This window comes from Micromonospora sp. NPDC007220, assembly GCF_040634035.1.
GTDB classification, from domain to species: domain Bacteria; phylum Actinomycetota; class Actinomycetes; order Mycobacteriales; family Micromonosporaceae; genus Micromonospora; species Micromonospora reichwaldensis.
The window spans coordinates 225,937-282,098 of sequence record NZ_JBEYEU010000005.1 but is presented as its reverse complement, the minus strand read 5'-3'; the positions used below and the strand labels follow the sequence as shown (position 1 = coordinate 282,098).

The following is a 56,162-nucleotide window of genomic DNA, read 5'->3' as shown; positions in this document are numbered from 1 at the left end:
GACCTGCACCGCTGCGAGGACGCCGGGGCCGTCGGCGACGCCGATCCGGCGCGGGTCAGCGAGCGGGCGATCGAGCGCGGCGCGCGCCAGGTCGGCAGCCTCGGCTCCGGCAACCACTTCCTGGAGGTCCAGGCCGTCGAGGAGGTGTACGACGACACCGCCGCCACCGCCTTCGGGCTGCGCCCCGGCCAGGTCTGCGTGATGATCCACTGCGGCTCCCGGGGGCTGGGTCACCAGATCTGCACCGACTACGTGCGGCAGATGGAGAAGGTGATGGCCCGCCACGGCATCGAGGTGCCGGACCGCCAGCTCGCCTGCGCCCCGGTCTCCTCCGCCGAGGGCCGCGCCTACCTGGGCGCGATGGCCGCCGCCGCCAACTACGCCCGGGCGAACCGGCAACTGCTGACCGACGCCGCCCGGAAGGTCTTCGCCCGGGTCACCGGCAGCCGGCTCGACCTGGTCTACGACATCTCGCACAACCTCGCGAAGATCGAGACGCACGGCGTCGACGGCGCGCGCCGCGCGCTGTGCGTGCACCGCAAGGGGGCCACCCGCGCGCTGCCGCCCGGCCACGACGACCTGCCCGACGACCTGCGGGACGTGGGCCAGCCGGTGTTGATCCCCGGCTCCATGGGCACCGGCTCGTACGTGCTCACCGGCGTGCCGGGGGCGCCGGCCTTCGCGTCCACCTGCCACGGGGCCGGCCGGGTGCAGAGCCGCAAGCAGGCCGTGCGGTCGGAGCGCGGGCTGGACCCGCGTGCCCAGTTGGAGGCGCGGGACATCGCGGTTCGCGGGGCGTCCCGGCGCGGCCTGGCCGAGGAGATGCCGGCGGCGTACAAGGACGTCTCGGCGGTGGTGGCCGCCGCCGAGGGCGCCGGACTGTGCCGCAAGGTGGCCCGGCTGGTCCCGCTCGGCGTGGTGAAGGGCTGAGCGGGCGGCGCGGGTAGGACCGGGCGCGGGGGCTCACACGTCCAGCGTCACCGCGCAGCACCAGCCCCCGCGGTCGGGGCCGAAGCGCAGCCCCTGCAGGGAGACGGCCTTCGGCACCGCGCCGACCAGCTCGACGGCGTCGGTGTCCGCCGTGCGCCAGCGCACCACCAGGCCGCCGGCGCCGTCGTCGGCCACGTCGGTGCGCAGCGGCAGCTCACCCGCCGTCTCCATCCGGAAGATCACCTCGTCGAGTACGCCCACCAGCAGGTCCGCGTCGTCGTCACCGGCCGGCGCACGGAACTCCCGCTGCGGGCCCGGTGGCGCCCCGGCGGGGTCGACGAACGTCCCGACCAGCGCGGCGACCGCCTCGGCGACGCACTCCTCCCGGCTCGGCGCCCACGCCTCGATGCGGACGTCGGCGGTGTGCGGCAGGCGGCGGTGCCCCCGCCCGGGTGGTCGCGGCATGCCCCGATCCTCCGCCACGCCGCGCGACGGCGGGCTCGGTTCCGATCCGCCGGCACGCCGTGGGGCGGCGGGTTCAGTTCAGGCCGAGCCGGGCGATCGGCTCGACGAGCTCGCGTTCCTCGTAGGCGAGGTGGGACAGCAGCGTGTCGCTGAGCAGGTCGACCGCCGCGCGCAGCTCGGCCATCCCGTCGGCGACGGAGACGAACGCGACCAGCGCCCGGTCGACGCGTTCCAGCACGTCGTGGATGGCGTGGTGCTCCTGCTCCAGTCGGTCCAGCACCGGGCCGAGGCGGTCGTCGCCCCGGCGCAGGTGCGGGAAGATCCCCCGGTCCTCCAGTGTGTGGTGGGTGGTGACGACCCGGCAGTACGACTCGCAGTACGTGCCCAGGGTCCACTTGTTCTGCCGGATGGTCATGGTGTTGATGTGGGAGCGGGCCGTGCCCGCGTCGACCAGCCCGGCGCCCACCTGCTCCACCAGGTCGTACAGCCGGGTCAGCTCGGCGCGTAGCCCGTCGTGCACGTCGATCAGGTGCTGGGCGCCGGCCTGGTCGTGCGGGCTGTAGGTGCGTGCCGGGTCGGGCGCGGGGCCGGTGGGGCGCGTGGCCTCGTCCCAGACCCGGATCGCGCTGCGGCGCACGCCGTCGTCGGGCGTCGGGACGACGGCGAAGGACCCCGCGCCGGCGGGCGGACGGGGAGCGGGCGGCGGCTGCGCCCCGGCGCTCCCGGGTGTCGCCCGCGCCCCGCCGGCTTCGGGCGTCGCCGGGGTCACGGCGGCAGCGGCGCCGGCCGCGCGCTCGCCGGCCACGAGTTCGCGTACGGCGGGGGCGACCTCGGCGGCGAAGCGCCGCAGGTCCTCCGGGTCGTCGCTGCCCAGGATGAAGGTGCTGATCCCGTCGCTGAGCGCGAGGTCGGCCAGTTCCTCGGCCCACTGCTCGGCGGGGCCGTCCAGTGGTCCCCGGCCGACGGGGGCGAAGCGACCGGTGACGTTGAGCAGGCGGCGCACGTCGGCCGGATCGCGGCCGGCCTCCCGCGCGGCGTCGTCGATGATCGTGTTGCCCCTGCCCAGGTCGCCTGGTTGCAGGTAGCCCAGCGACGGCAGCCACCCGTCGGCCCGGCTCCCGGTCAACGCCAGCATCCGCGGCTTGTACGCGCCGAGCCAGATGCCCACGTCGTGGGCGGGCGCGGGGCCCCGCTTCGCGCCCACCACCCGGTGGAACTCGCCGTCGACCCGGACGCCGCCGCGCGCCCCGACGTCCCAGACCTGGCGGATGACGTCGATCGCCTCGGTCAGGGCCCGTACGCCCTGCCCGGGGGAGAGCCGGCGCCCGCCCATCGCCTCGATGGCCTCCCAGAACGCGCCGGCGCCCAGGCCGAGCTCCACCCGGCCACCGCTGAGCAGATCGAGACTCGCCACGCTGCGGGCCAGGACGGCCGGCGGGCGCAGCGGCAGGTTCGTCACGTTGGCGGCCAGCCGCACCGTGCCGGTCCGGGCCGCCACGAAGCTCATCAGCGTCCACGTGTCGAGGAACGCGGGCTGGTACGGGTGGTCCTGGAAGGTGACCAGGTCGAACCCGACCTGCTCGGCCAGCACGGCGAGGCCCACCACCCGCCCGGGCTCGGCGTTGCCGGGCGTCAGGAACGCCCCGAAGGCCAGCGGGTGGCCGTAGTCGCCCATCTCGGTACTCCCTTCCGCCCCGCAGCCTCTCACGTGGCCCGGGACGGTCTCCGGGCCGTCCGGCGAAACCGGCCGGGAAGGCGGGCCGCCGCCACCCTCCGGCACGGCCCGTGCCGCCCGCCGCCGGGCACACGGGGCGCTGCCACCGGCGTACGGTCGCCGGATGCGGCTGACCAAGTTCACCCACTCCTGCGTCCGGCTGGAGCACGACGGCGGCGTGCTGGTCATCGACCCCGGCACCTGGAGCGAGCCGCGGGCCCTGGCCGGCGCGGACGCCGTCCTCGTCACCCACGAGCACACCGACCACGTCGACGTGCTCCGGTTGGCGGGTCTCGGCGTGCCGGTCTTCGCCCCGCAGGGCGCCGTCCTGCCCGACCTGGCGCCGCTGTCCGTGACCAGGGTCGGCGCCGGCGAGCGGTTCACCGCCGCCGGCCTCACCGTGACCGCGCTCGGCGGTCGGCACGCCGCCATCCACGGCGGCCAGCCCGACTGCGCCAACCTGGGCTACCTCGTCGGCGACGCGGTCTACCACCCGGGCGACTCGCTGCACCGGCCGGACCGGCCGGTCGAGACGCTGCTGGTCCCGGCGCAGGCCTCCTGGCTGAAGCTCACCGAGGCGATCGACTTCGCCACCGCCGTCGGGGCCGAGCGGGTGTTCCCGATCCACGACGCGCAGCTCAACGAGCGCGGCCTGACCAGCGTGAACGGCTGGTTCGCCGAGACCGTGCCCGGCTACCGCCACCTGGCGCCGGGGGAGTCCGCCTGACCGGTGACCCCACCCAGGGGTGGTCTTGACCGACACCGGCCGTGTCGTCCACGGACGAACTGCTATACGGTCGCGGGGTGAGGGTCGAAGAACACTGGTGGAACGGCGACACGTCGCAGCGTGGGCGTCGGGACGTGTACATCCGTACCGACGGGCAGCGATGGGACGTACAGGTACGGATCGGCGGCGAGTCAGGCCGCTCCCGGGTGCAGGAGTGCCCCGGTCGGACGTCGGCGGTCATTCTGGCCGGCGCGTGGCGCGGCAACCACCCCGCCTGGCGCGAGGTGTCCGACTGACGGCGATCGCCGGCCGCGACCGGTGACAACCGGTCGCGGCCGGCGATGACCGGCGGCTCCCCGCGACAGCGGTTACGCTCGCCTCACCGTGAGCCTGGGGGAGCAGCATGAGCAGCGAGACCGTCCCGGCGGTGATGCCGGCCGCGTTCATCGGTCACGGAAGCCCGATGAACGCGCTGGAACTCAACCGCTACACGCAGGCGTGGCGCGCCTTCGGGCGGGCGGTCCCGCGGCCCCGGGCGATCCTCGTCGTGTCGGCCCACTGGTACATCGGCGCCACCGCCGTCACCGCGATGCCCCGGCCGCGGACGATCCACGACTTCTACGGCTTCCCGCCGGAGCTGTTCGACGTCCGCTACCCGGCGCCCGGCCTGCCGGAGCTGGCGGAGGAGATCGCCGACGTGGTCCACCCCACCTGGGTCGGGGCGGACGTCGACTCGTGGGGGATCGACCACGGCACCTGGTCGGTGCTCACCCACGCGTTTCCCGACGCGGACATCCCGGTCGTCCAGTTGAGCATCAACGCGTTCAAGGGCCTGGACTACCACCTGGACCTGGGCGCGCGGCTCGCCCCGTTGCGCGAGCGCGGGGTGCTCGTCGTGACCAGCGGCAACGTGGTGCACAACCTGCGGGGGGTGGACCCGCGCATGGTCGACGAGGGCTTCGACTGGGCGCGGCGGTTCGACGAGGCGGCGAAGGACGTCATGCTCGGCGAGCCGACCGAGGCGGCCGCGCTGGACGCCCACCGTGACTTCGGCCGGGCCGTACCGACGCCGGACCACTTCATTCCGCTGCTCTACCTCGCCGGCCTGGCCGGCGCCGCCGGCAACGGCGCGGAGGTGCTGGTGGACGGGTACGCGTACGGGTCGCTGTCGATGACCGCCTACACCGTGGGGTCGTCCTGCCGCACGGAGGCCCCGCTGGCCGGCGCACCCGCCCTGCCGACCGACGTGCCGGCGGACTCCGCCAACATCTGACGGCCGCCGTCGCTGTGGGCCGCCGCCTGGCGGCTTGCGCGGCCGGCCCCGGCGGGGCGACGGGATGCGGGACCAGCCGGTCGTGCCGCCGGTCCGCACGGCGGGGCCCGCATCCGTCGCCGCGTCCGTCACAGGCCCTTGACGACCTCGACCAGCTGGTCCAGCGCGGCGCTCCAGCCCTCGGCGAAGCCCATCTCCTCGTGCGACTTCTTCGCCGCGGCGTCGGCGTGGATCGCGGTGGCCGTGTACTTCGTGCCGGTGCCGGTGGGCTCGAGCTTGATGATCGCGGTGAACGGGAGGTCGTCGCTGACCACCTGGGGGCGGAAGCCGGGGCCCAGTCCCGAGGTGAAGATCAGCGTCGAACCCTCCTCGACGACCAGGATGCAGCCGGTGCTCGGGTACTCCTCGCCCTCGGGCGAGCGCATCACCGTGTTGAACCTGCCGCCGGGCTGGAGGTCGATCTCGCAGGACGAGGTCGACCAGGGCCGCGGAGCGAACCACTGCACGATCAGCTCGGGCGTGGTCCAGGCCTTCCAGACCAGCTCGGGCGCGACGTCGACGGTGCGCTCCAGGACGAGGTCGAGATTCGGGTTCACGCTCGGGTAGGCGGTCATGTCTGCTGCTCCTTCAGGTCGTGGAGAAACGAGTCGAGCTGGTCGAGGCGCCGGGACCATGTCGCGCGCTGACCGGCGAGCCAGGTGTCGACGTGCTCGAGCGGCTGGGGGGCGAGCCGGTAGGTCCGCACGCGCCCCTTCTTCTCCGACGTCACCAGGCCGGAGCGCTCGAGGACGCCCAGGTGCTGGGTGAACGACGGCAGTGCCATGTCAAACGGACGAGCGAGCTCGCTGGTTGTCGCGGGCCCCCGGCCGAGCAGCTCGACGACCCGGCGGCGGGTCGGGTCCGACAGCGCGTGGAACACGCCGTCCAGGGTCCCGTCGTCGCTTCCGGCTCCGCCGCCCGATTGCTTAGGCATGCACCTAAGTATGCCCGCGACGAACACTTAGGTCAAGCCCTAAGCGAAGTCGTCGGCCGCCCCGGACGGTCGTCATCGTGGTTCCCGGTCGGGGCTGCCGGGTGGCGCCGCGGCGGACAGCAGCGCCACGGTGAGGTCGGCCAGCCGTCGGCCGGGCGCGACCGGCGATCCGTCGCCGACCATCACCACCGGGCAGCCGGCGGCAATCGCGCTGGAGACTCCCGTTGGTGAATCTTCCACGACAACGCATCGAGACGGTGGAAATTGCAGCCGGTGCGCGCCGAGCAAATAGGGATCGGGCGCGGGTTTCGCCCGAGTCACGTCGTCGCCGCAGACGATGGTGTCGAATTGGGGAACGTCATTGTGAGTCAGCAGCACGTTCACGATCTCCCGGCTGCTCGACGTGACGAGCCCGACCGGCACGCCGTGCCGTCGCAGGTCCGCGACGAGGCAGAGCCCGAAACCGTCCCATCGCGCCATGCCGTCGAGGTGGCGCCGTCGTACGAACCGCTCCACCCAGGCCGTGTCGTTGGTGGGATCCGCCTCCGACCAGCCCAGGCGGCGATGCACGGTGCGGACGGCCTCCAGCGCCGTGAGTCCGCGCAGCCCGTCGAGCGCCCCTGCCGGCACGGCCTGCCGTCGACCGATCAGCGCGGTGAACGCGGCCCGCCACAGCGGTGCCGTGTCGACCAGGGTGCCGTCGAGATCGAAGAGTACGGCCCACTTCCTCACCACTGCCATGCTCCATTCCTCGACGTTCCCGGTCAACATTCGGACATGGCGGGAACGGTGATTGCCGATAGGATCGGTAATCCGCAGCGGAACGGAGGTCCCGGTGATGTACCGGGTCGAGCGCGCCATCGCTTTCGTGCTCGGTCGACGCGATGCCGAGCGCGTCGGGCTGGCATTCCTGGTCGGGGAGCGTTTGATGATCACCTGCGCCCACGTGGTCAACGCGGCCCTCGGTCGGCCGGCGCGGCACGCGGAGCCCGTGCCGAGGAACATCCGCGTCTCCCTCCACTTCGCGCTGCTCGGGCCGCCGAACAGTTGGATCGAGCGCAGTGCCGAGGTGGTGGCGTGGTTGCCCACCGGCGAGAGCTTCGACGTCGGGGACGTGGCGGTGCTCCGGCTCGGCGAAGGGCTGGGCGGCAGCGGCGCGGAGCCGCTGCGCATCAGGGCTGACCTGAACGACCGCTACAACGCCGCCGTGCAGATGTGGGGGCCGGGTCACGGCCGTGACCTCGGACGGCACGTGCGGGGCAGCCTGCTCGGCGCGGTCGGCAAGCACCGGCTCCAGGTCGACGAGACGGTGCTCCGGGTCTTCCGGGTGCAGTCCGGGTTCAGCGGGGGGCCGGTCTGGGACCCGGCCACCTCGCTGGTGTTCGGCATGCTCCAGGCCATCACCACGGACGGTTCCGCCGAGGTGCTCGTGCTCGACGGCGCGCTGCTGGAACGGGCACTGGCGGCGGTCGCGACCGCCCGCCCCGGTCTGGCGCTGCTGCACGACCACGGTGAGGTGCACTACGACGGCAGCCACTACGCGCTGCGACAGCGCCGGCTGCTGCGCCACGGCGGGGGTAGTCCCCGCGCCAAGTACGAGATGAAGGTGTCGGTGGCACGCTTCCTCAACGACGAGGCGTCCCGCAACCTGCGCCACCACGCCCGGCATCCGCTCAGCGTCGGCGACCCGGTCCGGGACATCGGGCTCCAGGCCTGGTGCACGGTCGACGACCGGACCAGGCCGATGGACGTCAAGGCGACGAAGGTGCGCCATGAGGAGATCAACTTCGACCTCTGCTTTCCCGGATCGGGGCTGCTGACGCCCGGCCAGCAGGCGGTCATCGAGTACCGATACCGGGTCAGCGACGAGATCTGGGGGCAGTGGTACAAGCGCAACGTCAAGCCCAACACCGACCGGCTCTCCATCGAGGCGTACCTGCCGGCCGAGCTGGAGCCGGAGTGCTGGGGCATGACCTCGCTGCCGTCGGAGACGGATCTCGAACCGCTCGCCGACGTCGAGACACGGGTGGAGGGTGACCGGATCGTCTACTCCTGGGACCGCAGCGCCGAGGAGGAGAACCTCGCCGAGGAACGCCGCGTCCGACTGGACTGGTTCTTCTGGCGCCGCATCCCCGACAGCAGCGAGTGCGACGACGCGGCACGCGTGCTGCGGCAGTTCGGCATCCGGCAGCTGCGCGAGCCGGCCCGTGGGCGCGAGTCGTCGAACCTGCCGACGAGGACGCGGCTCATCGACTTCGACTCGCCCCACGACCGGCAGTTGGCGGTGCGGGTCCTTGCTCATCTGCGCCGGGTGGCCGGCTGGGTCAACCGCTACCACGCCTTCAAGCCGCAGGTCAGCATGGGGATAGCGGCGCCGCAGCTCGGCATGGCGTACGCCATCGCGATCGTCCGCCAGCCGGGGTCGAACGACTACCTTGAGCTGGTCAATCCGAGCGTCGTCGAGCGGACCGACGAGGAGGTGCTGGACTTCGAGGGCTGCCTCAGCTTCTTCGACGTGCGGGGCCGGGTCCGGCGGCCCTACGGCCTGCGTGTGCGGCACCGCACCGCGCAGGGAGCCGACCGGGACGTGGTCCTGACCGGGGCCCTGGCCCGCAGCGTGGCCCACGAGATCGACCACCTCGGCGGCAAGCTCTACACCGACGCCGACCGGATGCCGAGTGACGAGGCCCCGATCGGCGTGCGCCAGTACCGGCAACTGCGCGACAGCGACCGCTTCACACCGCTGGCGCCTCCGCGGCGGCTGACCTGGCGGGCGCAGGAGCATCGGGACGGCGCCAGGTCAGGCTGACCTTGAAGGTCGCCTCGGCGGTCCCCTTCGTGAAGATCAGACCCGTCTCCCCGCCCACCGTCAGCCCCAGCTCGACGGAGATCTCGTCGGGGGTGGACGCCGCCGCCCGCAGCCCGGCGACCACGGCGCGCACGGCGGGCAGCACCCGCTCCAGCGAGTTGGTCAGCGTGACGCCGGCCCACGGGGCGCCTCCGTCGCCCGTCGCCACCAACTCGATGTTCCCGAGGTCCCGACGCTCCGCCTCGACCTCGACGTACTCGTCGCCGCCGTCGGCGACCGGAACCTTGAGGATCAGCGTGGTCATGTGACCTCCGTGCGTCGGCGGTGCCAGGGGCGCCGAGGGCAGTGAGCCAAGGTGTAGCAGCTCGCGGTGCCGAGCGGTAGGCATCCGACGGCTTTTTCGCAGCAACGCGTCCTGCCCCCCGGAAACGACCCGGTGCCGGCCGCGCGGCCGCTGGCGTTTCTCATCGGTGGCGCGTGGGTCATGCTGGTGCGGTGACTGACGTCGACGCCCCCGAACCGCTCATCCTCAACCTGTACTGCCGGCTCACGGTGGCCGTGACCGACCCGCAGGCGCTCACCGACCACGCGGTCGCCGACCTGCGGGCCGCGGACATCGACTGGTCGGCGGAGGAGGACGACCTCGACACGGCGGTGGCGGACCTACGCAACGACGTCGTGATGTCGCTGGCGTCCGTGGTGGACATCAGCCGGATGGTCGACGGGGTGCCCGGCGTGGTGGCGAAGGGCGGGCTGTGCTGGGCCGAGCCCGGGCCGCCCCGCGAGGCCGTCTGGCGTGCCGAGTGACCGCCCCGCGTGGGGCCCCCGCCGTCGACCCCGCTCAGGCCGGCGCGTCGCTGCCCACCAGGCGGGCGTCGGCCGCCGCCTGACCGTCGGCGTCCCCCGCCTCCTCGCACACGCCCGCCGCGTCCGCCCAGTGCCGCCGGGCCTCGTCGGCGTCGTCGAGGGCCGCCGCCGCGTCGCCCAGGTGCAGCAGGGTCCGCCCCAGGCCGGCCGTCGGCCGCCCGTCGCGCAGCCGCAGGCTCTCGGCCAGCAGCTCGTACGCCTGCCGGGCCTGGGCCGGCGTGGTGGACAACAGCGCGGCACCCGCGTTGAGCAGCGCGGCGGCCCGGTTGGTCGGATCGGCCACGGACTCGTACTCCCGCAGCGCCGCCCGCCACGACTGCGCCGCGTCGAGGTGCTCGCCGAGCCCGGCGTGCACCAGCACCAGATTGGTCAGCGCCGCCGCGTAGCCCCGGGCGTCGCCGAGCGCGCGGAAGGCGTTCGCCGCGCGGACCAGGTGGCGGTGTGCGACCTCCAGCTCCCCCCGGGACAGCCGGGCGGCGCCCAGGCCCAGATCGGTCAGCGCGTGCCCGGCCCGGTCCGCCGCCGAGCGGTGCCGCCGCGACAGCTCCAGGTGCTCCACCGCGTCGTCGAACTGCCCCAGGTCCAGCAGCACCAGGCCCAGGTTCATCCGCGCCTGCGCGGTGCCGCGCCGGCCCCGCTCCGCCACCGCGAGGCTGAGCGCCGTCGCCGCCGCCTGCGGGTCGCCCCGGCGGCGGCGCAGCACCCCCAGTTCGTTGTGCGCCCAGCCGGCGATCTCCGGCCGGTCGTCGGCGGTGGGCGTGGCGAGCACCGTGCGGCACACCTCCGCCCACTCGTCGAGGCGCTCGGCGTGGGCGAGCCAGCCGCACAGCGCCACCGCCAGGCGGAACCACCAGCGGCGGACCCGGCGCGGCAGGGTCTCCGCCGCGCCCGCCGGCACCCTGACCACGGCCAGCAGCAGCTCCTGGTGCAGGTCGAACCAGCCGTACGGGTCGTCGTCCAGCGCCAGCGTCGGCTCCCGGTCCGGCGGCGAGCCGACCACGGCGAGGCTCGCGGCGTGCCGCTCGGCCCGCCGGGCCAGGTGTCGGGTGAGCCGGGCCTGCGCGGCGACCCGCCGCCGCGCCGGCTCCGCGTCGCGCAGGTGCATCCGGGCGTACGGGGCCAGCAGCGGGCGCACCTCGTAGCGGTCCCCGGGCGCGCCGGTGACGAACCCGCCGGCGGCCAGCTCGTGCAGCAGGGCGGCCACCCGGTCCGGGCGGCGGCCGGCCAGCGCCCCGATCGTCGGCCGGTCCAGCGGCACCGGGCTGAGCGACATCAGCCGCCACAACCGCCCTGCCTCGCCGCCCAGCGCGTGGTACGCGGTGTCCCGCGCGGTCACCAGCAGGGTCGCCGGGGAGGCGGCGACGTGCTGGTGCGGGGGCGTGTCGACGGCGCGGCGCAGCGCGTCGAGCACGTCGCTGTGCCGCCACCCGTGCTGCGCCGTACGCCGGCCGAGCTCCGCGACCGTGCGGGGCTGCCGCCCGCAGAGTTCGACGAGGTCGCGTACCGCCGGGTCGGTTCGCGGGTCCGGGCGGTGCGGCCGGGCGACGGGCGCGGCGGCACCGGCGGCGGCGAACAGCTCGACGGCGTCGTCGGCGTCCGGCTCGGCGATCCCGTGCGCCACCACCCCGTCCACCGCGGCCAACGCTCCCGTGCCGGCCAGCAGCAGGCGGCACGTCCGCGCGGTCGGCGGCAGCAGCGGCCGGACCTGGGCCGGGTCGTCCACGTTGTCCAGCACCACGAGGGTCGCCCGGCCGTCGAGCTGGCCGCTCAGCTCGTCGACGGCGTCGGCGAGGTCGTCGGCGCGCCCCGACGCCGGCGGCCGGGTGCCGAGGATCCGGGCCAGCGCGGTCAGCACCTGCCGGGCGTCGTGCCGCCGCCCGCCCCGGCGCAGGTCCAGGTAGTACTGGCCGTCCGGGAAGTCGTCCCGGCACAGGTTGGCGGCCTGGATGGCGCAGGCCGACGTGCCGACGGCCCGCCGGCCGACCACCGCGACCGCGTGCTCCTTCTCCAACAGGTCGATGATCGCGTCGACGTGCCCGGCCCGCCCGGTGAACCCGGCCGGCCACGGCAGGGTGGGCGCGCCGGCGACGGGCGGCGGTTCGGTGTCGTCCGGCGTCGCGGCCTGCTGCCGCTGGCGGCGCCATTCCACGATCATCGCGGCGGCGAGGCCGAGCACGATCACCCCGGCGCTCGCCGAGCCGAGCTGGGCTACGGACAGCTCGGAGAGCAGGTTGCCGGTGACGTTGCCGAGGACCGCGCTGACCGTGCCGCCGACCACGCCGCCGATCGCGAGCAGCAGGCTCAGCCGCCGGGGCCGCCGCGAGCGGCGAGCCGGCCCCGTCACCGCACGCCCCCGGCGACCAGGCCGGCGACGAGCTGGCGGCGGGCCAGCACCACCAGCAGCACCGGCAGGACGGAGGCGATGACCGAGCCGGCGGCGAGCGCCCCGCTGTTGGCCGCGAAGCCCCGGGTCTGGCCGGCGAGGAACAGCCCCAGCGGCAGCGCGCCGGGACCGCTGAACAGCAGACCCACCACCAGGTCGTTCCACACCTGGACGAACTCCAGCACCGCGACCGCCACCACGGCCGGGCGGTTGTGCCGGGCGAGCAGCCGCAGGGTGCCCCACCAGTGCCGCCCGCCCACCCGGGCCGCGCGTACCTGCTCGGCGGGCAGGTCCGCGAACGCGTTGCGCAGCACCAGCACGGCGAACGGCACGCCCAGCGCGACGTGCACCAGCGCCAGGCCACGCGCCGTGCCGGAGGAGAGCACCACGCCGAGCACCTCGTTGACCGGCCCGGCGATGACCTGCACCGGCACGATGCTGGCGGCCATCAGCAGCAGCCCGGTGGCCTGGGCGGGTGGCCCGGTCAGCCAGGCCAGCGGGTACGCGGCGAGCAGCGCGACGCCCAGCACCACGGCGGTGACCACGGTCGCCAGCACCAGCGTGAAGCCCAGCGTGCGCCACAGCTCCGCGCCGGTCAGCAGGTCCCGGTAGGAGTCGAGGCCGGGCGGGCTCCACCACCAGCCCCGGGCCGCCGCGTCCACCGTCCCGTGCAGCGAGGTGGCGAGCAGCACCCCGAGCGGCACCAGCCAGGCGACCGCCGCGCCCGCCACCAGCAGCCGGATCGTCCGGCGTGGCGCGGGCGCCACCGGTTCGGGCGCGACGGGCACCGGGTCCCGGGGCGGCGGCCACGCCTGCCGCACGAACAGCGCGGCTACCAGCATGCCGGCGGCCACCGCCACCAGCCACACCACGCCGAGCGCGGCGCCCTCGCCGGTGGTGGCGCCGTTGGAGGTCTGCCAGACCCGCAGGGCGAGCACCGACGCCTCGTCGCGCACCGAGCCGGGCGTCATCACCAGGATCAGGTCGAACGTCCGGGCGGTGCCGAGCGCCGCCAGGGTGAACACCACCGCCACGGTGCGCAGCAGCAGTGGCCGCCACTGCGCGTCCCAGAGCACGTCGCGGCGGTTGCCGCCGTAGGCGCGCACCGCGTCGGCGAGGCTGGGCGGCACCGCGTCGAGGGCGGCCCGGAACACCAGCACGGCCAGCCCGACCCACGCCCACACGAACGCCGACATCAGTGCCACCGTGACCAGGCGGGGGCCGAGCAGTTGCGGGGCGTCGGCCGCCGACCGGCCGGTCAGCGTCGCCGCGACCAGCGTGGCCAGCCCGCGTTCCGGGTCCGGGTCGTACATCAGCCGGAAGGTGACCCCGGTGACCACCAGCGGCAGCGCGGTGGGCACCACCAGGATGAGGCGGACCAGCCCGCCCTCCTGCGAGCGGCGCGAGGCGGCGGCGAGCAGGTAGCCCAGGACGGTGACCACCGCCGGCACCAGCAGCGCCCAGAGCAGCGTGCGTCCCACCACGGCGCCGGTGCCGGGCGCGGCCAGCGCGGTGCGGAAGTGCTCCGCGCCCACCCACCGGCCGTCGGTGGTGACGCTGGCGTGCAGCGTACGCAGCACCGGCCACGCCACCAGCCCGCCGAGCAGCAGCAGGGCGGGCAGCAGCAGCGCCGAGGTGGCCCCCGCCGCCGGGTAGGCCCGCCCGCGCCGGGGCGGCCCGACGTCGTCGAGGACCGCCAGCTCGCCCAGGACCCGGCTCATCGGCCGCCGCCCGCCGACCGGGCCGCCGCCGCCAGTTGCCCGACGGCCCGCCGGGTCGCCCTGCCGGCGGGGACCCCGTCGGTGACGTCGGCGAAGAAGTCCTGCATGATCCGCCAGATGCCCACCCCGTCGGAGCCGGTGAACGGGCCCGGCAGCCGGTCGGACAGGTCGAAGCGCACCGCCTCGGCCGTGCGTAGCTCGGCGGCGAGGCGGCGGCGGACGGGATCGCGGTAGTCGCCCAGCGGCACGGACACGTTGGGGGAGAGGTAGCCGCCGGCGCGCAGCCACGGCTGGAAGGCGGAGCCGCCGCTGAGCCAGCGCACCAGCTCCGCCCCACGGGCCGAACCGGCGAACGCCACGGCGGCGTCACCGCCGACGATCAGCGGGCCGTCGGCCACCCGGGCGCCCGGGAAGCGGAAGGTCTCCGGCTGCTCCGGGCCCCGGCGGAACCGGCGGCTGACGTCGTCGACGAAGTCGGCCTCGAAGAGCATCGTGGCCCGCCGGTGGTGCACCACCTGGATCACCGACTCCTCGTACTGGGTGAGCAGGGCCCGGCGACCGCCGCCGGGGAACGCGCCGTCGACGCCCCACAGCTCGGCGAGCCGGTCCAGCGCCGTGTGCACCGACGGGCTCCGCCAGTCGGCCTCGCCGCGCGCCAGCGCCTCGTAGTGGCCGGGCGGGGCCACGTCGGCGAGCACGTTCTCGAACCAGTCGGTGAGCACCCACCCGTCGGCCGCGCCGACGGCCAGCGGCGCCGGGCCGTCGCCCGAGCGGGCCCGCGCGCCGAGCCGCCGGGTGAGCGTCACGAGCTGGTCCCAGGTGCGCGGCGGCGCGGGGAGCATCGACGGGAAGTACCAGAACAGCGACTTGTGGGCCGCCTTGACCCAGACGCCGTAGCGGCGCCCGTCGGCGGAGAGCAGGTCGGCCATGCCGGGCGGGAGGGCGTAGCTGGTGGCGGGGGTCAGCTCGCGCAGCCAGCCGCGCCGGGCGTACTCGACGACCAGCCCGGACCGGGGCAGGATCGCCACGTCGGGGCTGGTGCCGGCCAGTTGGCGGGCGCGCAGGAACGCGTCGATGTCGTTGCCGGCGCTGATCACCTGCACGTCGGCGCCGTAGTTGCCCACGACCTCGCGGAAACGGGCCAGCTCGCCGCCGCTCCACACGACCGCGACCTGGACCGCCGGCGGCGTGGCGGCACAGCCCGCGCCGGCCGTCGCGGTGAGCGCGGCGGTGGCCCGCAGCAGGGTGCGGCGGCTCAGCCGCGCCGCCGGCGCGGCCCGGCCCACCGGCGTCACCCGCCCACCTCGGCGACGACCGGCACGTCGGCCAGCGAGCCCGGGTCGGCCGTGCACACCAGCACCGCCACCCCCGGGGTGTTCGTCGGGGAGAGCCTGCCGACCAGGTCGGTCAGCCGCCCACCGCCGGCCGGTCCGGTCGGCAGGTCGATCACCAGCACCTCGGGCAGGCAGGCCACCGCCCGGGCGAGCGCCACCCGGAACCGCTGCGCCTCCGACAGCAGGTGCGGTCGCAGCTCCAGCGTCGGAGCCAGCTCCAGCCGGTCGACCACCGTCGCCGTCCACGCGTCGGCCATGTCCCGCACCCGTTCCCGTCGGCGCTGGCCGTAGGCGATGTTGCGGCGCACGCTCAGGTGGGGCAGCAGCGCGCCGCCGGCCGGCACGTAGGCGATGCGGCGCTGCGGCGGTGCCAGGGTGGTCACCTCCCGGTTGCCGACCAGGACCCGGCCGGCGACCGGCGGGGCCAGCCCGCTCACCACCCGGGCGACGGCGGTGCCGATCGGCGGGGCGGCGGCCAGGGCGGCCGTGGCACCGGCGGCGACGTCGAGGGTCACCGCGGCGGCGCCGGGCACGGCGACGAGCTCGCACAGTCGTAACGTGGCCATCACCTCCGGTGACCCGGGCAGTCGATCCCAGGGTCGCACAATCCGGCGACGACCGGCGCCCCGCCACCGTCCCCTGTGGAGTGCCGCGTGGGACCGGCCGCGCCGCCCACCGGTCAGCGCGACGCCGCGCCGAGCCGGTGGGGCATCTGCCAGCCCTCCGCGAGTCGGGACGGGTGCACGTGGTGCCCGCCGCCGAAGAACTCGCAGAACTTCATGATCAACGGATCTCAGCGCAGCGGGTCGACGTGGCTCGTCCCGGGGATGACGAGGTCCTGCTCGACGTACGCGCGCAGCACCTCGACCTGGAAGGCGCGTGCATCCGTCCACCTTCCACCGAGTGCGCGACCGTGCGTCGCGCCACCGGAGCCGACTATCCGGGAGCCGGCCGGCCGGCGCTGGCGGCGATCGGACGTGGCGTTGCGACCGCCGGTCGGTCAGCCGGCCGGGCGCGGTGGGAGGCCGGACCGCTGGCACGCCTCCCGGTACATCCGCACCACCTCCTGCCGGATCTGGGCGCGTTCGCTCAGCCGGTGGGCGAACGGCACCCGCACCGGGACCTCGATGTCGTCCACGGTCACGGCGAACTCCATCCCCTCGGCGTCCAGGCCGGTGGCCCGGGCCCGGGTGGCCGCCGGCTGCCCGCCGAGCGTGCGGCAGATGAGCAGCGAGTCCCCGGCGTGGTCGTCGTTCATGTGCCGGCAGACGGCGGCGACCACGTCGGCGCCGAACGGGGCGGTCACGCGGCCACCTCCACGTCCGTGGCCGGCACGAGGTGGGACAGGGCGGCGAGGACCTCGGTGTTGTGCCGGTACGCCACGAGCACCTCGGCCCGCAGCGCGGCCCGACCCACCTCGTCGAGCGGGAGGGCGTCCAGCCTTGCCCGGTAGGCGTCCTTGTACGCCTTCGGGCTGGGGATCTGGTCGAACCGGTAGAACGCCGCCCCGGCGTCCCCGGTCAGCCCGTAGTGCCGGGCGAGGGACCGTCCGATGTGCAGTCCGCCGGAGAGGTCGCCGAGGTAGCGGGTGTAGTGGTGGGCGACGAACCGCTCCGGTGAGCTGGCGCAGACCGCGCCGAGGCGCCCGGCGTAGGCGACCGTCGCCGGGGTCGGGTCGATCCATCGGCGCCAGTCGGGCCCGAGCAGGAACTCCAGGTCCGCGGCGAGGGCGGGCAGCCGGGTCAGCGCGTCGTCGACGAAGGGGCCGGCGAGCGGGTCGTGGCGCATCGCCTCGGCGGCGCCCTCCAGCGCCTCGTAGATCACGTGGTGCTGCCCCACCAGCGCGGCGTAGCCGGCGCGGTCCAGCTCGCCGGCCACCAGGGCGGAGACGTACCGCTGGGACTCCGCGCCCTGGTGGGCCTCGGCGCTGGCGGCCCGCAACTCGGCGGAGAACGGGGTGCTGGTCGGGCGCAAGTCTCCTCCAGGGGGACGAAAGGCCGGGCGGGTCGCCGACGGGAGAGATCAACGGTAACCGGGCACGTGGGTGGGGGCACGACCTCGAGGTCGTGCCGGCACACCCCGCCGTCCGGCGTGGTCAGGCCGGCGGGGGAGCGGTGCCGCGGTAGATCGCGGCCAGCCACACGTCGCGCAGCACCTCGACCACGTCGCGCTCGGCCACCGCCGGCCCGTCGCCGGCGAAGGTGGCGTACCAGACGCGCTCGTTCATCGAGTTGAGCGCGATGGCGAGGTCACGGGCCGGCACGCCGTCGGGGGCGGCCCCGCGCCGCCGTTCGGCCACGATCGCGGTCTCGATCGCGTGCACCCAGCGCTCCAGCACCCTCGCCCAGAGCCGGCGCACCTCGGCGTTGGTGCCGCGCACCTGGGCGCAGGCCAGCACCACCGCGCGGTGCGCGCCGAACGTCTCGTGGAACCGGTCGATCAGCTCCCGCCAGCGCGCCGGCGGGTCCTCGGCCAGCCGCTCCAACACGTTCCCGGCGGCGGCGTCGGCCTCCTCGATGACCCGGTCCAGCAGCGTCAGCAGCACCGCGTCCTTGGACGGGAAGTAGAAGTAGAAGGTGGGCCGGGAGATGCCCGCCCCGCGCGCCAGGTCGTCGATCGAGATGTCGGCGAAGGCCCGCTGCCCCAGCAGCCGCTCGGCGGTCGCCAGGATGGCCAGCTCCCGCTCGTCACCGACGGAGCGCGCCGCGCGCCGTCCGCGCCCGGTCGCGCTGCCGGTGGCCGTACGGGCGGGTGTCATGCCCGGGGACTCTACACCGGATCAACACCGTGTCGATCCGACTCGACAGGGTGTTGACGAGCCTCGACAGCCGTGGCTAGTGTCCGGTCACACCCGCGGACGGAGACGAGATGGCCACCGAACACGTCGACGTGCTCATCGTCGGCGCCGGCCTGTCCGGCGTGGGTGCCGCCTGCCACCTGCGCCGCAACTGCCCGGAGAAGACGTACGCGGTGCTGGAGTCCCGCGACGCGATCGGCGGCACCTGGGACCTGTTCCGTTATCCCGGCGTTCGGTCGGACTCCGACATGTTCACCCTCGGCTACTCCTTCAAGCCGTGGACCGACCCGAAGGCCATCGCCGAGGGCGACTCGATCCGCGACTACGTCCGCCGCACCGCCGACGAGTACGGCGTCACCGACCACATCCGCTTCCGGCACCGGGTGCTGCGGGCCGACTGGGACAGCGCGAGCGCCCGCTGGACGGTGCACGCCCAGCGCGACGACACCGGCGAGACGGTCGCGCTGACCTGTTCCTTCCTGTTCACCTGCGCCGGCTACTACCGCTACGACGCCGGGTACGCCCCGAGGTTCCCCGGCACCGAGCGGTTCGCGGGGCGGATCGTGCACCCGCAGCACTGGCCCGCCGACCTCGACCACACCGGCAAGCGGGTGGTGGTGATCGGCAGCGGCGCCACCGCAGTGACCCTGGTGCCCGCGATGGCCGAGCGGGCCGCCCACGTCACCATGCTCCAGCGCTCACCCACGTACGTCCTGGCGCTGCCGTCGCGCGACGTGCTGGCCGACGCGCTGCGGCGCTGGCTGCCGGCGAAGGCCGCGTATCCGGTGGTGCGCTGGAAGAACGTCCTGCTCTCCACCGCCAACTTCCAGCTCAGCCGGCGCGCCCCCGCGTTGGTCCGGCGGCTGCTGCTGCGCGCCGCCCGGGGCCGGCTGCCGGCCGGCTACGACGTCGACCGGCACTTCTCGCCCCGCTACGACCCCTGGGACCAGCGGCTGTGCGTGGTGCCCGACGGCGACCTGTTCACCGCGGTGGCGCGGGGGAGGGCGTCGGTGGTCACCGACACCGTCGACACCTTCACCGAGCGGGGCGTCCGGCTCGGCTCCGGCGAGGAGCTGGCCGCGGACGTCGTCGTCACCGCCACCGGGCTCAACCTGCTCGCCCTCGGCGGCATGACGCTGACCGTGGACGGCGCCGAGGTGGAGCTGCCCGACACCGTCGCCTACAAGGGGATGATGCTCTCCGGGGTGCCGAACTTCGCGATGACCCTCGGCTACACCAACGCCTCGTGGACGCTGAAGGCCGACCTGGTGGCCACCTACGTCTGCCGGCTGCTGCGGCACCTGGACCGCACCGGCCAGCAGGTCGTCACCCCGCTGCCGCCGCCCGACGGCGAGCTGGAGCCGATCATCGATTTGACGGCTGGCTACGTGCTGCGCAGCGTCGACGCCCTGCCCAAGCAGGGCGCCCGGGCACCGTGGCGGCTGCACCAGAACTATCCCCGGGACGTCCTGCTGATGCGGCACGGCCGGCTCACCGACCCCGGCGTGCGGTTCTCCCGCGCCGTCCCACCGGAACGGAGGACCGCCCGTGCGTAGGTTCGTCTTCATCGGCGGCACGGCTGTGGTGACCGGCGCCGCCAGCGGGATCGGCGAGGCCCTCGTGCACGGGCTGGCCCGCCGGGGCAGCGACCTGGTGCTGGTCGACCGCGACGCCGGGCGCCTCGACGCCGTCGTCGCGGCGGTCCGCGCCGCGCACCCCGACCGGCAGCTCACCGCCTACGTGGTCGACCTGGCCGACGCCGCCGCCACCGCGCGGGTGGCCGAGGAGATTAGGCGGCGGCACCCGGCGCTCCGGCTGCTGGTCAACAACGCGGGGGTGGCGCTGGGCGGCCGGTTCGACCAGGTGAGCCTGGACGAGTTCAGCTGGGTCGTCGACGTCAACTTCCGGGCCGTGGCGCAGCTGACCCACGCGCTGCTGCCCACCCTGCGGGTCGAGCCGGGCGCGCACCTGGTCAACGTCTCCAGCCTCTTCGGGATCATCGCCCCGGCCGGGCAGACCGCCTACGCGGCCAGCAAGTTCGCCGTCCGCGGCTTCACCGAGGCGCTGCGCCAGGAGCTGGCCGGCGAGGGGATCGGGGTGACCTGCGTGCATCCGGGGGGCATCCGCACCCGGATCGCGCAGAACGCCCGCGTGGGCGCCGGCGTGCCCGCCGAGGAGTTCGAGACCGGCCGCCGGCAGTTCGAGAAGCTGCTGACCATCGACCCCGCGAGGGCCGCCGAGGTGATCCTGCGCGGCGTGCACCGCCGCCGGGGCCGGGTGCTGATCGGCTGGTCGGCGAAGCTGCCCGACCTGCTGGCCCGGGTGGCGCCCGTGTCGTACCAGCGGGTCGTGGCCTTCGCGCTCGACCGCGTCGCGGGCGACGCCACCCGCCGGCTCACCACCGGATCGCCCGCCCCGGCGCAGCGGCAGCCCGAGGCGCCCCCGGCGGCCGACCCGGCCGGAGGACCGGCGTGAGCGCCCCGGCCGGACGCCGGCACGTGAGCGTGGACGGCCGGCGGGTGTGCCACCGCGTCGACGGCGAGGGGCCGCCGGTGCTGCTGCTGCACGGCATCGGCCGCACCCTGCGCGACTTCACCGAGCTGCACGAGCTGCTCGCCGGGCGGTTCCGGGTGCACAGCGTCGACCTGCCCGGCTACGGCGGTTCGCTGCCGATGGCCCGCCCCTGCACCCTGCCGGCGCTGGGCGAGTTCGCCGCTCACTACCTCGACGCCGTCGGCGTCGAGGAGCCGGCGCACGTGGTCGGCAACTCCCTCGGCGGCGCGGTCGCCATGCGCCTCGCGGCGTCCGAGCCGGCCCGGGTGGCCAGCCTGACGCTGGTCAACAGCGCCGGCTTCGGCCGGGAGGTGACCATCGCGCTGCGGCTGCTGGCGCTGCGCCCGCTGGGCCGGCTGCTGCTGCGGCCCACCCGCTGGGCCGCCCGCCGCGCCGAGCTGTCGCTCTTCCACGACCCGGCCCTCGCCACCGCCGAACGCGTCGCCCACGCCCTGGCGGTCGCCCGCCAGCCGTACGCCGCCCGGGTGATGCTGGAGACCGCGCGCAGCCTCGGCACCTTCCGGGGCGTCAGCCCGCAGTGGCGCGAGGAGCTGCTGGCCGAGGTGGAACGGCTCGACGTGCCCACCCTGGTCGTCTGGGGCGACCGGGACCTGATCCTGCCGGCGGCGCACCTCGACGCCGCCCGGTCCCGGCTGCCGCGCGCCCGCACCCACCTGTTCGCCGACTGCGGGCACATGCCGCAGATCGAGTGCGCCGAGGAGTTCCACCGCCTGCTCGTCGACTTCTGGGCCGAGGCCGGCGCGGACGCCGCCGGCAGGTGAGCCGGCGGCGCGACGGGGAAAGCGGGCCGGGTGCCCGAGCTGACCCTCTTCCTCGGCGGCGACGTGATGACCGGCCGGGGCGTGGACGCGATCCTGCCCGCGCCGGGTTCGCCCGAGCTGCGCGAACCGGCGGTACGCGACGCCCGCGACTACGTCGACCTCGCCCTGGACGCCAACGGGCCGGTCCCGCGCCCGGCGCCGCCGACCTGGCCGTGGGGCGAGGCGCTGCACCTGCTCGACGAGCTGCGGCCCGACGCCCGCGTGGTCAACCTGGAGACCGCGGTGACCGGCCGGGGCGAGCACGCACCGGCCAAGGCGATCCACTACCGGATGCACCCGGGAAACCTGTCCTGCCTCGCCGCGGCCCGGCTCGACGTCTGCGCCCTGGCCAACAACCACAGCCTCGACTTCGGCCCGGTCGGGCTCACCGACACCCTCGACGCGCTGGCCGACGCCGGCATCGCCACCGCCGGCGCCGGCCGGGACGCGGCGTCGGCCTGGCGGCCCGCCCGGGTGCCGCTCGGCCGGGGCGGCCGGCTGCTCGTCTGGTCGGTGGCCGTACCGTCCAGCGGGGTGCCCCCGCCCTGGGCGGCCACCGCCGGGTCGCCCGGGGTGGCGTACCTGCCGGAGGTCTCGGTCGCCTCGGCGGACGCGTTGGCCGGATGGATCGCCGCCGTGGCCGGGCCGGGGGACCGGGTGCTGGTCTCCGTGCACTGGGGCACCAACTGGGGGTACGAGGTGCCGCCCGCGCACGTCGACTTCGCCCACCGGCTGGTGGACGCCGGCGTGGACGTGGTGCACGGCCACTCGTCGCACCATCCCCGCCCCGTCGAGGTGTACCGCGACCGGCTCATCCTCTACGGCTGCGGCGACCTCGTCGACGACTACGAGGGCATCGGCGGGCGGGAGGCGTACCGCCCGGAGCTGCGGCTGCTCTGGCTGCCGACCCTCGACGCGGACACCGGGGCGCTGCGGCGCCTGCGGGCGGCCCCGGTACGGATGCGCCGGATGCGGCTGGAGCGGGCCGCGCCCGACGAGGCCGGCTGGCTGGCGGGGCTGCTCGGCGGCTTCGGCCCACCGTTCGCGCGCGGGTTCGCCGTCGACGGCGACGGGCTGCTGACGCTCGATCCCCGCTGACGGTGGCCCGCGCCACCCCCGGCGGGGGCGCGGGGCGCGGCGAGGAGGCGGAGCCCACCATAGATACATGACGCATCCCACCCCGTCGGGCCGGACGGCCGCGCCCTCGGCCGCCGAACGCGCCTACCGGCACCTCAAGCGCGAGATCCTGGAGCAGATCCACCCGGGCGGGTCGCTGGTCAGCGAGGGGGAGATCGCCGAGGCCACCGGGGTCTCCCGCACCCCGGTCCGGGAGGCGCTGCTCCGCCTGGAGGCGGAGGGACTGGTCCGCCTCTACCCCAAGCGGGGCGCCCTGATCCGCCCCGTCTCCGCCCGCGAGATCACCGACGTGATCGAGGCGCGGCGGCTGGTCGAGCTGCACGCCGCCGAGCGGGTCTGGCCCCGGCGCGCGGCGCTGCGGGGCGACCTCGCCGCCCGGCTGGCCGAGATGCGGGACGCGCACGCCGCCGGTGACCTGGCCGCGCTGATGCAGGCCGACCGGGCGTTCCACGCCACCGTCGTGGACGCCGCCGGCAACGAGATCCTCGCCGAGCTGTACCAGCGGCTGCGCGACCGGCAGCTGCGGATGGGGGAGGCCAGCTTCCGGCTCTCGCCCGGCTGGGCCGAGACGGCGCTCACCGAGCACGCCGACCAGCTCGCCGCACTCGACTCCGACGACCCCGGGCGCTGGCTCGCCGCCGTCGCCGCGCACATCGACAACGCCGCGGCCGTGCTGCGGTCCCTGCGGTGAGGGTGCTGCCCGCGCCGCTCGCCCCGCTCCGCTCGGCGGGCGGCCTCGTCTGGGGCGTGGCCGTGTCCGCGTACGTGGCCGCCGTGTTCCACCGCAGCTCGCTCGGCGTCACCGGCGTCGACGCGGCACACCGCTTCGAGGTCAACGCCTCGGCGCTGGCCACCTTCTCCGTCGCCCAGCTCGCCGTGTACGCGGCGATGCAGGTGCCGGTCGGCGTGCTGCTCGACCGGTTCGGGTCCCGCCGGCTGCTCATCGCCGGCGGCGCGCTGATGGTCGCCGGCCAGCTCTGCTTCGCCCTGGCCACCGACGTGCCCCTGGCGATCGCCGCCCGCGTGCTGATCGGCCTCGGCGACGCCATGACGTTCATCAGCGTGCTGCGCATCGTGGCGCTGTGGTTCCCGGGGCGGCGCTACGCGATGATGACCCAGCTCACCGGCACGCTCGGCCAGCTCGGGGCGATCCTCGGCGCCGTACCGCTGGTGGCCCTGCTGCACTCGGCGGGCTGGACCCCCGCCTTCCTCACCGCCGGGGCGGTCGGGGCGACCGTGCTGCTGATGGTCGTCGTCGCCGTCCGGGACACCCCGGGCGGGCCGGTCCCGGCCGGCGCGGCGCCCACCCTCACCGACGTCCGCCGGGAACTCGCCGCCGCGTGGGCCCAGCCGGGCACCCGGCTGGGGCTCTGGACGCACTTCGTCACCCAGTTCTCCGGCGCCGTGTTCGCCCTGCTCTGGGGGTACCCGTTCCTGGTGCAGGGGCAGGGGCTCAGCCCGACCAGGGCGGCGTCGCTGCTCACCCTGATGACTGCCGCCATGCTGCTGACCGGGCCGGTGGTGGCGCACCTCTGCGCCCGGCACCCGTTCCACCGTTCGGTGCTGGTCTTCGCGATCACCGGCGCCACCGCCGTGGTCTGGGCCGTCGTGCTCGCCTGGCCGGGACGCGCGCCGGGCTGGCTGCTGGTCACGCTGGTGCTGGTGCTCGCGGTCAACGGCCCGGCCTCCCTCATCGGCTTCGACTACGCGCGCAGCTTCAACCCGGTCAACCGGATCGGCAGCGCCACCGGGGTCGTCAACGTCGGCGGCTTCGTCGCCTCGATCGTGCTGGTGCTGGCCGTCGGCGTGGTGCTCGACCTGGCCACCCCGGCCGGTCGGGCCACCCCGGACCTGACCGCCTTCCGGTGGGCCTTCGCCGTGCAGTACGTCCTCTGGGCGCTCGGCGCGGTCCAGGTGCTGCGCTACCGCAACGCGGCCCGCCGCGAGCTCGCCGCGCGGACACCCGCCGCGACGCCGACCTGACCCGCCGCACCGGCCGTGTCACGCCCACCGCCCTCCCGGGGCGCGGCGCGATGCGGCGCGGGCGTGGTCCCGCGCCGCCGGCGCAAGACCTCAGTGCCGTCGGCGGCCGTGGGTGAGGTCGTCCAGCACCAGGGTCAGGCCGGCCCCGAGCAGCCAGACGTCCTTGGCCAGGCCGATGCCCTGCTGGGTGGGCCGCAGGCTGCCCGCCTCGCGCATCCCCGGCGTCCGCAGGTAGAGCTGCACCAGGCCCGCGCCGAACGCCGCCAGCCCCAGACCGGCCAGCGCCGACGGTACGAACGGCGCGAGCAGCGCGGCGCCCAGGGCGATCTCGGCCCGGGAGAGCAGCCGGGCGAACCGGTCCGGATCGAGCTTGCCGAGCTGCGGGACGGCGCCCACGGCCATCCCGTGCATGCCCTGCGCGGCCTCCCCCTCCAGCGACCGCTTGCCCATCCCCGAGTTGAGGACGAACGCGCCGATGCTGACCCGCAGCGGCAGATGGCTGATCCTCATGGCGCACTCCCGTCCGAGCGTCGAACCGTGCCCCCGCCTACCCCTCGCCGCCCGCGATAACCGCCCGACGGCCCCGGTCGTCCGCGACGATCGGGAGTAGGTTCGGCCCGAGGAACGTGATCGGGTGCCGCGTCAGGGCACCGACGGACGGCGGCGCGACGCGTCGGCGTGGAGCAGGAGGAAGCGTGAGCCAGGAGGTCAGGGGAGTCATCTCCCGCAGCAAGGGCGCGCCGGTCGAGGTGACCACGATCGTGCTGCCCGACCCGGGGCCGGGCGAGGCGATCGTACGGATCCAGTCCTGCGGGGTCTGCCACACCGACCTGCACTACCGGGAGGGTGGCATCAACGACGACTACCCGTTCCTGCTCGGCCACGAGGCCGCCGGCGTCGTCGAGCAGGTCGGGCCGGGCGTCGACGGCGTCGCGCCGGGCGACTTCGTGGTGCTCAACTGGCGGGCCGTCTGCGGCGTGTGCCGCGCCTGCCGCCGGGGCCGCCCGTGGTACTGCTTCGCCACCCACAACGCGGCGCAGAAGATGACCCTCACCGACGGCACCGAGCTCACGCCCGCGCTGGGCATCGGCGCCTTCGCGGAGAAGACCCTGGTCCACGCCGGGCAGTGCACCAAGGTCGACCCGGCGGCCCGACCCGCCGCCGTCGGACTGCTCGGCTGCGGCGTGATGGCCGGTCTCGGTGCCGCCATGAACACCGGCGGGGTCACCCGGGGCGACTCGGTGGCCGTGATCGGCTGCGGCGGCGTCGGCGACGCGGCGGTCGCCGGTGCGGTGCTGGCCGGCGCGACGACGATCGTCGCGGTGGACACCGACCCCCGCAAGCTCGACTGGGCCCGCAAGTTCGGGGCCACGCACACCGTCAACGCCCGCGACGACGACCCGGTCGAGGCGATCCGCGCCGCCACCGGCGGCTTCGGCGCCGACGTGGTGATCGACGCGGTCGGCCGCCCCGAGACCTGGAAGCAGGCCTTCTACGCCCGCGACCTGGCCGGCACCGTCGTACTGGTCGGCGTGCCGACCCCGGAGATGACCGTCGACCTGCCGCTGCTCGACGTCTTCGGCCGCGGCGGCGCGCTCAAGTCGAGCTGGTACGGCGACTGCCTGCCCAGCCGCGACTTCCCCATGCTCACCGAGCTCTACCTGCAGGGCCGGCTCGACCTGGACGCCTTCGTCACCGAGGAGATCGCCCTGGACCAGGTCGAGGAGGCGTTCGCCCGGATGCACCGGGGCGACGTGCTGCGCTCGGTGGTGGTCCTCTGATGGCGGCCCGCGTCGACCACGCCGTCACCTCCGGAACGTTCTCCCTCGACGGCCAGACCTTCGACGTGGACAACAACGTGTGGGTGGTCGGCGACGACGCCGAGTGCGTCGTCGTCGACGCCCCGCACGACGTCGACGCGATCCTGGCCGCCGTCGGCGACCGACGGGTCCGGGCGATCCTCGCCACCCACGCGCACGACGACCACGTCCGGGTGGCCCCGGCGCTGGCCCGGGCCACCGGCGCTCCGGTGCTGCTGCACCCCGCCGACCGGGTGCTGTGGGACATGGTGCACCCCGACGAGGCGCCGGGCGGGGAGCTGCGCGACGGGCAGACCGTCGAGGTGGCCGGGACCGCGCTGACCGTGCTGCACACGCCCGGCCACAGCCCCGGCGCGTGCAGCTTCCACGCGCGGCAGCTCGGCGTCGTGTTCACCGGCGATACGCTCTTCGCCGGCGGGCCGGGGGCGACGGGACGCTCGTACAGCGACTTCGGCACGATCGTCGCCTCGATCCGGGACCGGCTGCTCACCCTCCCGCCGGAGACGGTCGTGCACACCGGGCACGGGGAGAGCACCACCGTCGGCGCGGAGGCTCCCCACCTCGACGAGTGGCTGGCCCGCGGGCACTGACCTCCGCCCAGCCACCAGCGGTCCCGGCAGCCGCTCAGCGACTGTCCGGGGCCGCTTCGCGTCCGGCGCCGCCGCGTGCGGTCACGCCGGCGCTCTCCCGGCCGCCGTCCGAGGTGACGGCGTCGAGCGCAAGGTCACGCCGGGTGCCGCACGTACATCCGGACGGTCGTCCCGGCGGCGGTGGTGTGCACGCGGACCAGATCGCATAGCGCCTGCACGATCACCAGCCCCCGGCCGCCGATGCCGTTCGCGGCCGGGGTCAGCCGCCCGGCCAGCGGGTCGGCCAGCCAACCGTCGTCGCGGATCTCGCAGACCAGGTGCTCGGCGGTACGCCACACGCGCAGCACACCGGTGCCACCGGCGTGCGCGACGCTGTTCGTCGCCAGCTCGGTCACCGCGATCTGCAGATCGGCCAGCCGGTCCTCGTCCAGCCCCACGGCCGCGCCGTGCCCGGCCACGAACCGGCGCACCGCGGACAGCGTGTCGACCTCGTAGACCAGCGCCGAAACGGGCTCCGTCGGGCTCGGCAGGGGCTTGTTGTAGCGGGCGACCACGTCCGCCGGGGCGTACCGGGCACTCGGCCGTCGCCCGGCGTCGTCGACGAGGATGGGGTGCGTGGCGTACGCGTCGGCCAGCACGTCGGCGTCGAGCCCAACGGTGTCGTACGGGCAGAGGATGGTCGCCTCGCGGCCGGCGAACGCCATGTTGATCAGCGCCTCGTGCTGGGCGCACGCCGGATACTCCGTGTCGCTGCGCCCGGCCCAGATCGGCTCGCCGATGATCCGTGCGCGGCGGCCGGCGTGCTGCTCGATGAACGCCTGCAACACCCAGGGGATGATCCGTCCCGGGTTCCGGCCGGCCTCCGACATGTCCGCCCAGCGCACCGCGTCCGTGGGGCCGACGGCGGCGCGGACCAGCCGCAGGTTCGCGCCGGGCATCGCGACCAGCACCGGCTCCCCGGCGGCGAGACCGTCGGTGATGAACGGCACCGTGCCCGCGAGCAGACCGTCCCGATCGTGGTAGAAGAGCCCCTCGTGTACGAAGGCGCCCGCCGCCTGCGCGTGCCGCGCCCCGGTCACGCCGGCTGTCCCAGGGCGGTGGCGAACCCGGTCTCGCGTAGCCGCCGGTGGTGGCGGCACCGCGCGACCATCCGGTGGGGCACCTGCTCGACCACCGCACCACCAGTCATTCGTCGCCTTCCGCTTCGGGCCCCACTGTAATCGCCGGTCCCGGTGCCGGCCCACCGGGTGAAACGACGCCGCCCATCCGGCCCGGCACGGGCCGGGCACCGCCCGCCCACGGCCGTGACCAGGGGTCACCATCGCTCGTCTGGTGGCGACCTCCGGGTGGCCCTGGAGGGTGGACGACAGCCGCGACGCCTCGCCCTCCGGAACCGAAAACGGGGTGCGTCCCGGCCCGCTGATAAGGGAGATTCGTCGCCGTGCGACCCACCACCGAACCGGCCGCCACGCACGCGGCGCCGGCACTCACCCCCGCCCAACGCGCCGCCCTCGCGCACGTACGCGAGACGGCGCTGCGCGAGCGTCCCGCCGCCCTGGCCGCCATCGCCCGGGCGCTCGCCGGCTCGGGTGTCGCACACGGGCCGGAGCACCTGATCGCGGCGGTCGGCGCGAACGGGCGGCTCACCCTGAACTTCCACCCGGACCGGCTGCTCGCCGACGGGCGTACGGTCGCCGACGCCCTCACCGCCGAGGGCGTCTACCGCAGCCAGTTCGAGACCGGCATCTCCAACGGCGGCCTGACGGCCTTCCCCGGCGGCGACCGGGACCGCTGGGAGGAGACGCTCTTCGGCGGCGCCTACCAGACGGCCGGCGTACGCCCCGCCGACCGGCCGAAGTACGGCGGCCTGAACCTGCTCGACCATCCGGACGGCGCGTGCCCCCGGTTCGGCTCCTGCCACCTGCGGCTGCGTCCGCAGGTGCTGGCGCGGGCCACGTTCTGCTTCGGCGACAGCCACCTCGGGCCCCGCGACCTGGGCACCGTGGACGTCTTCGAACCGGTGCTGGCGGCCCTGCTGGCCGCGACCGACGGCACCGGGGTCAGCCTCGGCGTGCCGGGCGACGTGGTGACCCTGACCCGGGCGCTGCTGCGCCGGCGCGAGGACGCCGCGTGGGCCCCCGGCGCGGCGGGCCGCGCGCTCGACGACTACATCGAGGCGCAGGTCCACGGCGAGCTGAGCCTCGCCCGGGACGTCGCGGCGATGGTCGTCGACCCGTCCTTCCGGGGCACCGAGACCGGGGCGACGCTCGCCGCGCTCGCCCGGCGGCACGGCTTCGCCCTGCGCTGGCACGCCGGGTTCGCGCTGCCCGTCGACCGGATCGACGCGGAGTTCCGGGGACCGGCCATCCCGCCGCTGGCCGCCCGGGTGCACGCCGAGTTCGCCCGCCCGGGCGAACTCATCGACGCCGCCCTGATCGGCCGCGCGGCGGTCTCGGTGGTCACGGAACCGTCCCACTGGGCCGACCGCGGGCCGACGGAGGTCACCCTCCAACACCTCAAGCAGCTCTGGCACGTCCTCGTGCGCTTCGGCGCCCCCCGCGCCACCTAGGACGACCGGCCCCCAGATCCTGCGCGCCTGTCGTCGGGTGAGCCGCCGCCTCGACCGGGTGGATCGTCCCGGCCGTCCGGTTGCGCCGCGAGCCTCCGGGACATCACCGTCCGTGCCTGCCTGTCACGAGTGTCGAGTGACCCGGATCACAGCCGACCGGCACCCGCTCATATCCGGAATGACCGACAGGGTCGGGCTGGTTGTGTCCCCCGTACCGCCGGAACCGAAACCCCGTCCGGCGCGGAAGTTTCCCCCGAAGGAGTGCTCATCCAGGGAGCGCTTCGCCTGACCGAAAGGGCAACCATCGTGAAGTACGACTTCACTCGATGGCTCCCGGCCATCGCGAAGGACTCGAAGGACTCGAACCGCAGGATCGCGCTGAGCGTGGTGGGTGTCGCCGCTCTCGGCGGCCTGGCCCTCGGGCCGACGGCCGTGGCCGCCCCGGTCACCACCGCACCCCACGAGGGCGCCGTGGCGGCCATTGAGCAGGCCACCGGCAAGGGCAGGCCGGGCGCGGCCGACGAGTCGGCCCTGACCACGGGCGGTACCACCACCAAGCCGTCCGCCGATAAGCCCAGCCGCGAGGAGCTGGTCCCGCACGGCGTGCAGGGCGCCCAGTCGCGCATCCCGCTCGACGACGCGCAGCTCGCCAACGCCAGGGCCATCATCGAGGAGGCCAAGGAGACCGGCGTGGGGGAGCGGGGCGCCGTCATCGGGATCGCCACCTCGCTGCAGGAGTCGAAGCTCTACAACCTCGGCCACCTGGGCGCGTACAACGACCATGACTCGCAGGGCCTGTTCCAGCAGCGTCCGTCGTCGGGTTGGGGTTCGCCCGACCAGATCACCGACCCCGAGTACGCCTCGCAGGCGTTCTTCAGCGCGCTCAAGAACGTGGGCGGCTGGCAGGACCTGCCGCTGACCTCCGCCGCGCAGACGGTGCAGGTCTCGGCCTACCCCTTCGCGTACGCGCAGTGGGAGGAGCAGGCGGCGGACGTCGTCTCCCAGCTCTGGTGACACCCGCGTGACACCGGCCGGCCCTCGCCTCGGGGGCCGGCCGGTCGCGTCCATGCCGACGACGCCCGCATCTGAACCGCTGTCCGGCCGCAGCCGGCGCAGCATCTCGTCGTGATGGATCAGCCGGGCCCTGTCGAGCTGCCCCGTTCACGAGACCACCTCCCAGCCCCCTGGCTCGCGCCGCCGTCCGAGGTCACCGGTGGAACACCACGGGTGTCACCGGTGCCGGGAGACACCCATGGTGTTCCACCGGTGGTATTCGTGGGCGTCCCTGCTCTTGAATACGTCCGCTGCGCCTCGGCCGGCCAGTCGCCGATCTTGGAAGCAACAGGCCCCGCCAGGGGCCCGTATCTGCCAAGGTCTCCCGCAGCCGCCGATGAGGGGTCCCCGCGCGTGGCGTCCGACCCGCCGGAGAGCCGCCGATGAGGCGTCCGCGCACGGCGTCCGGTTCAGGCCCCGGCGTCCCGGATGGGCTTCGTTGCAGGCTGCGTGCCCGTCGGCACGTTTGCTGCGGCCCCGGTCTGTGGTCGTCGGGGTCGCCCAGTGATGAGATGTCCGGTTCGGGGGTGTGACCGGGGGCATCGTGGGGGCGGAATCGTGGCGGGGGCGGGGTCGTTACACCCTGCGTACGACCGAGCAAGACCCACGCCGCCGAGGTCACGCCGCCCGACAGATGGCGGGCCCGGGCCCCGGAATGATGGCGGGCCGGCGGTGGTTACACATGGTCCGGCCGAGGTGAGGGCGTCCCCCGCCCCGCACGACAGCCCGGCCCCGCACGACAGCCCGGCCCCGCACGACAGCCCGGCCCCGCACGACAGCCCGGCCCGCACAGGGTTGGACATTCGGCCGGCACGGCCGATCTGATCTTTCGTCTGGTCTTTCCTTCGGCTTGATCGCTTGATCGTCGGAGATTCTCTCCAGGTTTCGCTGGAGATCCCCCTTGAGTTTCGTATGAGCCCCGTGAGTTCGTATGAGCGCCGGACGGTGCTTGCACCCGCGTGAAGCCGATCCCCCTTCGGTGTGGGTGCCAACCCCCGAATGGAGCGTTTCTGATGAACACGATCATTCGTAAGAGCGTTCTTGGTGTTGCTGGTCTCGCGTTCGCCGGTGGCGTGTTCGCCGGTCCCGCGACCGCGCAGGCGGTCCCGTCGGTGGAGTCGACGCCGGTGGCAGTCGTGCAGGCCGACAAGCCGTCGGTCGACAAGGGCAAGCTGATCCCGCACGGTGTGCAGGGCGCCCAGTCGCACGTTGACCTGTCCGATGAGCAGGTCGCCAACGTCAAGGCGATCATCGCGGCGACGAAGAAGGCCGGCATGGACGAGCGCGCCGCGGTGGTGTCGATCGCGACGGCGTTGCAGGAGTCGAAGTTGGAGAACCTGGGTCATCTGGGTGACCGCAACGACCATGACTCGCAGGGCCTGTTCCAGCAGCGTCCGTCCTCGGGTTGGGGCACGGTGGAGCAGATCACCGATCCGGAGTACTCGACGATGGCGTTTCTGAAGGGTCTGAAGCAGGTCGACGGGTGGCAGGACATGCCGCTGACGAAGGCCGCGCAGACGGTGCAGGTGTCGGCGTACCCGGACCATTACGCCCAGTGGGAGCAGCAGGCCGCTGACCTGGTGGCCGAGCACTGGAACAGCTGACAGCAGTAGCCGAATCGCCGCTGGCCGGCACCCCAACCGGGGTGCCGGCCAGACGCATGTCGGGCCACGATGACCGGTGGCAGAGCAGGGCGAGCGCGGCGACCTGGCGTCCCACCGGCGGGTGCTGGCCGGGGGCGTCGGCCGTCGTGGCGGCTGGCCCAGGCATGGCTCGACGCCCGGCTGGAACTGCTGGAGACCGTAGTCACCGGCGGTGGCCGAAGGCGACGTCGACCAGGGCCGCCACCAGCGCGAGTGCGATCACCCCGGCGGCCAGCAGCAGCGAGTGCCGGAACGCGAGCGAGAAGTCCCCGCCGCTGGCGGCCAGCGAGGAGAAGAAGACCGAGCCGACGGCGGCGATCCCGGCGGCGGACCCGATCCGCTGGCCGGTCTGGAGCATGCCGGCCCCGCTGCCCGCCTGCCGCACCGGTACCTGGGACAGGGTCAGCGTCTGGTTCGGCGCGATCACCAGACCGCTGCCGAGCCCGGCCACCAGCAGGGGGGCCGCGGTCAGCCACGGCACGGCGGCGCCCCTCGGGGCCAGGTTCAGCACGACGACCACCGCGACGAGTCCCACCACCACGGTGAGCAGCCCGACCGCGACCAGGGGACGCCCGAAGCGGTTGACGATCCGGCCGCCGAGCGCGGACGCTGCGGCCGAGCCCAGCGCGAACGGGGTGATGGCCAGACCGGCGACCAGTGCGCTGTAGCCGAGGCCGTTCTGCAGGTAGAGCGTGAAGATGAAGAAGATCGCCGTGAACCCGCCGAAGTAGAGCAGCGCGATGAGCGATCCCAGGGCGTACGACCGGAAGCCGAACAGCCCCAGGTCGAACAGCGGTTCCTGGCGGCGGCCGTACCACCGTTCCCACGCCCCGAAGACGGCCAGGGCGAGCAGCCCCGTCGGAACGAGCAGCCACTTCGCCGGGCTCCGCCATTCCTGCTGCACCAGCGGCAACAGCACGGCCAGCACTCCCACGCCGAGCAGCAGCACCCCGACGGGGTCCAGCCGCCGGTGGTCGCGTGGGCCGGCGGGTCGGCCGGGGAGCAGCCGCCAGCCGAGGACCACCGCGAGGATGCCGACGGGCACGTTGACGAAGAACACCCACCGCCAGCCGTGCGCCTCGCCGCCGACGGCGATCAGCAGGCCGCCGAGCAGCGGGCCGACGGCCGTGGAGATGCCGATGGTGGCGCCGAGCAGCCCGAACGGGCGACCCCGCTCCGGCCCCTGGAAGAGCTCCTGGATGAGCCCGGTGACCTGCGGGTTCACCACCCCGGCGGCGGCGCCCTGGATCAGCCGGGCCGCGATCAGCCACCCGGGCGAGGCGGCCAGCCCGGCCAGCGCGCTGGCCAGGGTGAACAGGGCGATCCCGAAGACGAACGCGTTTCGCCGGCCGCGTGCGTCGCCGAAGCGGCCGGCGGAGACCAGCACCAGCCCGAACGTCAGGGCGTACCCGGAGAGCACCCACTGCAGGTCGCTGGGGGAGGCCCCGAGGGCGCGGTCGATGGACGGGACGGCGACGTTGACGATGCTCACGTCGAGCAGCGTCATGAAGGCGGCGACCAGCCCGACCCCGAGGGCCTGCCAGCGGCGCCGGTCGTCCGGCGGCGCGGTCGTGTCGGCCGGGCTCATCGTGCCTCCCGTGGACCAGTGATCGGGCATCGTCGAGCGCTACCCCGGTCCCCGGGAGGCGAACCATCGCGAGGTGCTCGGGGGCTCACGCCATCTGGCGGGCGCAGAACCGGGGACCGAAGTCCAGCCCGGCCATTGGCGAGTCCTCCCGGTGCAACAGGTTCTTCTCGGTGAGCTGGTGCAGCGGCGCCCGCAGCTGCTCCTCAGTGAGACCGGCCTCCTCGGCGATCAGGTCCGGGTACGGCACCTGTCCCCGGGCCTCCAGCGCCGCGACCGCGTCGTACACCCGCTCCTCGACATCCGACAGTTGCACCTGCCGCATGGCCTTTCCTCCTTCGCCTGTCCCGCCCCTGCGCGGGCGGTTACGCCGCTGCGGTTACCCGGTGGACGGGCGAAGATGCCCACCCGATCGGGCGGTGCCGGTGGCCGCGCCGTCGGCGCCGCGGGCTGCGGTTTGCCCTAGGCTGCACCAGTGATCGTCTGGGATCTCGCCGTCGTCGGCGCCGGCCCCGCCGGGCTCTCCGCCGCCCACGCCGCCGCCCGAGCGGGCGTGCGCACACTGGTGGTGGAGCGCGCCGCGCACCCGCGTTACAAGACCTGCGGGGGCGGTCTGATCGGCACCTCGCTCGCGGCCGTGGCCGACCGGATCGAGGTGCCCGCGCACGACCGGGTCGACCGGGTGACGTTCACCCGGGACGGGCGTCGCCGGTTCACTCGCCGCCATCCCGCCGGGCCGCTGGTGAGCATGGTGCGCCGGGAGGAGTTCGACGACCGGCTGCGGGCGGCCGCGGTCGCCGCCGGTGCCGAGGTGCGCGAGCGCGTCGCGGTCCGCGCGGTCGAGCAGGACCCCGACGTCGTACGCCTCAGGCTGGCCGACGGGGACACGGTCCACGCGCGGGCGGTGGTCGGGGCGGACGGCTCCTCGGGAGTGACTGCCCGGCACGTGGGGGTCACCCACCGGCAGGTGGACCTGGGGCTGGAGCTGGAGCTGCCCGTGCCGCCGGAGGAGCAGGCCCGCTGGCGGGGCCGCCTCCTGCTGGACTGGGGTCCGCTGCCCGGCTCGTACGCATGGGTCTTCCCGAAGGGCGACCGGCTGACGGTCGGGGTGATCGCCGCCCGGGGCGAGGGGGAGCGGACCAGGGCCTACCTGCGCGGGTTCGTGGACCGGCTGGGCCTGTCCGGGGTGGAGCCGGCGCACGACTCCGGCCACCTGACCCGCTGCCGGGCCGAGGACTCGCCCCTGCGTCGGGGCCGGGTGCTGGTCGCGGGCGACGCTGCGGGGCTGCTGGAGCCGTGGAGCCGGGAGGGGATCAGCTACGCGCTGCGTTCCGGCGAACTGGCCGGCGCGGCGGTCGCCGCCGGTGACCTGGCGGGTTACGACCGCGGGGTCACCCGGGACCTGGTGCCGTCGATGCGCGCCGGGCACCGGCTGCTCGACGTGTTCGCCCGGCGGCCGGGGGTCTTCCACACGCTGTTGGCCACGCCGCCTGGCTGGCGGATGTTCGTGCGGTTCTGCCAGGGCCGGGCGAGCTTCGACGAGACGTTGCGTCGTGCCCCGGTCCGGGCGGCGCTGGCGCTGCTGGACCGGCCGCCGAGCGGCTGAACCCGGCTGCGGAGGCCCCCACGTCCTGGCCGCGCACGTCCTGGCCGCGCACGTCCTGGCCGCACCTTCTGGCGCGCAGGCCTGGGCGCACGTCGTCGGCGCGCGCCTGGCCCGCACGCCGATCGGGCTCGCCGACGTGCCGCACGGGCACCCCGACCCTCGCCTTTCACCCAGGATCCTAGGATGCCTTAGCGGTGGTGTCCGACGTCACCACCGCACGCAATGATGACGTCGAGGGAGGGAAGTCATGGCAGAAGACCGCTCCGGACCGTCGTTCACCGACGAGGAGTACTGCTTCCTGCGGCACGTGCGCTTCGGCGAGCTGCCGCCCGCGGTCCGCCCCGAGGAGCGGACGGCGCTGACCGAGACCGATCCGCGGCGGGACCAGCCGGATCCGGGCGACGAGCGCGACCGGTGGGACCTGCGGCACGGGGCCTGAAGCCCTGCCCGGGAACGGGGGCACAGCTCGATCACCGTTCCTGCCGGTTCTTCGTACGGCCCGCCCGACGGAGCGAAATCCAGACGAGCGGGAGCGCCCGCGCTGCTAGCCTGGTCGCCATGGCACGAGGTATCTGGTCGCAGAAGATCCGCTCCGCCCGCTGACGGCGGCGCCTGCTCTCTGCTGATCCGCGCTCGCCGTCCCGGTTCCCGCCGGGCGGCCGCTTGCTGCTGCCCGGCTCCACCACGAGCTGCGGAGCACCCTTGAACCTCACCCCGACCACCGAAACCCTGTCCCTGCCCGTCGCGGCGGGCGGCGCCGCGCACGTCCGCGCCAACGGCGTCGCCGTCGTCCGCGGCTCCCGACGGGTCCTCGCCGACGTGTCGGTGACTGTCTCCGCCCGGTCCCGGATCGCCGTCGTCGGCGAGAACGGCCGCGGCAAGACGACGCTGCTGCACGTTCTCGCCGGCCTCATCCCGCCCGACGAGGGCACCGTGCACCGGGCGGGCACGATCGGCCTGGCCCGACAGGAGCTGTCCGCGCGTGACGGTGAGACCGTCGGCACCCTGACGTCCGAGGCGCTGGCCGCGTCGTTGGCGGCCCTCGCCGCGCTGGACGAGGCGTCGCTCGCCGTGGCCGCGGGCGATCCCGGCGCCGGGGACCGCTATGCCGTCGCGCTGGAGGCCGCCACGGGGCTCGACGCGTGGGACGCCGAGCGCCGCATCGATGTCGCCCTGGAGGCCCTGGGTGCGTGCACGGACCGCGACCGCGCGTTGTCGGAGCTCTCCGTCGGGCAGCGCTACCGGGTACGGCTGGCGTGCCTGCTCGGCGCGCGGCACGACGTGCTGCTGCTCGACGAGCCGACCAACCACCTCGACGCCGACGGGCTGGACTTCCTGACCCGCAGGCTGCGCGAGCACGACGGCGGACTCGCCGTCGTCAGCCACGACCGGGCGCTGCTGCGCGACGTCGCGGACCGGTTCCTCGACCTCGACCCGACGCGCGACGGGACGCCGCGCCTGTACGCCGGCGGCTACGACGCCTGGCAGGACGCCCGGCGCCGCGAACGTGAGTCCTGGGAGCAGGACTACGAGGAGCAGCAGGCCGAGCACCAGCGGCTGCAGAACGCGGTGTCCAGGGCCCGCGACCGGCTTTCCACCGGCTGGCGGCCCGACAAGGGGACCGGTAAGCACCAGCGTCAGTCCCGCGCGCCGGGCGTCGTGCAGGCTCTGCACCGGCAGCAGGACGCCCTCCAGGCGCACCGGATCGACGTGCCGGAGCCGCCGCCGACCCTGCGGTGGCCCGACCTGAGCGTCCGGCGGGGTGCGCCACAGTTGCGGGCGTACGGCGTCGCCGTCGACGGGCGCCTGGCCGACCCGGTCGACCTCACCCTCGACGGCGGCGACCGGCTGCTGATCACCGGGGCGAACGGTGCCGGGAAGTCCACGCTGCTCGCGGTGCTGGCCGGCGCGCTCCAGCCGACGGACGGACGCGTGTGGACGGCGAAGGAGGCACGGATCGCCCTGATCGACCAGGAGACCGCCGCGCACGACCCCGGCCGCACCGCCCGCGAGGTCCACGCCCGTCACGTGGGGCGGCTGGTGGCCCGCGGGGCGCTCCGCGACGCCGAGGCCGTCCCGCTCGGGGCGCTCGGGCTGCTCGACTCCGATGCGATGCGCACCCCGGTCGGGCGGATGTCGCAGGGGCAGCAGCGGCGCCTCGACCTGGCGTTGGCGCTGGCCGGGCGGCCCGGGCTGATCCTGCTCGACGAGCCGACCAACCACCTGTCGTCGGCGCTGGTCGACGAGCTGACCGAGGCGATCCGTGACACGAGCGCCGCCGTCGTGGTCGCCACGCACGACCGGCAGTTGCTGCGGGACCTCGCCGACTGGCCGCGCCTGGAGATCGGAGGTCGCGTCACGGGTCGCGAACGACGCTGACCCGGCTCGCGGCGCCGGCCCGGCCCGGTGTCACGTCGCGTACGTGGCACCGGGCCGGTCGTGCCGCCGGGCGCCGGACGGGCCGCAGGCGATCAGCCCACGGCCCGTCCGGTGGTGCGGGGATCAGAAGACGGGCACGCCCTCGCGCACCAGCCGCCAGTTCGGCTGGTAAAAGTCCGCCGGGTCGATGGTGCCCTTGGCCTGCGCCCAGTCGATCAGCAGCTGCCGGATCTCCTGCTGCTCGTTGTAGACCTGGGTCTTCACGATGCCGGGGAAGTTGCCGCCGCCGCTGCGCCGGTAGTTGTTGACCGCCACCACGAACTGCGCGTTGTCCGCCACCGGCGTGTCGGTGCCGGGCAGCACCAGGCGGGTGACGCGTTGCCCCACCGGCTTGGAGATGTCGATGTCGTAGTCCAGGCCGGAGAAGACGTCGTAGTTGTAGTCCGGCACGGCCGGGTCGCTGATCGTCGCCGGGTCGACCGGGGCGCTGGGGGCGAGGGTCCGGAAGTACTTCGCCGAGTACTCCAGGTAGGCGCGCACCTCGGCGCCGCTGAGCACGACCGCCTCGAGGGTGTTGTCGAAGACGTACAGCCCGGCCACGTCGCGGATCTTCACGTCGCCGGCGGGGAAGACCGCGGTCCGGCTGAACGGTGCCGCGATCGACAGCACGGGCAGGTCCGCGTACGCCGTGCCGGCCAGCGCCTCACCGACGACCTGGGTCTGCACGTGGTTGATGAAGTCCAGGATGGGGGTGTCCCTGTAGCGGCTCTCCGCCGCCGACAGCTCCACCGTGGAGCGGGCCACGACCTGGTTGACGTACGCGACGGTCTTCTGGTGCTGCGCCCGTACGGCGGCGAGGACCTTCGGGTCCTCGACCACGGTGTTGGTGTTCAGCAGGGCGGCGGACTTCTTGGTGATCTTCCAGCGGCCCCGATCGCGGGCCAGGGTGAAGTCCATCCGGCTCAGCCGCTGGCCCCACTTCGACGGCTCGGTGAGCAGCACCTGCTCGCCGGTCCGCTCGTTGGCCACGAACTTCTCGGCGACCTCGGCGTGGGCGTGGCCGAACAGGATCGCGTCGATGCCGGGGACCTGCTGGGCGATCAGCGCCGTCGGGTTCTCGATCGGCAGCTCCGGGCCGTAGCTGGAGGTGCCGCTGTCGCCGCCGTGGGCGGAGATCAGCACGATGTCGGCGCCGCGCGCCCGCATGATCGGCACGTACTTCGCGGCGGTGGCGATCATGTCGTCGAACCGCAGCTTGCCCTCGACGTTGGCCCGGTCCCAGATCGCGCTGCCCGGGTTGGTCAGGCCGAGGATGCCGACGCGCAGCGGCGGTGCGGCGAAGCCGACGTCGACCTTCTTGATGACGTACGGCAGGAAGGCCGGCTTGCCGGTGGCGACGTTGACGGCGTTGGCGGCCAGCGCCGGGAAGCCCAGCTGCGAGATCCACTTCGCCAGCAGCGGCAGGCCGTAGTTGAACTCGTGGTTGCCCAGCGTCACGGCGTCGTAGCCGAGCACGTTCATGGCGTTGGCCATCGGGTGCGTCGCACCGGTGGTGGTGATCGGCTCCTGCTTGGCGTAGAAGGTGGCCAGCGGGGTGCCCTGGATGGTGTCGCCGGCGTCGAGCACCAGCGTCGCCTTGCCGCGCCGCTCGGCGCGGATCTGCTTGACGAGGGCGGCCAGCTTGGCGACGCCCACGTCGTTGTGCTTGCTGTCGTCGTACTCGGCGTCGGAGTAGTAGTCCCAGTTGTAGACGTTGCCGTGGGTGTCCGACGTGCCGAGGATCGTCAGATCCCAGGTCCGCGACCGGGCCGGGCCGGCCGCCTGGGCGGGGGCGGCGGCGATCAGCGGGACGCTCGCCGCCGCGGCCGCGGCGGCGAGCACCGTCCGACGCGACGGGCCGGAGGGAGAGGTCATGAGGTGCCCTTCCATGGGGGTTCGGGACGCCCGGTGAGCGCCGAGCGCACCATAAACGAGCGGCGGTCACTCCTGCCACAGCCGCCCGAGGTGTTTCATCACACCGGCGCGCAGGGGCATGGTCATGTAACACGGCGACGGCCGTTTCCGCTTGCCGCCGCAGGGTAGGGCGTGGGAGACCCCAGACCCGACCGGTGCGCGAGGAGACGTCGGTGAGCGAGGACCAGCACACCCAGCAGGACCCCACCAGCCAGTACGGCCAGCAGGAGGGACAACCGAAGCAGCAGCAGACGCCACCCGGCTCGACGGAGGAGATGACCCCGAAACCGGACCACGGCGAGGAGTCGTACCGCGGCAGCGGCAAGCTCGACGGCCGGCGGGCGTTGATCACCGGTGGCGACTCCGGCATCGGCCGCGCGATCGCCATCGCGTACGCCCGGGAGGGCGCCGACGTGCTCATCTCCTACCTCAGCGAGGAGGAGGACGCCGACGCCCGGGAGACCGTCCGGCTGGTCGAGGAGGCCGGCCGCAAGGGCATCGCGGTGCGCGGCGACATCACGGACGAGGGGCACTGCCAGCAGTTGGTCGAACGGGCCCTGCACGACCTCGGCGGGATCGACATCCTGGTCAACAACGCGGCCTACCAGATGGCACAGGACAAGGGCATCCTCGGCATCAGCGGCGAGCAGTTCGACCGGGTGCTGAAGACGAACCTGTACGCGATGTTCTGGCTCTGCCGGGCGGCCGTGCCGCACATGCCCGAGGGCTCGGCGATCATCAACACCTCGTCGATCCAGGCGTTCGACCCCTCGCCGCAGCTGCTGGACTACGCCACCACCAAGGCGGGGATCGCCAACTTCACCAAGGCGCTCGCCGCCGACCTGGCCGAGCGGGGGATCCGGGTGAACGCGGTGGCGCCGGGCCCGATCTGGACGCCGCTGATCCCGGCGACGATGCCGAACGAGAAGGTCGAGAAGTTCGGCCAGGACACCCCGGAGGGACGCCCCGGCCAGCCGGCCGAGCTGGCCCCCGCGTACGTCTTCTTCGCCTCCCAGGAATCCAGCTACGTCACCGGCGAGATCCTCGGCGTAACGGGCGGCCGCCCCACGAAGTAACCCCACCCTCGCTGCCCCGCCCCTCGCTGCCCCGCCCCTCGCTGCCCCGCCCCTCGCCGCCCCGCGCCCTCGCTGGCCCGCGTCGATCATGCAGTTGTGGTGCCCCGCAAAAGGGAAGGATCAGTACTTCCCGCCCACCAGAAGTGCGTGATCGGCGCGAGAGGTGCGGGGTGCGGGGCGCGCGAAGAGACGGGGGGCGGGTGGGTGGTCAGCGGGGCCAGGGGGCCAGGCGGGTACGGACCTGGGCGACGGCGGCGGGGTCCAGGCCGTAGCGGGCGAACCGGCGGTCGGGCAGCCGGTCCAGGTAGCGGCCGGCGGCCCGGACGTCGTCCTCGTCCAGGGCCGGGTCCAGCTGGCGGGCCAGTTCCAGCAACTCCGCCACGTCGTGGTGCTCCAGGGCCGCCGCGACGTCGATGTAGTCCCGGACCTCCCGCCGGTTGACCAGGGCGGCGGTCTTGTTCGCCATCAGGTCCCGTACGTCCATCACCGGGCCGAGGTCCATCACCACCGGGCTCCGGTGCCGGTCGAGGCGGGCCAGGCTGAGCCGGATGAGCCGCCCGTCCCGGCTCACCACGAAGTCCCTCAGGTCCCGGTCGAAGCCGTCGAACAGCTCGGCCAGCTCGCTGTCGGGGTCGGCGTCGGTCACCTCGAACCCCGCTCGCTCCAGTGCCGTGCGTACCCCGTCCGCCGCCGCGGCGGCGGCCCCCTCCACGTCCGCGAACAGGTCCACGTCCTCCGTCGGGCGGGTCACCAGCCCGTGTGCGGCCCAGGCCACCCCGCCGCCGAGCACGAACCGGTACGGCCCGGCGGCGGACAGGGCCACCCGGGCCACCTCGCGGTAGAACTCGTGCGGATGGGGCGTGCTCACGCCGTACGCAGCCCCCGGTGCCGGCTCTCCCACGCCTGGCGTACGCCCCGGGGCAGGTTGAGCAGTCGCCACACCCGGCGCAACGCGCGCCCGTTGATGAGCAGCCGGAGATCCTCCGCGCGGGTGGTCTCGCGCAGCACGTTCTCGTACATCCAGAGCAGTTCGTCCGGATCGCCCAGGTCGAAGGTGCGGTCGGAGTTCCACATCAGCCGCACCGGCAACTCCACCACGCCACGGGTGGGGCCGGTCAGCTCTGTGAGGGTGCGGGCCACCACGGTGGGCCGGCCCGGACGGGCCAGGTGGGCCGCGCGGGTCGGAGCGGGGGAGAGGGCCTGCATGGTGTCAGGGTAACCCCAGGTCGGGCCGCTGGGGATCGCGGTTTCGCCGGTGTCGTGGCTGGCGGGGCGTGGTCGGGATGGTTTTTCGTGCTCCTGGCCGGCGGTGAGCGCGGGTCGCCGGGGCTGGGTTCTGCATTCTCGGCGTGGTGGTTACTGCCAGTGTCGGATGGTTTCGTGGGGTGCGGTGCGTCGTGGCGGGCCACACCCCGTCGGTGCTACTTCTCGCGTCCGTCCGCCGGGCTGCTGCCGGAGATCTTGGCAAGAAACGGCCCCTCCAGGGGCACTCTCGTACCAAGATCTCCACCGGCGCCTCGTGACCCCGGTGACCAGGGTCTGCCGGCGCCCCGGGTGACCCCGGTGACCAGGGTGAGCCGGATCATCCGGGTCCACTCGGATGCGCCGGATGAGTCGAGTGCGCCCCTTGTTGAGCCAGGTGAGCACGGTTGAGCTTGGTGCGCCGGGTGCGCCCGGCGCGCCGGCTGAGTCAAGGTGAGCCGGGTGAGTAGGGAGTCGGTGACCCGTGGACCCGGGTGTGACCGGGTGTCCGGTTTTGTGGTGGCTGGCCGGGGCGGGTTGAGCCGGTGAGTCGTCGGTGGGTGGCGTGATGGTGCCGGGTGTGCGGTTTGTGGGTGTGACCGGGGGCATCGTGGGGGCGGAATCGTGGCCGGGGTGGGGTCGTTACACCCTGCGTACGACCGAGCAAGACCCACGCCGCCGAGGTCACGCCGCCCCGATGGGATGGCGGGCCCGGCGCCCCGGAATGATGGCGGGCCGGCGGTGGTTACACATGGTCCGGCCGACGTGAGGGCGTCCCCCGCCCCGCACGACAGCCCGGCCCCGCTCTTCGGCCCGCACGGGTCGGACATGCGGCCGGCACGGCCGATCTGATCTTTCGTCTGGTCTTTCCTCCGGCTTGATCGCTTGATCGTCGGAGATTCTCTCCAGGTTTCGCCGGAGCCCCCTTGAGTTTCGTATGAGCGCCGACGGTGCTTGCACCCGCGTGAAGCCGATCCCCCTTCGGCGTGTGGGTGCCAACCCCCGAATGGAGCGTTTCTGATGAACACGATCATTCGTAAGAGCGTTCTCGGTGTTGCTGGTCTCGCGTTCGCCGGTGGCGTGTTCGCCGGTCCCGCGACCGCGCAGGCGGTCCCGTCGGTGGAGTCGACGCCGGTGGCAGTCGTGCAGGCCGACAAGCCGTCGGTCGACAAGGCCAAGCTGATCCCGCACGGCGTGCAGGGCGCCCAGTCGCACGTCGACCTGTCCGACGAGCAGGTCGCCAACGTCAAGGCCATCATCGCGGCCACGAAGAAGGCCGGCATGGACGAGCGGGCCGCCGTGGTCTCCATCGCCACCGCCCTGCAGGAGTCGAAGCTGGAGAACCTGGGTCATCTGGGTGACCGCAACGACCACGACTCGCAGGGCCTGTTCCAGCAGCGCCCCTCCAGCGGGTGGGGCACGATCGAGCAGATCACCGACCCCGAGTACTCCACCACCGCGTTCCTGAAGGGCCTCAAGCAGGTCGACGGATGGCAGGACATGCCCCTGACCAAGGCCGCCCAGACCGTGCAGGTGTCGGCGTACCCCGACCACTACGCCCAGTGGGAGCAGCAGGCCGCCGACCTCGTCACCGAGCACTGGAACAGCTGACACATAGACTTTCCACCACAAGGGGGATCGCTGGCTGGCACCCGAACACGGGGTGCCGGCCAGCGGCACATCCACCGCCGGTGGAACATCGCAGCCCGCCGGCTGGTTGAATGAGGTGTCGGTGTGTCCAGTGTCCCCGGGCCTCACCTAAATTGCCTTCGCGGAATACCGTCCGGCTGGAGCCGCGTCGCGCCACTCGCCGAGAGGCGACCTGCACACCGACACCGGCGCCGCCCCCGAGCCTCCGGGCCCGGGGGCGGCGCTGTCTTCGCCGGCCCCGCAGCCGACATCGAGCGGACCGCCGCCGGGACACCGGTCGCGTACGGCCATGGGCGACGCCGTGGGAAGCGGGCGGTGACCGTCGGGGTGGTGATCCCGCGGCACGGGTCGCGGTCCCGGACGGCCTGGCCTATGTTCATGGTGGCTGTGTCGGACGGGCCGGGAGGGGGTGTCGCGCGTGGGCCTGCGGACTTTCATCCAGGGCTGGCCGGTGTACCGGCAGCTCACCGGGACCGACCCGCTGGGCCGGGGCGCCGCGGCGCAGTCGGGCCGCTCGGCGGAGCTGACCGCCCGCACCGAGACCGCCGACAGCGTGGCGCGGTCGGTCTGTCCCTACTGCGCGGTCGGCTGCGGCCAGCGCGTCTTCGTCACCGACGGAGCGGTCACCCAGATCGAGGGCGACCCGGACAGCCCGATCTCCCGGGGGCGGCTGTGCCCGAAGGGGTCGGCCAGCAAGAGCCTCGTCACCAGCCCCCTGCGGCAGACGAAGGTTCGCTACCGGCGGCCATACGCCACCGAGTGGGAGGATCTGGAGCTCGACGTCGCGCTCGACATGATCGCCGACCGGATCCTCGCCGCGCGGGCGGAGACCTGGGAGGACGTCGACGCGCAGGGCCGGCCGCTCAACCGCACGCTGGGCATCTCCAGTCTGGGTGGGGCGACGCTGGACAACGAGGAAAATTACCTCATCAAGAAGCTTTTCACGGCGATGGGGGCGCTCCAGATCGAGAACCAGGCGCGCATTTGACACTCCGCCACCGTCCCCGGTCTGGGGGCCAGCTTCGGTCGCGGCGGCGCGACGGACTTCCAGCAGGACGTCGCCAACGCTGACGTCATCGTCATCCAGGGCTCGAACATGGCCGAGGCCCATCCGGTGGGCTTCCAGTGGGTGATGGAGGCCAAGCGGCGCGGCGCCAAGGTGTTCCACGTCGATCCGCGGTTCACCCGCACCAGCGCGGTGGCTGACACGTACCTGCCGATCCGCGCGGGCTCCGACATCGCGCTGCTCGGTGGCGTGGTGCGCCACATCCTGGAGAACGGGCTGGACTTCCGGGAGTACGTGCTGGCCTACACCAACGCCGCGACGATCGTCAGCGAGCGCTTCGTCGACACCGAGGACGGCGACGGCTTCTTCTCGGGGTTCGATCCGGAGACGGGCAGCTACGTGCAGGACTCCTGGCAGTACGCGGGCCACGAGTCCGACTCCGGCAGCGGGCACACCGCGAAGGAGCGGGACACCGCCGCCGGGCTGCGCCACGAGTCGCACGGCGCCGACGTGGGCGGGCAGGTGGAGCGGGACGAGACGTTGCAGCACCCGCGCTGCGTCTACCAGATCCTCAGGCGGCACTTCGCCCGCTACACCCCGGAGATGGTGGAGCGGGTCTGCGGCATCCCGCGCGAGAAGTTCCTGGAGTTGGCCGAGGCGTGGACGGCCAACTCGGGCCGGGAGCGCACCGGCGTGCTGATCTACTCGGTGGGGTGGACGCAGCACAGCGTCGGCGTGCAGTACATCCGTACCGGCGCGATCATCCAGCTGTTGCTGGGCAACATGGGCCGCCCCGGCGGGGGCATCCTGGCCCTGCGCGGGCACGCCAGCATCCAGGGCTCCACCGACATCCCGACGCTGTTCAACCTGCTCCCCGGCTATCTGCCGATGCCGCACCACGCCGACCACCCCACCTTCGACGAGTGGGTGGACAGCATCCGGCACCCGGGTCAGAAGGGCTTCTGGGGCAACGCCCGCGCCTACGCGGCGAGCCTGCTCAAGGCGTACTGGGGCGACGCGGCGACGCCGGAGAACGACTTCTGCTACGGGTACATGCCCCGGATGACCGGCGACCACGGGACGTACCAGCAGGTGCTGAACATGATCGACGGGAAGGTGCGGGGCTACTTCCTGCTCGGCCAGAATCCGGCGGTCGGCTCGGCGCACGGCCGGGCGCAGCGCCTCGGCATGGCGAACCTGGACTGGCTGGTGGTCCGCGACCTCTTCATGATCGAGAGCGCCACGTTCTGGCGCAACAGCCCCGAGGTCGCCACCGGCGAGATCGTGCCGGAGCAGTGCAAGACGGAGGTGTTCTTCCTGCCGGCCGCCTCGCACGTGGAGAAGGAGGGCACCTTTACCCAGACCCAGCGGCTGCTGCAGTGGCGGGAGAAGGCCGTCGACCCGCCGGGCGACGCCCGCTCCGAGCTGTGGTTCTTCTACCACCTCGGGCGCCGGCTGCGGGAGAAGCTGGCCGGCTCCGACCTGCCGCGCGACCGGGCGCTGCTCGACTTGGCCTGGGACTATCCCACGCACGGCCCGCACGCCGAGCCGAACGCCGAGACGGTGCTGCGCGAGATCAACGGGTACGAGGTGGCGACCGGCCGCCCGCTGTCCGCGTTCGCCGAGGCCCGCGACGACGGTTCCACCGCCGTGGGCTGCTGGATCTACTCCGGGGTGTACGCCGACGGCGTCAACCAGGCGGCGCGGCGCCGGTCCCGCCACGAGCAGGACTGGGTGGCCGCCGAGTGGGGCTGGGCGTGGCCGGCGAACCGGCGCACCCTCTACAACCGGGCCTCGGCGGACCCGCAGGGCCGGCCGTGGAGCGAGCGCAAGCGCTACGTGTGGTGGGACCCGGACGCCGGGGAGTGGACCGGCTACGACGTGCCGGACTTCGAGCGGACCAAGCCGCCGACGTACCGGCCGCCGGAGGGCGCGTCCGGCCCGGAGGGGATCGCCGGCGACGACCCGTTCGTCATGCAGGGCGACGGCAAGGGCTGGCTGTACGCGCCCAGCGGCGTGCTGGACGGCCCGCTGCCGACGCACTACGAGCCGGCCGAGTCGCCGGTGCGCAACCCGTTCTACCGGCAGCAGGCCAACCCCACCCGCAAGGTGTACGCGCACCCGGTGAACTCGGTGAACCCGAGCCCGCCGCAGGAGCACAGCCAGGTCTTCCCGTACGTGTTCACGGTCAGCCGGCTCACCGAGCACCACACGGCGGGCGGGATGAGCCGTACGGTGCGGCCCCTGGCGGAGCTGCAACCGGAGATGTTCGTCGAGGTGTCCCCGGAGTTGGCCGCGGAGGTGGGCCTGGCGCACCTGGGCTGGGCGCACCTGGTCAGCGGGCGGGCGGTCATCGAGGCGAAGGTGCTGGTCACCGACCGGCTCAGCCCGCTGCGCGTGGACGGCCGGGTGATCCACCAGGTGTGGCTGCCGTACCACTTCGGGTTCGAGGGCCTGGTGACGGGCGACTCGGCCAACGACCTGTTCGGGATCACCCTGGACCCGAACGTGCTGATCCAGGAGAGCAAGATCGGTACCTGTGACGTACGGCCCGGTCGGCGGCCCACCGGCCCGGCCCTGCTGGACCTGGTGGCCGACTACCAGCGGCGGGCGGGCATCGTCCCCGGCCAGCCGGCACCGACGCTCACCCCGGGGGCGCTCGCCCCGCCGGAGCCCGCCGACGGCGCCGGGGAGGGCACCGATGCTTCCTGACCCGCACAGCCTGTCCGGGCCGCTGGACCCGGCTCCGGAGGCCGGCTGGACCGACGCCCCGCCCCGGATGGGCTTCTTCACCGACACGAGCGTCTGCATCGGCTGCAAGGCGTGCGAGGTGGCGTGCAAGGAGTGGAACGACGTCCCCGGCTCGGGGCTGGACCTGCTCGGCATGTCGTACGACAACACCGGCGCGCTGACCGCGAACTCGTGGCGGCACGTCGCGTTCGTCGAGCAGCCCCGCCCGGCGGGGCACCGCAGCCCGCCGTTCGCCGGCACGCCGACGGGCGGCTCGGTCAGCGCCTCGTCGGCGGCCGTGGCCGCCGGCGTCGGCAACCCGACCGGCACCGAGCCGGGGGTGCCGCCGGGCGCGGCGGACGCGGCCGCGCGGATGGCCACCGGCACTGGGGCCGGCCCGGGGACCGACGCCGGCGCGACCAGCACCGGCACGAGCACGGGCCCCGCCGGCGGGCCGGAGTTCCTGGGGATGCCCGGGGCGCAGCCGCCGGGGCGCGCGGGGGGCGCGGAGGGGCGCACCGACTTCCGCTGGCTGATGATGTCCGACGTCTGCAAGCACTGCACCCACGCGGCCTGCCTCGACGTCTGCCCCACCGGCTCGCTGTTCCGCACCGAGTTCGGCACGGTGGTGGTGCAGGAGGACATCTGCAACGGCTGCGGCTACTGCATCTCCGCCTGCCCCTACGGCGTCATCGACCAGCGCAAGGGCGACGGCCGGGCGTGGAAGTGCACGCTGTGCTACGACCGGATCGGCGCGGGCAACACTCCGGCCTGCGCCCAGGCGTGCCCGACCGAGTCCATCCAGTACGGCCCCCTCGACGAGCTGCGGGAGCGGGCCGCGGCCCGGGTGGCGACGCTGCACGAGCGGGGCGTGCCCGAGGCGCGGCTCTACGGGCACGACCCGGGCGACGGGGTCGGCGGTGACGGCGCGTTCTTCCTGCTGCTCGACGAGCCCGAGGTGTACGGGCTGCCGCCGGACCCGGTGGTCGCCACCCGGGACCTGCCGAAGATGTGGAAGCGCGCCGGCCTGGCCGCGCTGGCGATGGCGGCGGCGGCCGTGGCCGCGTTCGTGGGAGGTTCCTCATGAGTCCGGAGCGCGGTGGGCGCAGGCGGCGCGGCGGCGAGGAGCTGAGGGTCCCGGAGGCCGAGTTCACCTCCTACTACGGCCGGCCGATCCTCAAGGCGCCGGTCTGGAAGTGGGACATCGCCGCGTACCTGTTCACCGGCGGGCTGGCGGCCGGTTCGTCGCTGCTCGCGGCGGGCGGGCAGCTCACCGGCCGTCCCGCGCTGCGCCGCGCCGGCCGGGTCGCCTCGCTGGCGGCGGTCACCGCCAGCACCGTCTTCCTGATCAAGGACCTGGGGCGGCCCGCCCGCTTCCACCACATGCTCCGGGTGGCCAAGCCCACCTCGCCCATGTCCGTGGGCACCTGGATCCTCGGCGCCTTCGGCCCGGCCGCCGGGCTCGCGGCGGTCGCCGAGGGCGCGGCATGGCTGCCCGGGCGCGGCCTGCCGGGGCTCGTCCGCCGGGCGCTGCCGCCGGTCGGGCACGCCGCCGGGCTGGCCGCCGCGGCGACCGCGCCGGCGCTGGCGACGTACACGGGGGTGCTGCTGGCCGACACGGCCGTGCCGTCGTGGCACGAGGCGTACCCGGAACTGCCGGTCATCTTCGCGGGCAGCGCCCTGGCCAGCGGCGCCGGCGTCGGGCTGATCGCCGCGCCCTGCGCGCAGGCCGGGCCCGCCCGGCGGATGGCGGTGGCGGGCGCGGCCCTGGAGCTGTACGGCGCGCACCGGGTGGAGACCCGCCTCGGGCTGCTCAGCGAGCCCTACCGCACCGGCCGGCCCGGTCGCCTGCTGCGCGCCGGACGGGCCCTGACGGCGGTCGGGGTGGCCGGCGCGTTGCTGGGTCGGCGCAGCCGGACGCTCTCCGCGCTGTCCGGGGTGGCGCTGCTGGGCGCCTCGGTGGCGACCCGGTTCGGCATCTTCGAGGGCGGCGTGGCCTCGGCGAAGGATCCGAAGTACACGGTGGTGCCGCAGCGGGAGCGCCTCGAGCGGCGGCGCGCCGCCGAGGGCTGACGCCCTCCCGCGCACGCCCGCCGGGCCTGTGGTTCACTGCTGCGTGGAGGCGTTCAGGCGGCTGGTGCCCCTCCCGGTCTTCAAAACCGGTGTGGTCCGGGATCCGGGCCAGGCGGGTTCGATTCCCGTCCGTCTCCGCCATGCTGCGGAAGTGGGGATCATGGGGGACGTCGCGGCCGATCCGCGCCGGCGGGTGCCGCGCACCGACGCGCTGCTCGCCGACCCCCGGCTGGCCGCCGCGGCGGGCACCCTGGGTCGGGAGCGGGTCAAGGCCGCCGTCCACCGCGCCCAGGAGCGCGCCCGCCGGGGCGAGATCACCCCCGAGGCGGTACGCGACGCCGCGCTGGCCGCCCTGCCGGCGCCGGCGCCCCGGGCGGTGCTCAACGCCACCGGCGTGGTGCTGCACACCAACCTGGGTCGCGCCGCGCTGTCGCCCGCCGCCGTCGCGGCGGTCGCCGCCGCCGCCGGGCACACCGACGTCGAGTTGGACCTGCGCACCGGGCGGCGGGCCCGGCGCGGACGCGACGCCCTCGACGCCCTCGCGGCGGCGGTGCCCGACGCGGGCGCGGTGCACGTGGTCAACAACGGTGCCGCCGCGCTGGTGCTCGTCGCGACCGCGCTGGCCGCCGACGCCGAGATCGTCGTCAGCCGGGGCGAGCTGGTGGAGATCGGCGACGGGTTCCGCCTGCCCGACCTGCTGGAGAGCACCGGCGCCCGGCTGCGCGAGGTCGGCACCACCAACCGCAGCACGCTGGACGACTACGCCGCCGCCATCGGTCCCCGGACCGGCTTCGTGCTCAAGGTGCACCCGTCGAACTTCCAGGTCACCGGCTTCACCTCCGCGGTGCCCGTACGGGCGCTGGCCACCCTCGGCGTCCCCGTGGTCGCCGACATCGGCTCCGGGCTGCTGGCGCCCGATCCGCTGCTGCCCGCCGAGCCGGACGCCGCCAGCACCCTGCGGGCCGGGGCGGCGCTGGTCACCGCCAGCGGCGACAAGCTGCTCGGCGGGCCGCAGGCCGGGCTGCTGCTCGGTGCCGCCGACCTGGTCGAACGGCTGCGCCGGCATCCCCTCGCCCGGGCGTTGCGGGTCGACAAGCTGACCCTCGCCGCGCTCGCCGCCACCCTTGCCGATCCGGCGACCCCCACCCGGGCCGCGCTGCACGCCGACCCGGGCGCGTTGCGGGCGCGCACCGAGCGGCTGTGCGCCGCGCTCGCCGCCGACGGGTGCGAAGCACGGGTGGTGCCCGCCGGGGCGGTCGTCGGCGGCGGTGGCGCCCCCGGCGTCGAGCTGCCCTCCTGGGCGCTCGCCCTGCCCGAGCGGTACGCGTCTCCGCTGCGCCTCGGCGACCCGCCGGTGCTGGGCCGGGTGGTACGCGGGCGGCTGCTGCTGGACCTGCGCTGCGTGCCCGCCGACGCCGACGCGGCGCTGCGCGCCGCCGTGCTGCGCGTGCCCGGGGAGGGCTGAGGCGTGTTCGTGGTGGCCACCGCCGGGCACGTCGACCACGGCAAGTCGACACTGGTCCGGGCGCTGACCGGGATGGAACCCGACCGGTGGGCCGAGGAACGCCGCCGGGGCATGACCATCGACCTCGGCTTCGCCTGGAGCACCCTGCCCTCGGGCGCGACGGTGGCGTTCGTCGACGTGCCGGGGCACGAGCGGTTCGTGCCGAACATGCTCGCCGGCGTCGGCCCGGTGCCCGCCGCGCTGGTCGTCGTCGCCGCCGACGAGGGCTGGATGCCGCAGTCGGCCGAGCACCTGGCGGCACTGGACGCGCTCGGGGTGGCGTACGGCCTGCTGGTGGTGACCCGCGCGGACCTGGCGGATCCGGGGCCGGCGACGACCCGGGCCCGGGCGGAGCTGGCCGCCACCTCCCTCGGCGCGGTGGACGCGGTGGCGGTGAGCGCGGTGACCGGCGCCGGGCTGCCGCAGCTGCGCGCGGCGCTGGACCGGCTCGCCGCCCGGCTGCCCGCCCCGCGGGCCGACGCCCCGGTGCGGCTGTGGGTGGACCGCGCCTTCACCGTCCGCGGCGCCGGCACGGTGGTGACCGGCACGCTCGGCGCCGGTCGGCTCCGGGTGGGCGACGAGCTGGAGCTGGCCGGCAGCGCGGAGACGGTGCGGGTACGCGGCCTGCACTCCCTCGGCGTGGCCCGGCCCGAGGTCGCCCCGGTCGCCCGGGTGGCGGTGAACCTGCGCGGCACGCCCCGGGACCGCCTGGGGCGCGGCGACGCGCTGCTCACCCCCGGCCGGTTCCACCGCACGGACCTGCTGGACGTGCGGCTGGCCGGCGACCCGGCCGGGGAGCTGCCGGCCACCCTGACCCTGCACATCGGCGCGGCGGCGGTGCCGGCCCGGGTCCGGCCGCTCGGCCCGGACACGGCCCGGCTGCGGCTGGCCCGGCCGCTGCCGCTGCTGGTCGGGGACCGGGCGCTGCTGCGCGACCCGGGCCGGCACCACGTCGCGGGCGGGGTGACCGTGCTGGACGTGGCTCCGCCGCCGCTGACCCGTCGGGGCGCGGCCGTCGCCCGCGCGGCGGTGCTGGCGACGGTGGACGGCCGCCCCGAGCTGGCCGGCGAGCTGCGCCGGCGGCGGCTGGCCCGGGCCGCCGACCTGATCCGCATGGGCGTCGAGGCCACCGGCCGGCCGGTCGCCGGCGACTGGCTGGCCGACCCGGAGCACTGGCGGGGCCTCGGCACCCGGCTGGTCGAGGAGGTCGCCCGGCACGCCCGGGAGCACCCGCTGGAGGCGGGCGCGCCGGTCGAGCTGCTGCGCCAGCGCCTGGACCTGCCCGAGCGGGCGCTGGTCGAGGCGCTGGTCCGGCCGCCGCTGCGGCTGCGCGCCGGCCGGGTCACCGCGTCGGCGGTCGACGCGCTGCCAGAACCGGTGGCCCGGGCCGTGGCCCGGGTCCGCGCCGAGTACGCCGACCGCCCGTTCCGCGCCCCCGAGGCCGAGCACCTCGCCGACCTGGGGCTGGGTCCCCGGGAGATCGGCGCGGCCGTACGCGCGGGGGCGCTGCTGCGCCTCGCCGAGAACGTGGTGCTGCTGCCCGGCGCGGCCGACGACGCCGTGCGGGTGCTGGCCGGGCTGCCCCAGCCGTTCACGCTCAGCGCCGCGCGGCGGGCGCTGGACACCACCCGCCGGGTCGCGGTGCCGCTGCTGGAGCTGCTGGACCGTCGCGGCGCCACCCGCCGGCTGCCCGACGACGCGCGGGTCGTGGTGACGGCCCGGTCCTGAAGCCGCCCCGGCGGGGTCGGCGGTCGCCTAGCGTGGCGCCATGGACCCTTCCGCGGTCTGGCGGGACAGGCAGCACAAGTGGCGGATCGAGGCGTACCGGGCGCCGGACCTGCGTTTCGCGATCTTCGCCACCAACGGCACCACCGAGTCCGCGCCGCTGTGGCTGTTCGGGATGTCGGCGCTGGCCCGGTGGCTGATGACGCACAAGATCTCCCTCGACGACCTGGAGGTCGACTGACATGGGGGCGCAGCTCGGTCAGCTCGCGCTGGTGGCGGTGCTGGTGCTGGTCAACGCGGCCCTGTCGGGCAGCGAGATGGCGCTGGTGACGCTGCGCGAGGGGCAGGTGCGGCAGTTGGGCCGGCGCAGCCGGTCGGGGGAGCGGCTGGCCCGGCTGGTCCGACCCCAACCGGTACCTGGCGACCATCCAGCTCGGCATCACCCTGGCCGGGTTCCTCGCCTCCGCCGCCGCCGCGGTGTCCCTGTCCGAGCCGCTGGTCGGGCCGCTGGGCTTCCTGGGCGGGGCCGCGCGCGGGGCGGCGGTCGTCCTGGTCACCGTGCTGCTGACGTTCGTCACCCTGGTCGTCGGCGAACTGGCCCCCAAGCGGCTGGCGATGCAGCGCGCGGAACGCTGGGGGCTGGTCAGCGCCGGGCCGCTGGACCTGCTGGCCCGGCTGTCGCGGCCGGCGGTCTGGCTGCTCAGCAAGGCCACCGACGTGGTGGTGCGGCTCGCCGGCGGGGACCCCCGCGCCAGCCGTACGGAGATGACCGAGGACGAGCTGCGGGAGATCCTGGTCAGCCAGCGGGGCCTGTCGGCACAGCAGCGGGAGATCCTCACCGGCGCGTTCGACATCGCCGGCCGGACGCTGCGGGACATCCTGGTGCCCCGGCTGGACGTGACGGTGCTCCCCGAGACGATGCCCGCGGCCGACGGGCTGCGCCGGCTCGCCGCAGCCGGCCGCTCCCGCGCCCCGGTCGTGGGGCCGGGTGGGCTCGACGCGGTGCGGGGCGTGGTGCACATCCGCGAACTCGTCGGGGCGGACGCGGCGACGGTCGCCGACCGGGCCCGTCCGCCGCTGCTGCTGCCCGGCACCCTGCCGGTCTCCGACGCGCTGCGTGAACTGCGGCTGTGCCACCAGCAGCTCGCCCTCGTCGTCGACGAGCACGGCGGGGTCGACGGCATCATCACCATGGAGGACCTGCTGGCGGAGGTCGTCGGGGAGCTGTACGACGAGACCGACCGGGACGTGACCGGGGTGACCCGGGAACCGGACGGCTCGCTGCTGATGCCCGGCGACTTCCCGCTGCACGACCTGGCCGACGTCGGGGTGCGCCTGCATTTCCGGCCGTCGCGGGAGTACACGACGGTGGCCGGGCTGGTGCTGGCCGGGCTGGGGCACCTGCCGAGCGGGCCGGGGGAGACCGTGCACCTGCCGGGGCTGACCGTCGAGGTGGTGGAGGTGGCCGGCCGCACGATCCGCCGGGTCCGGCTGCGCGGCTTCTCCGCGGGCCCCGACCCGGTCGGGTGACGGCGGCGGGAACCGCCACGAATGGCGTGGATCAGGACGTACCGTCCGGTACGTGAAGGACCGAGGGATGCGGACGTTCGTCACCGTGCTGGCCGGGCTCGCGGTGATCTACTTCGGCACCACCGGCCGCAGCGAGGAGGACGGCCGAGGCGTCTCCGGCGGCCTCGTCGTGCTCGCGCTGCTGGCGGCGCTGCTGGTGTGGCACCTGACGAAGCCGGGCGACAAGACGGCCAAGTAGCCCGGTCAGGTGGCGGCGGCGCGGGTGACCTCACCGGCGGACTCCTCGCCGAGGGCCACCCGGACCAGCGCCGAGGCGAGCCGGCCGAAGTCGCCCGGGTCGACCAGCCCGGCCAGCCGGTCCGCCGAGCCGGGCAGGCCGAGGCGTTTCGCGCCGGCCAGGGCCCGCCGGTCGGCGTACGGGCGCAGGTCGGCCCAGGCCACCTGCGCCTCGCGCAAAAAGATGTCGGCGCCGGTGGGGCCGATGCCGGGGAACTCGGTCAGCAGCCGGCGCAGCCCGGCCGGTTCACCGCCGCCGTCGCGGTGCAGCCGGCGCAGGTCGCCCCGCCAGCGGTCCAGGCACAGCCGGGCGCCGGTGCCGAGCATCGTCGAGGTCCGCTCGTCGTAGCGGCGGTAGTGGCCCCGGCCCAGCGCGTCGACCCGGTCCTGCCAGCTCGCCGCCTCCATCGCCTGCGGGGTCCGGTAGCCGGCGGCGAAGAGTTCCCGGGCGGCCGCCACGGCCACCCGGGCCCGGATCCGGGTGCTCAGCAGCGTGGCGAGCACCAGCAGCTGGTAGAGCGGGGCGGGCCGGTCGGCGAGCGTGATGCCCGCCTCCTCGGCGTACGTGCGGCCCCGCCGCTCCAGCAGGACCCGCGCCACCTTCCGGTCGTCGCCCATCCTCGGGGTGTACCCGCCCTGCGCCCGGCCACCCCTGCGACCGTCCGCCCCGGCGGGTATGCCGCCGGGGCGGACGGGTAACCGACGTCGGACACGGCCGGACCCCGGAAGGAGAAACCCGTGGTGAATCCGCAGCAGGAGGAATTCCGCCGCAACAACAAGGGCGCCACCAGCCAGGACAGCAAGGGCCCCAACCCCGCGGGGCACCCGCGCAACCGCGGCTCGTCGCACGGCGACGAGGGCCGCCCGGTGCCCCGGGGGCAGGTGTCGCCGTACGGCCCGGCCACCGAGCCGGTCGCCGACGACGAGAGCTAACAGCCCCGACCCGAGACGGGCGGCCGCAGCCGGTTCCAGGTGGCTGCGGCCGCCACGCCGTACGCGAGGTGCGGCACGATGTCGGCCAGCCAGTCCGACCGACGCCACGTGCGCGGATCGGTCACGCCCAGCACGGTCATCGACCCGTCGGACATCGTCATCACGGCACCGCCGAGGACCCCGGCGGCCAGCGGCAGCGGCATCCGGCGGCCCCGGGTGAGCAGGGCGTACCCGACGCCCGCCGCCACGCCGATCCCGTAGCCGAGCAGGGGCCCGAGGCCCGAGCGGCGGTTCGCCGCCCGGTCCTCGGGCCCCAGGTCCACGTGCGCCACCTGGGCGACCCGCCCGGCACTCTCCTCCGGGGTGCTGCTCGCCGGCCGCGCCCTCAGCACCATGTCGAGGTAGCTGACCATGTTCAGGGCGGCGCTGCCGACCGCGCCGGCGATCGCCCCGTCGGCCAGGTTCGCGGCCCTCACCTCGGGTCGCCTGGTTCGCGCTCGCCCTTGGGGCCGTAGACCCGCTCGCCGCGGACGACCCCCCGCTGCCCCCGGTCGGACTGCAGGATCCGGTTGGCCACGTCGTTGGCCTTGTCGTCCGGCACCCGTCGTCCCGAATCGTCGATCGCGTTTCGGATGCGCGCCCGCTGCTTGTCGTACGCGTTGCTGCCCGGCCGTGGTCCTGGCATCACTGCCTCCTCCGGTCGTCGTCGCCGTTGGCGTACCGCGCTCGTCT

53 protein-coding genes, 1 tRNA gene and 2 pseudogenes (1 of these 56 running past the window's edge) are annotated in these 56,162 nt (G+C 74.6%); 32 read left to right on the top strand and 24 right to left on the bottom strand.

What is annotated here, in order from left to right; translation table 11 throughout:
- Positions 1-930, top strand: the 3' portion of a protein-coding gene (locus tag ABZ573_RS13750; RefSeq protein ID WP_358118258.1) for an RtcB family protein. The gene continues 489 nt to the left of window position 1, outside the view; the window shows 930 of its 1,419 coding nt (coding positions 490-1,419); the start codon falls outside the window, past its left edge; the stop codon is at positions 928-930.
- A gap of 33 nt (positions 931-963) precedes the next feature.
- Here ABZ573_RS13750 and ABZ573_RS13745 read toward each other — a convergent pair whose 3' ends face one another.
- On the bottom strand, positions 964-1,395 hold the full coding sequence (locus ABZ573_RS13745; RefSeq protein WP_358118256.1) for an archease: 432 nt from the start codon (positions 1,393-1,395) through the stop codon (positions 964-966).
- 73 nt (positions 1,396-1,468) lie between these two features.
- Complete coding sequence (locus ABZ573_RS13740) at positions 1,469-3,070, bottom strand: LLM class flavin-dependent oxidoreductase (RefSeq protein WP_327028406.1); 1,602 nt, start codon at positions 3,068-3,070, stop codon at positions 1,469-1,471.
- 163 nt (positions 3,071-3,233) lie between these two features.
- Here ABZ573_RS13740 and ABZ573_RS13735 point away from each other — a divergent pair, with 163 nt between their 5' ends.
- The 3 genes from ABZ573_RS13735 (at position 3,234) to ygiD (ending at position 5,109) form a co-directional block, all read left to right on the top strand.
- On the top strand, positions 3,234-3,836 hold the full coding sequence (locus ABZ573_RS13735) for an MBL fold metallo-hydrolase (RefSeq protein WP_151453668.1): 603 nt from the start codon (positions 3,234-3,236) through the stop codon (positions 3,834-3,836).
- Positions 3,837-3,913: 77 nt separating this feature from the next.
- Positions 3,914-4,132, top strand: a complete 219-nt coding sequence (locus ABZ573_RS13730; RefSeq protein WP_089000245.1) for a hypothetical protein — start codon at positions 3,914-3,916, stop codon at positions 4,130-4,132.
- Between the two features lie 107 nt (positions 4,133-4,239).
- Complete coding sequence (gene ygiD, locus ABZ573_RS13725; RefSeq protein ID WP_327028405.1) at positions 4,240-5,109, top strand: 4,5-DOPA dioxygenase extradiol; 870 nt, start codon at positions 4,240-4,242, stop codon at positions 5,107-5,109.
- A 128-nt stretch (positions 5,110-5,237) separates the two neighbouring features.
- On the opposite strand, the gene ABZ573_RS13720 is transcribed toward ygiD, so the two are convergent.
- The 3 genes from ABZ573_RS13720 to ABZ573_RS13710 all read right to left on the bottom strand — a co-directional run bounded on the left by ABZ573_RS13720 (position 5,238) and on the right by ABZ573_RS13710 (position 6,943).
- A complete protein-coding gene (locus ABZ573_RS13720) occupies positions 5,238-5,723 on the bottom strand; it encodes an SRPBCC family protein (protein WP_358118253.1) in 486 nt (161 codons plus the stop codon).
- A complete protein-coding gene (locus ABZ573_RS13715) occupies positions 5,720-6,028 on the bottom strand; it encodes a metalloregulator ArsR/SmtB family transcription factor (RefSeq protein WP_199729471.1) in 309 nt (102 codons plus the stop codon). Before ABZ573_RS13715 ends, ABZ573_RS13720 begins: the two co-directional genes overlap by 4 nt.
- Before the next feature lie 126 nt (positions 6,029-6,154).
- A complete protein-coding gene (locus ABZ573_RS13710) occupies positions 6,155-6,943 on the bottom strand; it encodes an HAD family hydrolase (protein ID WP_358118251.1) in 789 nt (262 codons plus the stop codon).
- Between ABZ573_RS13710 and ABZ573_RS13705 the strand changes: the two genes are divergently transcribed.
- The gene (locus ABZ573_RS13705) at positions 6,921-8,891 is read left to right on the top strand and encodes a peptide deformylase (protein ID WP_358118378.1); all 1,971 of its coding nucleotides are present in this window, start codon (positions 6,921-6,923) and stop codon (positions 8,889-8,891) included. The two genes, ABZ573_RS13710 and ABZ573_RS13705, sit on opposite strands and share 23 nt — an antisense overlap.
- On the opposite strand, the gene ABZ573_RS13700 is transcribed toward ABZ573_RS13705, so the two are convergent.
- Entirely contained in the window at positions 8,818-9,195 is a 378-nt protein-coding gene (locus ABZ573_RS13700) for a CU044_2847 family protein (RefSeq protein WP_327028402.1), read from the bottom strand. The genes ABZ573_RS13705 and ABZ573_RS13700 overlap by 74 nt on opposite strands.
- A gap of 191 nt (positions 9,196-9,386) precedes the next feature.
- Here ABZ573_RS13700 and ABZ573_RS13695 point away from each other — a divergent pair, with 191 nt between their 5' ends.
- Entirely contained in the window at positions 9,387-9,698 is a 312-nt protein-coding gene (locus ABZ573_RS13695; RefSeq protein ID WP_327028401.1) for a hypothetical protein, read from the top strand.
- Between the two features lie 34 nt (positions 9,699-9,732).
- Here the strand turns inward: ABZ573_RS13695 and ABZ573_RS13690 are convergent, their stop codons facing one another.
- From ABZ573_RS13690 to ABZ573_RS13655, 8 genes and pseudogenes are all read right to left on the bottom strand, one after another.
- Entirely contained in the window at positions 9,733-12,102 is a 2,370-nt protein-coding gene (locus ABZ573_RS13690; RefSeq protein WP_358118248.1) for a tetratricopeptide repeat protein, read from the bottom strand.
- Entirely contained in the window at positions 12,099-13,862 is a 1,764-nt protein-coding gene (locus ABZ573_RS13685) for an ABC transporter permease subunit (RefSeq protein WP_151453674.1), read from the bottom strand. Before ABZ573_RS13685 ends, ABZ573_RS13690 begins: the two co-directional genes overlap by 4 nt.
- Positions 13,859-15,157 carry an extracellular solute-binding protein gene (locus ABZ573_RS13680; RefSeq protein ID WP_192581324.1) on the bottom strand — a complete coding sequence of 433 codons (1,299 nt, stop codon included), beginning with the start codon at positions 15,155-15,157 and terminating at the stop codon, positions 13,859-13,861. The genes ABZ573_RS13685 and ABZ573_RS13680 overlap by 4 nt, the downstream gene beginning before the upstream one ends.
- Positions 15,154-15,762, bottom strand: coding sequence for an ATP-binding cassette domain-containing protein (locus tag ABZ573_RS13675; RefSeq protein ID WP_327028398.1), 609 nt, complete (start codon positions 15,760-15,762; stop codon positions 15,154-15,156). The genes ABZ573_RS13680 and ABZ573_RS13675 overlap by 4 nt, the downstream gene beginning before the upstream one ends.
- Before the next feature lie 113 nt (positions 15,763-15,875).
- A pseudogene (locus ABZ573_RS13670) lies at positions 15,876-16,073 on the bottom strand (flavin reductase family protein); the annotation flags it as partial.
- A 123-nt stretch (positions 16,074-16,196) separates the two neighbouring features.
- The gene (locus ABZ573_RS13665) at positions 16,197-16,502 is read right to left on the bottom strand and encodes a DUF2470 domain-containing protein (RefSeq protein ID WP_132239689.1); all 306 of its coding nucleotides are present in this window, start codon (positions 16,500-16,502) and stop codon (positions 16,197-16,199) included.
- The gene (locus ABZ573_RS13660; RefSeq protein ID WP_358118245.1) at positions 16,499-17,170 is read right to left on the bottom strand and encodes a biliverdin-producing heme oxygenase; all 672 of its coding nucleotides are present in this window, start codon (positions 17,168-17,170) and stop codon (positions 16,499-16,501) included. The genes ABZ573_RS13665 and ABZ573_RS13660 overlap by 4 nt, the downstream gene beginning before the upstream one ends.
- Before the next feature lie 121 nt (positions 17,171-17,291).
- The gene (locus ABZ573_RS13655) at positions 17,292-17,954 is read right to left on the bottom strand and encodes a TetR/AcrR family transcriptional regulator (protein WP_358118243.1); all 663 of its coding nucleotides are present in this window, start codon (positions 17,952-17,954) and stop codon (positions 17,292-17,294) included.
- 110 nt (positions 17,955-18,064) lie between these two features.
- Between ABZ573_RS13655 and ABZ573_RS13650 the strand changes: the two genes are divergently transcribed.
- The 6 genes from ABZ573_RS13650 (at position 18,065) to ABZ573_RS13625 (ending at position 24,487) form a co-directional block, all read left to right on the top strand.
- Positions 18,065-19,549, top strand: a complete 1,485-nt coding sequence (locus ABZ573_RS13650; RefSeq protein ID WP_358118241.1) for an NAD(P)/FAD-dependent oxidoreductase — start codon at positions 18,065-18,067, stop codon at positions 19,547-19,549.
- Positions 19,542-20,468: an SDR family oxidoreductase gene (locus ABZ573_RS13645; protein WP_358118239.1), complete on the top strand. Its 927-nt coding sequence runs from the start codon at positions 19,542-19,544 to the stop codon at positions 20,466-20,468. The genes ABZ573_RS13650 and ABZ573_RS13645 overlap by 8 nt, the downstream gene beginning before the upstream one ends.
- Complete coding sequence (locus ABZ573_RS13640) at positions 20,465-21,328, top strand: alpha/beta fold hydrolase (RefSeq protein WP_358118237.1); 864 nt, start codon at positions 20,465-20,467, stop codon at positions 21,326-21,328. Before ABZ573_RS13645 ends, ABZ573_RS13640 begins: the two co-directional genes overlap by 4 nt.
- A 30-nt stretch (positions 21,329-21,358) precedes the next feature.
- Positions 21,359-22,465: a CapA family protein gene (locus ABZ573_RS13635; protein ID WP_358118235.1), complete on the top strand. Its 1,107-nt coding sequence runs from the start codon at positions 21,359-21,361 to the stop codon at positions 22,463-22,465.
- Positions 22,466-22,532: 67 nt separating this feature from the next.
- Entirely contained in the window at positions 22,533-23,195 is a 663-nt protein-coding gene (locus ABZ573_RS13630; protein WP_151453682.1) for a GntR family transcriptional regulator, read from the top strand.
- Positions 23,192-24,487: an MFS transporter gene (locus tag ABZ573_RS13625; RefSeq protein WP_358118233.1), complete on the top strand. Its 1,296-nt coding sequence runs from the start codon at positions 23,192-23,194 to the stop codon at positions 24,485-24,487. The genes ABZ573_RS13630 and ABZ573_RS13625 overlap by 4 nt, the downstream gene beginning before the upstream one ends.
- A gap of 90 nt (positions 24,488-24,577) precedes the next feature.
- Here ABZ573_RS13625 and ABZ573_RS13620 read toward each other — a convergent pair whose 3' ends face one another.
- A complete protein-coding gene (locus ABZ573_RS13620; protein WP_358118231.1) occupies positions 24,578-24,997 on the bottom strand; it encodes a hypothetical protein in 420 nt (139 codons plus the stop codon).
- A gap of 185 nt (positions 24,998-25,182) precedes the next feature.
- Here ABZ573_RS13620 and ABZ573_RS13615 point away from each other — a divergent pair, with 185 nt between their 5' ends.
- Together ABZ573_RS13615 and ABZ573_RS13610 are read left to right on the top strand one after the other, a co-directional pair.
- The gene (locus ABZ573_RS13615; protein ID WP_151453684.1) at positions 25,183-26,268 is read left to right on the top strand and encodes an S-(hydroxymethyl)mycothiol dehydrogenase; all 1,086 of its coding nucleotides are present in this window, start codon (positions 25,183-25,185) and stop codon (positions 26,266-26,268) included.
- Entirely contained in the window at positions 26,268-26,897 is a 630-nt protein-coding gene (locus ABZ573_RS13610; protein ID WP_358118229.1) for an MBL fold metallo-hydrolase, read from the top strand. The genes ABZ573_RS13615 and ABZ573_RS13610 overlap by 1 nt, the downstream gene beginning before the upstream one ends.
- A gap of 134 nt (positions 26,898-27,031) precedes the next feature.
- On the opposite strand, the gene ABZ573_RS13605 is transcribed toward ABZ573_RS13610, so the two are convergent.
- A complete protein-coding gene (locus ABZ573_RS13605; RefSeq protein ID WP_358118227.1) occupies positions 27,032-27,976 on the bottom strand; it encodes a sensor histidine kinase in 945 nt (314 codons plus the stop codon).
- A 362-nt stretch (positions 27,977-28,338) separates the two neighbouring features.
- On the opposite strand from ABZ573_RS13605, the gene ABZ573_RS13600 reads away from it, so the two are divergent.
- The 3 genes from ABZ573_RS13600 to ABZ573_RS13590 all read left to right on the top strand — a co-directional run bounded on the left by ABZ573_RS13600 (position 28,339) and on the right by ABZ573_RS13590 (position 32,123).
- Positions 28,339-29,466 (top strand): DUF3626 domain-containing protein, encoded by a 1,128-nt coding sequence (locus tag ABZ573_RS13600; RefSeq protein ID WP_358118225.1) that lies wholly within the window; start codon positions 28,339-28,341, stop codon positions 29,464-29,466.
- A 306-nt stretch (positions 29,467-29,772) separates the two neighbouring features.
- On the top strand, positions 29,773-30,480 hold the full coding sequence (locus tag ABZ573_RS13595; RefSeq protein ID WP_327028389.1) for a hypothetical protein: 708 nt from the start codon (positions 29,773-29,775) through the stop codon (positions 30,478-30,480).
- A gap of 1,052 nt (positions 30,481-31,532) precedes the next feature.
- Positions 31,533-32,123 (top strand): hypothetical protein, encoded by a 591-nt coding sequence (locus ABZ573_RS13590; protein WP_358118223.1) that lies wholly within the window; start codon positions 31,533-31,535, stop codon positions 32,121-32,123.
- Positions 32,124-32,325: 202 nt separating this feature from the next.
- Here ABZ573_RS13590 and ABZ573_RS13585 read toward each other — a convergent pair whose 3' ends face one another.
- A complete protein-coding gene (locus ABZ573_RS13585; RefSeq protein WP_358118221.1) occupies positions 32,326-33,750 on the bottom strand; it encodes an MFS transporter in 1,425 nt (474 codons plus the stop codon).
- An 85-nt stretch (positions 33,751-33,835) separates the two neighbouring features.
- Positions 33,836-34,072, bottom strand: a complete 237-nt coding sequence (locus ABZ573_RS13580) for a hypothetical protein (protein ID WP_132239717.1) — start codon at positions 34,070-34,072, stop codon at positions 33,836-33,838.
- A gap of 150 nt (positions 34,073-34,222) precedes the next feature.
- Here ABZ573_RS13580 and ABZ573_RS13575 point away from each other — a divergent pair, with 150 nt between their 5' ends.
- From ABZ573_RS13575 to ABZ573_RS13565, 3 genes are all read left to right on the top strand, one after another.
- A complete protein-coding gene (locus tag ABZ573_RS13575) occupies positions 34,223-35,353 on the top strand; it encodes a geranylgeranyl reductase family protein (RefSeq protein WP_358118219.1) in 1,131 nt (376 codons plus the stop codon).
- Positions 35,354-35,600: 247 nt separating this feature from the next.
- Entirely contained in the window at positions 35,601-35,792 is a 192-nt protein-coding gene (locus ABZ573_RS13570) for a hypothetical protein (protein WP_358118217.1), read from the top strand.
- Positions 35,793-36,055: 263 nt separating this feature from the next.
- Positions 36,056-37,732 (top strand): ABC-F family ATP-binding cassette domain-containing protein, encoded by a 1,677-nt coding sequence (locus ABZ573_RS13565; RefSeq protein ID WP_358118215.1) that lies wholly within the window; start codon positions 36,056-36,058, stop codon positions 37,730-37,732.
- A 123-nt stretch (positions 37,733-37,855) separates the two neighbouring features.
- Here ABZ573_RS13565 and ABZ573_RS13560 read toward each other — a convergent pair whose 3' ends face one another.
- The gene (locus tag ABZ573_RS13560; protein ID WP_358118213.1) at positions 37,856-39,646 is read right to left on the bottom strand and encodes a 5'-nucleotidase C-terminal domain-containing protein; all 1,791 of its coding nucleotides are present in this window, start codon (positions 39,644-39,646) and stop codon (positions 37,856-37,858) included.
- 212 nt (positions 39,647-39,858) lie between these two features.
- Here ABZ573_RS13560 and ABZ573_RS13555 point away from each other — a divergent pair, with 212 nt between their 5' ends.
- Positions 39,859-40,761: an SDR family oxidoreductase gene (locus ABZ573_RS13555; protein WP_151456834.1), complete on the top strand. Its 903-nt coding sequence runs from the start codon at positions 39,859-39,861 to the stop codon at positions 40,759-40,761.
- Positions 40,762-40,969: 208 nt separating this feature from the next.
- Here ABZ573_RS13555 and ABZ573_RS13550 read toward each other — a convergent pair whose 3' ends face one another.
- Positions 40,970-41,629, bottom strand: a complete 660-nt coding sequence (locus ABZ573_RS13550) for a nucleotidyl transferase AbiEii/AbiGii toxin family protein (RefSeq protein ID WP_358118211.1) — start codon at positions 41,627-41,629, stop codon at positions 40,970-40,972.
- A complete protein-coding gene (locus tag ABZ573_RS13545) occupies positions 41,626-41,967 on the bottom strand; it encodes a hypothetical protein (RefSeq protein ID WP_358118209.1) in 342 nt (113 codons plus the stop codon). Before ABZ573_RS13545 ends, ABZ573_RS13550 begins: the two co-directional genes overlap by 4 nt.
- 1,056 nt (positions 41,968-43,023) lie before the next feature.
- Between ABZ573_RS13545 and ABZ573_RS13540 the strand changes: the two genes are divergently transcribed.
- The 10 genes and pseudogenes from ABZ573_RS13540 (at position 43,024) to ABZ573_RS13495 (ending at position 54,459) form a co-directional block, all read left to right on the top strand.
- A complete protein-coding gene (locus ABZ573_RS13540; protein WP_358118207.1) occupies positions 43,024-43,614 on the top strand; it encodes a hypothetical protein in 591 nt (196 codons plus the stop codon).
- Positions 43,615-44,071: 457 nt separating this feature from the next.
- Entirely contained in the window at positions 44,072-47,371 is a 3,300-nt protein-coding gene (fdh, locus tag ABZ573_RS13535) for a formate dehydrogenase (protein ID WP_358118205.1), read from the top strand.
- Positions 47,361-48,476: a 4Fe-4S dicluster domain-containing protein gene (locus ABZ573_RS13530; RefSeq protein WP_358118203.1), complete on the top strand. Its 1,116-nt coding sequence runs from the start codon at positions 47,361-47,363 to the stop codon at positions 48,474-48,476. Before fdh ends, ABZ573_RS13530 begins: the two co-directional genes overlap by 11 nt.
- Complete coding sequence (nrfD, locus tag ABZ573_RS13525) at positions 48,473-49,462, top strand: NrfD/PsrC family molybdoenzyme membrane anchor subunit (protein ID WP_327028379.1); 990 nt, start codon at positions 48,473-48,475, stop codon at positions 49,460-49,462. The genes ABZ573_RS13530 and nrfD overlap by 4 nt, the downstream gene beginning before the upstream one ends.
- Positions 49,463-49,507: 45 nt before the next feature.
- Positions 49,508-49,603: transfer RNA gene (locus ABZ573_RS13520), tRNA-Sec, on the top strand.
- A 19-nt stretch (positions 49,604-49,622) separates the two neighbouring features.
- Entirely contained in the window at positions 49,623-50,927 is a 1,305-nt protein-coding gene (selA, locus tag ABZ573_RS13515; RefSeq protein WP_151454635.1) for an L-seryl-tRNA(Sec) selenium transferase, read from the top strand.
- A gap of 3 nt (positions 50,928-50,930) precedes the next feature.
- The gene (gene selB, locus ABZ573_RS13510) at positions 50,931-52,694 is read left to right on the top strand and encodes a selenocysteine-specific translation elongation factor (protein ID WP_358118201.1); all 1,764 of its coding nucleotides are present in this window, start codon (positions 50,931-50,933) and stop codon (positions 52,692-52,694) included.
- 40 nt (positions 52,695-52,734) lie between these two features.
- Complete coding sequence (locus ABZ573_RS13505) at positions 52,735-52,932, top strand: hypothetical protein (protein ID WP_089000292.1); 198 nt, start codon at positions 52,735-52,737, stop codon at positions 52,930-52,932.
- 1 nt (position 52,933) lies between these two features.
- Positions 52,934-54,221: pseudogene (locus tag ABZ573_RS13500) on the top strand (hemolysin family protein).
- 67 nt (positions 54,222-54,288) lie between these two features.
- Positions 54,289-54,459 carry a hypothetical protein gene (locus ABZ573_RS13495; protein ID WP_165947846.1) on the top strand — a complete coding sequence of 57 codons (171 nt, stop codon included), beginning with the start codon at positions 54,289-54,291 and terminating at the stop codon, positions 54,457-54,459.
- 5 nt (positions 54,460-54,464) lie between these two features.
- On the opposite strand, the gene ABZ573_RS13490 is transcribed toward ABZ573_RS13495, so the two are convergent.
- Positions 54,465-55,115: a hypothetical protein gene (locus ABZ573_RS13490; protein ID WP_327028375.1), complete on the bottom strand. Its 651-nt coding sequence runs from the start codon at positions 55,113-55,115 to the stop codon at positions 54,465-54,467.
- 120 nt (positions 55,116-55,235) lie between these two features.
- Here ABZ573_RS13490 and ABZ573_RS13485 point away from each other — a divergent pair, with 120 nt between their 5' ends.
- Positions 55,236-55,430: a hypothetical protein gene (locus ABZ573_RS13485; RefSeq protein ID WP_358118198.1), complete on the top strand. Its 195-nt coding sequence runs from the start codon at positions 55,236-55,238 to the stop codon at positions 55,428-55,430.
- Here ABZ573_RS13485 and ABZ573_RS13480 read toward each other — a convergent pair.
- Together ABZ573_RS13480 and ABZ573_RS13475 are read right to left on the bottom strand one after the other, a co-directional pair.
- A complete protein-coding gene (locus ABZ573_RS13480; RefSeq protein ID WP_358118196.1) occupies positions 55,427-55,906 on the bottom strand; it encodes a hypothetical protein in 480 nt (159 codons plus the stop codon). The two genes, ABZ573_RS13485 and ABZ573_RS13480, sit on opposite strands and share 4 nt — an antisense overlap.
- Positions 55,903-56,115: a phosphatidylethanolamine-binding protein gene (locus ABZ573_RS13475; protein WP_132237733.1), complete on the bottom strand. Its 213-nt coding sequence runs from the start codon at positions 56,113-56,115 to the stop codon at positions 55,903-55,905. Before ABZ573_RS13475 ends, ABZ573_RS13480 begins: the two co-directional genes overlap by 4 nt.
- Positions 56,116-56,162: the final 47 nt, after the last annotated feature.

What these genes read in the sequence shown, in the direction of transcription:
- ABZ573_RS13745 (WP_358118256.1), bottom strand. Translation starts at nt 1,395, where the DNA reads ATGCCGCGACCACCCGGGCGGGGGCACCGCCGCCTGCCGCACACCGCC.
- ABZ573_RS13740 (WP_327028406.1), bottom strand. Translation starts at nt 3,070, where the DNA reads ATGGGCGACTACGGCCACCCGCTGGCCTTCGGGGCGTTCCTGACGCCC.
- ABZ573_RS13735 (WP_151453668.1), top strand. Translation starts at nt 3,234, where the DNA reads ATGCGGCTGACCAAGTTCACCCACTCCTGCGTCCGGCTGGAGCACGAC.
- ygiD (WP_327028405.1), top strand. Translation starts at nt 4,240, where the DNA reads ATGAGCAGCGAGACCGTCCCGGCGGTGATGCCGGCCGCGTTCATCGGT.
- ABZ573_RS13720 (WP_358118253.1), bottom strand. Translation starts at nt 5,723, where the DNA reads ATGACCGCCTACCCGAGCGTGAACCCGAATCTCGACCTCGTCCTGGAG.
- ABZ573_RS13705 (WP_358118378.1), top strand. Translation starts at nt 6,921, where the DNA reads ATGTACCGGGTCGAGCGCGCCATCGCTTTCGTGCTCGGTCGACGCGAT.
- ABZ573_RS13710 (WP_358118251.1), bottom strand. Translation starts at nt 6,943, where the DNA reads ATGGCGCGCTCGACCCGGTACATCACCGGGACCTCCGTTCCGCTGCGG.
- ABZ573_RS13700 (WP_327028402.1), bottom strand. Translation starts at nt 9,195, where the DNA reads ATGACCACGCTGATCCTCAAGGTTCCGGTCGCCGACGGCGGCGACGAG.
- ABZ573_RS13685 (WP_151453674.1), bottom strand. Translation starts at nt 13,862, where the DNA reads ATGAGCCGGGTCCTGGGCGAGCTGGCGGTCCTCGACGACGTCGGGCCG.
- ABZ573_RS13675 (WP_327028398.1), bottom strand. Translation starts at nt 15,762, where the DNA reads ATGGCCACGTTACGACTGTGCGAGCTCGTCGCCGTGCCCGGCGCCGCC.
- ABZ573_RS13655 (WP_358118243.1), bottom strand. Translation starts at nt 17,954, where the DNA reads ATGACACCCGCCCGTACGGCCACCGGCAGCGCGACCGGGCGCGGACGG.
- ABZ573_RS13650 (WP_358118241.1), top strand. Translation starts at nt 18,065, where the DNA reads ATGGCCACCGAACACGTCGACGTGCTCATCGTCGGCGCCGGCCTGTCC.
- ABZ573_RS13630 (WP_151453682.1), top strand. Translation starts at nt 22,533, where the DNA reads ATGACGCATCCCACCCCGTCGGGCCGGACGGCCGCGCCCTCGGCCGCC.
- ABZ573_RS13620 (WP_358118231.1), bottom strand. Translation starts at nt 24,997, where the DNA reads ATGAGGATCAGCCATCTGCCGCTGCGGGTCAGCATCGGCGCGTTCGTC.
- ABZ573_RS13610 (WP_358118229.1), top strand. Translation starts at nt 26,268, where the DNA reads ATGGCGGCCCGCGTCGACCACGCCGTCACCTCCGGAACGTTCTCCCTC.
- ABZ573_RS13590 (WP_358118223.1), top strand. Translation starts at nt 31,533, where the DNA reads ATGAACACGATCATTCGTAAGAGCGTTCTTGGTGTTGCTGGTCTCGCG.
- ABZ573_RS13585 (WP_358118221.1), bottom strand. Translation starts at nt 33,750, where the DNA reads ATGAGCCCGGCCGACACGACCGCGCCGCCGGACGACCGGCGCCGCTGG.
- ABZ573_RS13580 (WP_132239717.1), bottom strand. Translation starts at nt 34,072, where the DNA reads ATGCGGCAGGTGCAACTGTCGGATGTCGAGGAGCGGGTGTACGACGCG.
- ABZ573_RS13570 (WP_358118217.1), top strand. Translation starts at nt 35,601, where the DNA reads ATGGCAGAAGACCGCTCCGGACCGTCGTTCACCGACGAGGAGTACTGC.
- ABZ573_RS13560 (WP_358118213.1), bottom strand. Translation starts at nt 39,646, where the DNA reads ATGACCTCTCCCTCCGGCCCGTCGCGTCGGACGGTGCTCGCCGCCGCG.
- ABZ573_RS13545 (WP_358118209.1), bottom strand. Translation starts at nt 41,967, where the DNA reads ATGCAGGCCCTCTCCCCCGCTCCGACCCGCGCGGCCCACCTGGCCCGT.
- ABZ573_RS13540 (WP_358118207.1), top strand. Translation starts at nt 43,024, where the DNA reads ATGAACACGATCATTCGTAAGAGCGTTCTCGGTGTTGCTGGTCTCGCG.
- ABZ573_RS13530 (WP_358118203.1), top strand. Translation starts at nt 47,361, where the DNA reads ATGCTTCCTGACCCGCACAGCCTGTCCGGGCCGCTGGACCCGGCTCCG.
- nrfD (WP_327028379.1), top strand. Translation starts at nt 48,473, where the DNA reads ATGAGTCCGGAGCGCGGTGGGCGCAGGCGGCGCGGCGGCGAGGAGCTG.
- selA (WP_151454635.1), top strand. Translation starts at nt 49,623, where the DNA reads ATGGGGGACGTCGCGGCCGATCCGCGCCGGCGGGTGCCGCGCACCGAC.
- ABZ573_RS13505 (WP_089000292.1), top strand. Translation starts at nt 52,735, where the DNA reads ATGGACCCTTCCGCGGTCTGGCGGGACAGGCAGCACAAGTGGCGGATC.
- ABZ573_RS13495 (WP_165947846.1), top strand. Translation starts at nt 54,289, where the DNA reads ATGCGGACGTTCGTCACCGTGCTGGCCGGGCTCGCGGTGATCTACTTC.
- ABZ573_RS13490 (WP_327028375.1), bottom strand. Translation starts at nt 55,115, where the DNA reads ATGGGCGACGACCGGAAGGTGGCGCGGGTCCTGCTGGAGCGGCGGGGC.
- ABZ573_RS13475 (WP_132237733.1), bottom strand. Translation starts at nt 56,115, where the DNA reads ATGCCAGGACCACGGCCGGGCAGCAACGCGTACGACAAGCAGCGGGCG.